The organism is Burkholderia sp. WP42, assembly GCF_000745665.1.
In the GTDB taxonomy this organism is placed as follows: domain Bacteria; phylum Pseudomonadota; class Gammaproteobacteria; order Burkholderiales; family Burkholderiaceae; genus Burkholderia; species Burkholderia vietnamiensis.
In genome coordinates this window covers 1-55,733 of record NZ_JQJT01000033.1, presented here as the reverse complement: position 1 = coordinate 55,733, position 55,733 = coordinate 1, and the positions used below count along the sequence as shown (strand labels likewise).

Genomic DNA, 55,733 nt, shown 5'->3' with positions numbered 1-55,733 from the left:
GCTTCACGCGCGCTTCGATGCTTGCAGCTTCGCCTGCGCCGTCGATGATCGTCGTGTTTTCCTTGCCCACTTCGATGCGCTTCGCCTGGCCCAGTTCTGCCAGCGTTGCCTTCTCGAGCGTCAGGCCGGTTTCTTCCGCGATGACTTGACCGCCGGTCAGGATCGCGATGTCTTCCAGCATGGCCTTGCGGCGATCGCCGAAGCCCGGCGCCTTGACCGCAACGGTCTTCAGGATGCCGCGGATGTTGTTGACGACCAGCGTTGCGAGCGCTTCGCCTTCGACGTCTTCAGCGATGATCAGCAGCGGACGGCCAGCCTTCGCGACTTGCTCGAGCACCGGCAGCAGATCACGGATGTTCGACACCTTCTTGTCGTGCAGCAGCACGAACGGGTTGTCGAGGACGGCGACTTGCTTGTCCGGATTGTTGATGAAGTACGGCGACAGGTAGCCGCGGTCGAATTGCATGCCTTCGACGACGTCCAGCTCGTCGGCCAGCGACTTGCCGTCTTCGACGGTGATCACGCCTTCCTTGCCGACCTTGTCCATCGCTTCAGCGATGCGATCGCCGATCGACGAGTCGCTGTTTGCCGAGATCGAGCCGACCTGTGCGATTTCCTTGTTCGTCGTGCACGGCTTGCTGATCTTCTTCAGCTCTTCGACAGCCGCTGCGACTGCCTTGTCGATGCCGCGCTTCAGGTCCATCGGGTTCATGCCCGATGCGACGTACTTCATGCCTTCGCGAACGATCGATTGCGCGAGGACGGTTGCCGTCGTCGTGCCGTCGCCTGCGTTGTCGCTGGTCTTGGAAGCCACTTCCTTGACCATTTGCGCGCCCATGTTCTGGAGCTTGTCCTTCAGCTCGATTTCCTTCGCGACCGACACACCGTCCTTGGTGACCGTCGGGCCGCCGAAGCTGCGCTCGAGCACGACGTTGCGGCCCTTCGGACCCAGCGTGACCTTGACCGCGTTGGCCAGAATGTTCACGCCTTCGACCATCTTCGAACGGGCGGAATCGCCGAATACGACGTCTTTAGCTGCCATCTTCTAACTCCTTGAATTCTTGGGAATATGTACCGTCAGTGGACGCTTACTTAGCGTTGACCACGGCCATGATGTCTTCTTCGCGCATGACGAGCAGCTCCTGGCCGTCGACCTTGACGGTCTGGCCAGCGTACTTGCCGAACAGCACGCGGTCGCCGACCTTCACGTCGAGCGCGATCGGCGCGCCCTTGTCGTCGCGCTTGCCCGGGCCGATGGCCAGGACTTCACCTTGATCCGGCTTTTCGGCCGCTGCGTCGGGAATCACGATACCCGAGGCGGTCTTGGTTTCCTGATCCAGGCGCTTGACGATCACGCGATCGTGCAACGGACGAAGGTTCATATTCACTCCTCTCTTGAATGAGATTGAAGAACGCTTAGGGAATCTGCCCGGCTGGTCGCCCGGCAGAGAATTGTTAGCACTCTCGTGCAGCGAGTGCTAATTATATGGACGGGTTTTGACAAATTCAAGAAGGGGAGCAGGAGGATTTTTCAGCGGCACGAATGCGGTGGAATTGCGCTCGAAGAAGGCATCAAATCGTTTAAAAACAATGAGATAGGTGTCGATTCGCGGCATCGAAGCGCCGCTGCCCTACGGGATTTCCCGATCGTTGCCCCAATTTGACCCGTGGCCGGCAGCAAGTTCCGCGAACATCGCACGGCGCCGAAAAACCGGCCGGCACGCCTGGCGGCGACCGGGCGACCGGTGCGGCACCGTTACATATCCGGACAGCCGGCGACCGGCCGGAACGTCCGGCCGTCGGTCTCGACGGTGGTGCCGAGCAGCCGCGCGAGCCCGCGCGCGCCTTCGCGCATCACGACGTCGTGATTCCACGTGAACAGCGGACGCGCGACCGGCGCGAGCCAGTTCATCCAGGGTTCGCGCGTGCGGATGTGCCAGTCGTAGCGCACGACGGTGCGCGCGCCGTCGCCGCGGAACGACCAGCGGCCGTCGCCTTCGATCGCGCCGCTCGCGCGGCCTGCGAGCACGCGCGGCCGCTCGACGCGCAGCACGCGCATGTCGAAGGTCAGACGGTACGGCAACGCGCCCTTCCACGTATAGCGCTGCAGCGCGCCGACGCCGCGCGCGTCGCCCGGCTCGAGCTCGACGGTCCGCACCGCGCCCTTCCACCATTCGGGCCAGCGATCGACCTGGTAGATCGCGTCCCAGACGGCCGCGAGCGGCGCGTCCACGCGCCAGGTCGTCGAAAACCGGTATTCCGCCATGCAGCCTCCGGCACGAAGCGGAATCAGGGCGCGAAAAAGCGGGCGGGAAACGCGACGTCGATCTCGACGTCGTCGAGCGTCACCGTCTCGAGCGGCTCGCCGTCGCCGTCCGCGAAGCTGACGACCTTCAGCGGAAAACCGTCGTCGGCGTCGAGCCACAACCGGTAGCGATGCACGCCGTCCACCGCATGCGCGGGCGCGCCGGTCACCGTCACACGCAGCGCGGCCCGGCCGCCGATCGTTTCCTCGCCTTCGGTCACCGTCGCGCCGCCCTGCTGCAGCGCCTGCACGTTGCGCAGCAACTCGCCGACGTCCGACCGGTCGACCCGGTGGCCGCTGTGGTCGCGTACCAGCGGATTGGCCGGCGACAGCGTCAGCGCCGGCGGCACATGCTCGCCGAACGGACGCAGCCGGACCTTGCCGTCGCCCGGATCGTATGCGAGCACGGCGCCGTGATGCGGCGACACGAAGTCCATCCGGACGAAACCGGGTTTGAGGTACGCGTAATGGATTTCGGCATGCTCGCCGCTGCGCGCCGACGAGCGGATCGTCGCCCGATACGAGTGAACCTGCTCGAAATGGGCGTGCGCGACGGTTACGGGATCGGCTGTCATGCTTGCTCCTATCAGGCTCGCGGCCAGCAGCGCGGCGATCACGGCGCCGCCTCGACGACCAGCACGCCCGCCATGCCGCGCTCGCGATGGCTGCGCAGGAACAGCAGCCGGTGCGTGCAATAGTAGGCGAAGCGACCGGGCTGCGTCGGCGTGAAGCGCAGCGTGCGCGGCGTCGTGGCCAATTCGGTGTGCACCGCGATGCCGGCCTGCGGCGCGTCGATTTCGAAACTGTGCGGCACGACGCCCGGCTCGGCCGATACGGTCAGCTCGACCGGTACGTCGGCGCGCACGATCACCAGCGCCGGGCGGAAGAAGTAACTGCCGCCGACGATGGTCACGCGCTGCACGCCGTCCGCGTCGACCGGCACGCGCGTCGGCACCGTTGCATCAGCGAGAGCAAGCGCGGTGCCTGCCGCGAGCGCGCCAGCCGTCAACAGCTTCAGGATCTTCGGATTCATCGTCTGCTCCATGCCGCCGCACGGTGGGCGGTCATCCCTTCCACGCGTCGGTCGGGCCGCCGAGTGCGCCGCACGCATCGATCGCGAGCTCGCGCAGCCGGCGTTCGTCGCCATCGCCGGACAGCGCATAACCGATGCCGCGATCCGACCAGAAATACGTATGGCGACCTTGCGACGACAGCGCGCGCGGCGCGAGACGTCGCGCGTCGTACGCGGTCATGTAAAGCGTCACGCGTGCGCCGTCGGCACGCTGATACATCAGCTGCGCGGCCGGGCCGGCGTCGCCCGGCAGCAGCCGGCCGCCGAGCAGCGCATAGCCGTATTCGTCGAGCGCCGGCGCGCGCACCGGCCGCCCGAGCCGCGCGGACAGCCAGCCGGTCAGGCGCGCCGCAGCGCCGGCATCGTGCGCGCCGACTTCGACCGGATGGTCGCGGTCGAGCGCGTACACCGCGTATGCGGCGTCCGCGCGCGCGGCGAACGCGGGAGCTGCGCCGAACGCCGTCCAGCCGGCATGCAGCGCGACGCTGAGGAGCAGCCCGGCCGCAAGCCCGGCGAATGCGTACGCGGCCGCGTGCCGGCGCGACGCGCGACGCTGCACGAACAGCGCCGGCGCGGCGGGCGGCAGCGGAAACAGCGCGTGCAATGCGTCGCGCTGTGCGCCGTAATGCGCGAACCGGTCGGCCGACTGCGGATCGGACCGCAGCCGCTCGAGCACCTCGCGGCGCTCCGGCCCGGACAGCTCGCCGTCGAGCAATGCCGACAGCAGCTGGGCCGATGCGGTGTCGTCCGCATCGTGCGAAGGTGTACGCGGTTCGTCGTCCATCATGTCTTCCCGATCACCCGTAGTGCGGCCGTGCCGTGCGTCGGCGGCTCGCCGGACAGCAGCGCGCGCATCTGTTCGCGCGCCCGCGACAGCCGCGACATCACCGTCCCGACCGGCACGCCCAGCACCTGAGCGGCATCGCGGTAGCTCAGTTCCTCGAGCGCCACCAGCAGCAGCACCTCGCGTTGCTCCACCGGCAGCCGGTACAGCGCGCGCTGCACGTCGCGCAACACCAGCCCGCCGATCTCGCCGCCCGGCGCGGCCATCGTCTGCCAGGGCGCGGTCGCATCGTCCACCGCGATCTCGTGCCGCGCGCGCAACTGGTCGATGAAACGGTGCCGCAGCAACGTCAGCAGCCACGCGCGCAGATTCGCGGTGTCGCGCGGCGGCCGGTTCAGCGCGCGCTCGAGCGTGTCCTGCACGAGATCGTCGGCCCACGCGCGCTCGCCCGTCAGCGCGCGCGCATACCGCGTCAGATGCGGCAGCCATACCAGCAGATCCGATTCGTAGCTCATCCGGATGCCTCGCGCATCGCGCGTCGCGCGCCGTCAGGCCGTCGCTCGCTCAGGGACGCGCGACGTGCCACATGCCGCCGACCCCGTCGCCGCTCGCGTCGCCGGCCTTGCGGTCCATCTTCCAGCGATACAGCGGACGGCCGCGATATGCCCATTGCTTGCTGCCGTCGTCGCGCGCGACGAGGGTGAGCGGGCCTGCTGCGTGGTCGTAGCCGTCGGCGAGCGCGGGCGGCCAGTTCGCCACGCAGGCGCCCGTGCACGTGCTCTTGCCGGGCGCGTCGTGGTCGAACACGTACAGCGTCATCCGGTGTTCGTCGACCAGTTTTCCGTCGCCGACCTGCGGCGGCTCGGCGGCGGCCGGGCGTGCAACCGCGGCGGTCAGCGCGAGCGCAACCATCATCGTCTTCATTGCCGTTCTCCTTTGCGTGGCATCGCGGCACGGTGCCGCCCGACAGGACGTTCGGCATGGTGCCGATCATTATCCTGCCGTGCGTGTGCGCTGCGACTCGGTATGTAAACGAATGAGCGTGGGTGGTTATTCCGGGCGGCCGCTGCGCCGGGGCGGGCGCACGTCGGCTATTGGTGGGGTGGGGACGAGCGCGATGCAAAATAAAACGCGGCATGACGTTGAAGTCATGCCGCGTCGTGTGACGCATTGCGCGCGGCGAGCGATGCGCCGCCGCCGCGCGCTGTGCGGTGGTTACCTCGGCAAGGCGGCCGTTACTGCCTGGAGGAGCGTCGACACCGGCGCGAGCGGGTTGTTCGCCGAACCGTTGCCCGAGTGCGGCGTGACCGACAGGCCCGGCGTGGAGCCCAGCGCGGTGCCCACCGTCGTGCCGGCCGCGTTGACGACCGTCGCCGTCGCATTGCCCGTGGTCGACACCAGCGAGCCGACCGCGCCTGCCGTGCTGCCCCCCGCGCTGGCGCCCGAGCCGAGCAGGCTGCCGCCGGCCGCGGCGGCAGAACCGGCCGCACCGGTCAACGCACCCGCGGCCTGCCCGAGTGCCGCCGGGCCGTTCGCGAGCGCGCCCGTCACCGAGCCGAGTGCGCCGGTCAGCGCGCCGGCCGGGTTGTTGCCGCCGGTCAGACCGCCGACGAGGTTCGTGATCGGCGCGATCGGGTTGCTGCCGCCAACGCCGGACAACGAGCCGACGACCTGATTGACGACGCCCTGCACCGGCGCCAGCGGGCTCGTGCTGCCGAGGTTGCCGAGCGCGCCGGCCACCGAGTTCACCGCATTCGTCAGCGCTTCGGCCGGATTGCCGTTGCCGAGCGTGCCCGCCACCTGCGTGACGGCGCCCTGCACCGGCGCGAGCGGGTTCGAGGCGCCACCCAGGTTGCCCAGCGCACCCGTGATCGTGTTGACGCCGTTGCCCAGCGCGCCGGCCGGATTGCCGCTGCCGAGCGTGCCGGTGACCTGATCGATGACGTTCTGGACAGGGGCAAGGGGATTCGCGCCGCCGACGTTGCCGAGTGCGCCGGTCAATGCACTGGCCGGGTTACCGCCGCCAACGTTATCCAATGCACCGGTTACCGTGCCGAGCGCTCCGGTCAATGCACTGGCCGGGTTACCGCCGCCAGCGTTAGCCAACGCGCCGGTCACCGTGCCGAGTGCACCGGTCAACGCGCCGGCCGGGTTACCGCCGCCAGCGTTACCCAGCGCACCGGTCACCGTGCCAAGTGCTCCCGTCAACGCACCCGTCACTTGACCGACCGCGCCCTGCACCGCCGCCAACGGATTCGCGCCGCCCCCGACACTCCCCAACGCGCCCGTCACCTGATTCACCACGCCCTGCGCCGGCGCGAGCGGCGTCACCGTGCCGCCGCTGCCCCCCAGCGCGCCCGGCAACCCATTCACCACCCCCGACAACGCCTGCGCCGGATTGCCGAGCGACGTCTGAAGCGCGCCGGCCCCGCCCGTCGTCACGGTCACCGAGCCCAGCGGCGACGTGCCGGTCGCGGCCAGCCCGACCGACACGTTGTTCGTCGGCGGGTTCACGATCACTTGCGGGATCGGCAGCGCATCGAGCGCCGCCGCCATCGCCGAACCGGAAGTCAGCACCCCGAACACCGTCGCGACCGACAGCGCCACACCCGTCAAATTAATGTTTTGTCCCATCTTTATTTACCCCATCTCGGTTGGCACTACGTTGATAAAGCATGGGGACGGATCGCACGAAGCATGCCACCCTAATAAAATGGTCCGACTCGGCTATTTATTGCGACGCAATAACGGATTTATATGGATCTACAGGGAAAAGGACGGCGCATTTCCACCGACTCGTCAGACGAAAGAGCATCGTGGACTACGGATGTAACGTAACGTTTTCGAGGCCGCAGGTAACGTGTTCCGGTACATTCGCGCACATTGCAGCCATTCGTCGCCACGCCCTCGACGCCCGTATGGACCGCCCATCCCTTTTGCATTTCATTTCGATGAAATGCATTTAAAAATCGGCGGGATTTCTTATTTTCTTATCGGCGATTTCTTTCCGATCAATTACGCAGACCATTGCGATCGACATAGTTTTCGCCACTACGTATAGTCGAATGAAAAACTGTGAAAACCGCCCGCACAGCGGCCGTCACATCGTGCCCGGCCGCAGTCAACCGAAGCCCACAGGCCGATACGAATGCGGGTCGATATACGTCGGCGCGCCGGTCATCATCTCGGCGAGCCACCGGCCGCTCTCGCGCGAACAGCCGCGCGGATGAGCCGCCCGTCTGCGCAGGCTAGATACAATGGCGCAACCGCCGCGGCGCCGGTGCCAGCGCGCGCGAACGCGCCGCCCGCCCCCCGCTCACCCGAGATCGCGATCCCGATGCGCAAGAAGCCGTCCCCCGTCAAAGACCTGCTGCTCTCCCGTTACGCACCGATCGCCGACGGCATCGCGGCGCTGTTCTTCCCCTATGCTGAAGTCGTGATCCACGACCTGCACGACCAGACCGTCCTGTACCTGGCCAACAACCTGTCGAAGCGCGAGGTCGGCGACGATTCTGCGCTCGAAGAAATCGATCACTCGGCGCGCGAACGCGTGATCGGCCCGTACGAAAAGCTGAACTGGGACGGGCGGCGCATGCGTTGCGTGAGCAACGTGCTGTTCGACGACGAAGGCCGCCCGGCCGGGATGATGTGCATCAACTTCAACATCGCGGTGTTCGACGACGTGCGCGCGACGCTCGACGTGTTCATCAAGGGCGCGGGGATCGTCGCGCAACCGGACGAGCTGTTCCGCGACGACTGGCAGGAGCGCATCAACACGTTCCTGCACGGCTGGCTGCGCGAGCGGCAGGTCGGCCTGAACGGTCTCACGCGCGAGCACCGGCGCGAGCTGGTCGAAGCGCTGTACGCGGAAGGCGCGTTCCGCGGCAAGAGCGCGGCCAACTACGTCGCGAACGTGCTCGGGATGGGCCGCGCGACCGTCTACAAACACCTCAAGCATCTGAAGGAAACGCAAGGCGACGCGTAAGCGCGACTGCACCCCGCCGGCCCGCCGCGCGTGCGCCGGCGAGGCAAGCCGGCATGCACGATGCGTCTGCGAGCGCAGCCGCCCGACGAAACGCCGGCGCATCAAATGCTATAGTCGCAGTTACATTTTTTCCCGCCGAACAGCCGATGACGCCCCTGCCCGCCCCGCCTGCCCGCCCGATGCTCACCGTCGAGATCTGGTCCGACCTGATCTGCCCGTGGTGCTGGATCGGCAAGCGCCGCTTCGACGACGCGCTCGCCGCATTCCCGCATGCGCAGCACGTCGACGTCGTGCTGCGCGCGTTCCGGCTCATGCCGGGCCAGCCGGTCGAACCGGTCGAGGCGATGCTCGCGGGCAAATACCGGATGTCGGCGGCGCAGGTCGACCAGATGCTGCGCCAGGTGACCGACGCGGCCGCGAGCGTCGGGCTGCGCTACGACCTGCCCGGCACGCTCGTCGGCGACACGCTCGACGCACACCGCGTCGTGAAGCTCGGGCAGGCGACCGGTCATGCGCACGCGCTGACCGAGCGACTCTACCGCGCGTATTTCTGCGAGCACGGCGCGTTGTTCGACCACGCGGCGCTGACCGACTTCGCGGTCGAAGCGGGACTCGAACGCGCGGCCGTCGAAGCGACGCTGCGCAGCGATGCGTACCGCGACGAGGTCGAAGCCGACGTCGCGCGCGCCGCGCAGATCGGCGGACGCGGCGTGCCGCTGTTCGTGTTCGGCGGCCGTTACGCGGTGTCCGGCGCACAGCCGGTCGACGTGTTCGCGCAGGCGCTCGAGCGCGCGTGGCACGACGGCGCGAGCGTCGCATTCCACGACGACGCGGCCGCGTGCGGCCCCGACGGCTGCGAACTGCCGCCGCGCGCATGACGCACGGGCCGCGCGACTACGCGCCGCTCCTGCCACAAACCGACAGGAACACGGCGCGAACGGCGTCTACAATTCAGCCTTTCAAATAACTATCAGAGCGAGGCTGCAGACGATGACCCATGGAATCCACGGCCAGCAGCGCTGGTATGCGCTGATCGTCCTGTGCCTCGGCGTGCTGATGATCGTGCTCGACAGCACGATCGTGAACGTCGCGCTGCCGTCGATCGGCGCCGACCTCCATTTCACCGGGACGGCGCTCGTCTGGGTCGTCAACGCGTACCTCTTGACGTTCGGCGGCTTTCTGCTGCTCGGCGGCCGGCTCGGCGACCTGTACGGCCAGCGCCGCATGTTCCTCGCGGGCCTCGTGGTGTTCACGCTCGCGTCGCTCGCATGCGGCGTCGCGCCCTCGCAGACGCTGCTGATCGCCGCGCGCGCGGTGCAGGGCTTCGGCGGCGCGGTGGTGTCGGCCGTGTCGCTGTCGCTGATCATGAACCTGTTCACCGAGCCCGGCGAACGGGCGCGCGCGATGGGCGTCTACGGCTTCGTCTGCGCGGGCGGCGGCAGCCTCGGCGTGCTGCTCGGCGGGCTGCTGACCAGCACGCTGTCGTGGCACTGGATCTTCCTCGTCAACCTGCCGATCGGCATCGCCGTCTATGCGATGTGCGTCGCGCTGCTGCCGCGCGTGCGCGTGCCGGCCGACGCCGCGCGGCTCGACGTCGCGGGCGCGCTCACCGTGACGGCGTCGCTGATGCTGGCCGTCTACGGGATCGTCGGCGGCAACGAGGCCGGCTGGCTGTCGCCGCAGACCGTCGGGCTGATCGGCGCGGCGCTCGCGCTGCTCGCGGCGTTCATCGCGATCGAGGCGCGCGTCGCGCATCCGCTGATGCCGCTGACGCTGTTCGCCGCGCGCAACGTCGCGCTCGCCAACGTCATCGGCGTGCTGTGGGCGGCGGCGATGTTCGCCTGGTTCTTCCTGTCCGCGCTGTACATGCAGCGCGTGCTCGGCTACGGGCCGCTGCAGGTCGGCCTCGCGTTCCTGCCGGCCAATCTGATCATGGCCGCGTTCTCGCTCGGGCTGTCGGCGCGCATCGTGATGCGCTGCGGGATCCGCGGCCCGATCGCGGCCGGCCTGCTGATCGCCGCCTGCGGGCTGGCGCTGTTCTCGCGCGCGCCCGTGGACGGCGGCTTCGTGTGGCACGTGCTGCCCGGCATGACGCTGCTCGGCATCGGCGCGGGCGTCGCATTCAATCCGGTGCTGCTCGCCGCGATGAGCGACGTCGAGCCGGCCGATTCCGGGCTCGCATCGGGCATCGTCAACACCGCCTTCATGATGGGCGGCGCACTCGGCCTCGCGGTGCTCGCGAGCCTCGCCGCGGCCCGCACCGAGACGCTCGCGGCCGCACGAGCCGCACCGCTCGACGCGCTGAACGGCGGCTACCACGCCGCGTTCGCGGTCGGCGCGGCGTTCGCGGCCGCCGCCGGGCTGCTCGGCCTCGCGCTGCGCATTCGCCGGCAGGATGCTATGCCGGGCGTCGGTCCCGCGGTCCACTGACTGCCCTGAGGCGCGGCGGCCGGCCGCGCCGGCCTTCGTTGCGGCGCCGTGTTCCGCCACGGTCCCAAAGGCATGCGCATGCACCGCGGGGCCCCCGCAGCCGGGCCGCGGCGCCCCCGGCCACGAGATCCGTTCAAATGGCCGTTTCACGTTCCGACATCGGCCGCCCGGCCGACTTTGCGCATCGATTTTTAACGTAGCCGTACACCGGCTCGCCACATTTGCGACAATGGCGGACTTTGACCTGCGCGCCGCCGCCGAACGCCGCATAACCGCCTGCTTCCGATGTCGCTTCCCCATATCGATCCGCTGTACTCCCTGTCCGGCCTGTTCGTCGGCATCCTCGTCGGTCTGACGGGCGTCGGCGGCGGTTCGCTGATGACGCCGATCCTGGTGCTGCTGTTCGGCGTCCACCCCGCGACGGCGGTCGGCACCGACCTGCTGTACGCGGCCGCGACCAAGGCCACCGGCACGCTCGTGCACGGGCTGAAAGGATCGGTCGACTGGCGCATCACCGGCCGGCTCGCGGCCGGCAGCGTGCCGGCCGCCGCCGTCACGCTGTGGGTGCTCCACACGCACGGGATGAATTCGCCCAGCACCGCACGCACGATCCAGCTGGTGCTCGGCGTCGCGCTGCTGCTCACGTCGCTCGCGCTGATCTTCCGCCCGCAGCTCACCGCGCTCGCCGCGCGCAATCCGCTCGCGCCGAGCCCCGCGCGCACGCTGTGGTCGACCGTGCTGACCGGCGCCGTGCTCGGCGTGCTGGTGTCGATGACGTCGGTCGGCGCCGGCGCGATCGGCGTCACCGTGCTGCTGTTGCTGTATCCGGCGCTCGCGACCAGCCGCATCGTCGGCTCCGACATCGCGCACGCGGTGCCGCTCACGCTCGTCGCCGGCATGGGCCACTGGCTGCTCGGCTCGGTCGACTGGTCGATGCTGCTGTCGCTGCTGCTCGGCTCGCTGCCGGGCATCGTGATCGGCAGCCTGCTGTCGGCGCGCGCGCCCGAGCGGCTGCTGCGCAACCTGCTCGCCGCGACGCTGATCGCGGTCGGCGTGCGGCTCGTGCTCGCGTAAGCACGGCTGCGCGGTTCCCCGCCGCACCCGCCCGCGCGTCGCGCGCCGGCGATTCGTCCGAAAAAACAGCCCGACCGGCTCGCGCCGATCGGGCTGTCGTCCATCCGGAAGCGCACCGCGAGCCCGCAGCGCCCGGCCCGAGGCCGGGCCGCGCGAGCCGCGGCGCGACGCTTACTGCCCCTGCTGCTGCAGTTGCTGCTGCTTCATCTGCAGCGTGCGCGCCTGCAGCTTCAGCACGCGCTGCAGCGCGCCGCGGTTCGCGAGGATCCCGTCGTAGAAGCTGCCGAGATCGCCCTTCAGCGCGGTTCGCGACGCATCGTTCAGATAGATCATGTGCCCCGACGGGTAGTTCTTGATCGTCAGGTTCTGCGCCTTGAGCGTCGGATCGAGCGGCATCTGCGCGAGCGTCAGCTCGGTCTGGTGGAACGGCGTGACCGCGTCGAAATAGCCGTTCGCCGACAGCACCTTCAGGTCCGGGTTGACGCTCATCGTCGCCGCCAGGTCGCCGGCCGTGTACAGCGTATTGCCGCCGCCCTTGTTCGCGCCGGTCGGGTCGGTGTGGCTGAAGTCCCAGTTGTTGAACACCTGGTCGTTCAGATCCACGAACGACGACGTCGACGTGTACTTGAGATCGGTGTTGATGTAGCTGTTCCACAGCACCGTGTACGCGCCGCCGACGTTCGTGATCGACGGATCGTTGCTGCCCGAGTTCGGCAGGATGTACGGCGCGATGCCCTTGCCCGTGAAGTTCGCGCGGCCGTCGTACTGGCCGATCTGGGTGCCGGGCACGAGCGTCAGGAAGAACGTGTACGGCGGGTTGTCGTCCGACGACGGCACGTTGCCGAGCGCGGCCGGGTTGCCGAAGGTCTGGATCAGCGTCGTCGCGTCGGTGCCAATGTACGCGCCCATCTGCTGCGCGGTCCGCTGGTTCAGGTTCAGCCGCACGTTCACGAAGCCGCCGTCCTGCGGGTTCGGCTTCTGCGCGAGCGGCGCGAGCGTGTTGTCGGCGTAGTGGCGGGCCTGCGCCATGTACGCGTCGAGATCGGTCGGCGCCGGACTGAGCGTCGTCTTCTTCCAGTAGAACGCGTCGGCCGCGAGCGTCGGGAACGTGCCGGGCGCGGACAGCGCATTCGCATAGTCGAGGATCGACGACTGCAGCGTGATCCCGTTCAGGTCGATGCCGTCCTCGTGCAGCACCCACGACACGACCGCGCTGCGCGCCGTGCCGTACGACTCGCCGAACAGGAACTTCGGCGAATTCCAGCGCGAATACTTGGTCAGGTAGCGCTGGATGAAGCGGTCGATCGAGCGCGCGTCCTGGTCGGTACCCCAGAAGTCCTTGTTCTTCGCCGGCGCGATCGCCGTCGAGTAGCCGGTGCCGACCGGGTTGATGAACACCAGATCGGTGCGATCGAGCAGGCTGTCGGGGTTGTCGAGCAGCTTGTACGGCGCGGGCGGCGTGAAGTTCGGAAACGACGATTGCAGGCGCTTCGGCCCGAACGAGCCGAGCAGCAGGTAGACCGACGACGAGCCCGGCCCGCCGTTGTAAAAGAACGTGACCGGGCGCGGCTTCGACGGGTCGGGATTGTCCTGCGTGTAGGCGACGTAGAACATCTTCGCGTTCGGTGCGGACGTGACCGGATCGATCGTCGTCAGGTGGCCGGTCGTGGCCGTGTACTGGATCGTCTTGCCGCCGATCGCGACCTGGCGATGCACGACCGCGGCGCCTTCGGCCGAGTCGGTGACCGCATCGTCCGGGCCGGTGCCGTAGACGTCGTCGTCGACGTACGGCTGGTCCGCGGGCACGGCGGCCGGGGCATTCGTCGTGGCGGACGTGCTGCCGTTGGCCGCCGTCACGGCCGCCGCGGTGGCGGCGCTCGGGCCGGAGCCGTCGTCGCCGCCGCAGCCGGTGACGAGCAGCGCCGCGGCCGCCGCCGCCGCGAGCGGCACGCTCAGTGTCGTTCCAAATAGCGCGAAACCGTCTTTCAAGGACTTCCGTGTCGTCATTATTGCCTCTCGAATAGAACGATAAATACCGTCGGCGCAAAGGATCATTTGCGCCGACGCTCCGCACCGGGAGCGCATTCGTTTTGCGACGCACTCCGAGTTTTTTACCGCCCCGGCCATTGCCGGCCGGCACGATTTACCCCACCCGTATTTCGAATGCACGATGGAATCAATTCCATCGGGAACGACGATTCAATAATCGACGGCCGCGCGCGCATGCTGCGCCAATGCGTCGCGCCGAAATGCAACGGCAAATACTTGCCCGGCCTGACCCGCACGGCCATGCACGCGTCGCCCGGAATGGACGAGCAATCCCCTTCGGCGACACGCCGATTAACCGCAACAAGCGGTCAATCGAGATGCGAGCCGATTTAACAAAACCGAAAGGATCGAATAACTATTTGGAAAGAAATATCGCCGATAAGGTAATTTATTAAATTAAGTGAAAATCTCGGCGAATAATAGAAGCGGGGTTTTGGGCCGTAAAGTAATAATTTGTTACAGCGCGGACCGGTCGATGAGGAGTGAACGCCGAAGCGATTTCCAGCGCCAAAAAAGAAAAAGCCGGACGACCATCCGGCTGCGGGGAATGCGGCGCGGCGCGCCGTCAGAGCGGCACGTCGATCGCGCCGGCGCCGGCCGCGATCGCGTTCGCACCCGGCGCCGTCGAGATCGGCGGCAGGTTCGCGCTGGTCAGCGCCGGCGCGGCGCCCAGCGTGCCGCCGCGCGGCACCGTGCGGATCACCTGCGACGGCGGCAGCGGCGCGCCGCTCTTCAGATGCCGCCACATCAGGTTCAGCGCCTGCACGTTGTAGTAGTGGACCGGCACGAAGCGCGTGTCGAAGCCCGCGACCGGCAGGAACGCATCGAAGTGCTGCCCGTTGGTCACCTCGTAGAACACCAGTTGGCTGCGCCCGCCTTCGCTGATGCTGTTCTGCGCGACGTACGCGCGCGACGCGTGGTTCACCGGCACGAGCGCGTCGCTGCGGCCCTGCACGATGATCGCGGGCTTGCCCTGCAGGTTCGCGTTCACGCGCACGGCCTCGACGTTCGCCGGCATGTCGAGCATCCCGTTGGTCCACAGCTGACGCAGGCATAGCGCGCCCGCGAAGCTCGCGTCGGGCGTCGCGAGCCGGTGGTCGACGCCCGCGCCGGTGTTGAACACAAGGTTGATGCCGGCCGTCGGCGGCACGCCGTTGCCGAGGCCGAACACGGCCGGCATCGGCGACGCGGCAGGCGCCGCCACCGCGCCGGTCGCCGCATTGGTCGTCGCGAAGCTGAAATTGCACAGGTTGTCGGCGACGCTCGAGCGCGTGTACGCGTTCGCATAGGTGACCGCGATCGCCGGAATCGCCTGCGAATCCCACATCGATGCCTGCAGCAGGTCCGAATCGGCGAGGTAGCCGGCCGCATGCAGTTGCGCGAGCGCGTCGGCGGCCTGGCTCTGCGTATCGGCGCCCGATACGAGCCCGGCTGCGGCGAGCGTCGCGCAGCGCTGCGTGCGGATCGACTGCGTGGTCGCGAGCGGCAGCGCGCTCAGATAGGGCTCGCCCGCGAGCGACGCCGACGCGGCCGCGCACGGCTCCAGCAGGTTCGCGAGCGTCGCGTAGTCGGCCAGCGGCCGGCCGAACGACGGCACCGGCCGGCCGCTTTCGCGCACGACGGCGTTCGGCGCCATCCGCACGTTGATCTGCGGCTCGCCGACCACCACCGCGGTGATCCAGCGGCGCGTGTCCTGTTCGGCCGCCGCGAGCGCCGCGCCGCCGCCGTTGCTCACCGACGCGGCGATCGTCGTGATGTCGCCCGCGCGGTAGCGCACGCCGCGATGCGAGCCGTCGACGAGCGGCGCGAACTGTTGGTTGAGCGCCCAGTATGCGAATTCGACCGACTGCAGCGTCGCGCGGCCCCAGTCGTGCTCGGGGTTCTGCTGCGAATGGGCGTGCTTGAACGCGTAGCGGTTCGGGAAGCGGCTGTTGAACGCGGCGAGGTCGCCGCTCGTCAGGTTGGCGGTAAACAGGCTCGCGCTGCCGGCCAGCACCGCGTTGGCGAGCGTGCCGTCGATCAGCGTGACGGTGTTGGAGCCGAGCTCCTGCGCGCCGTTGCCGCCGCCCTTGTCGTTGTATGCGACCGCGCAGCCGCGCTTGAGGCCCCATTCGCCGGCCGCGGAAATGGCGCCGTACACGCCGCGCGAGCCCGACGACGTCGCGGTGACGATGCACGGCTGCGCGGGATCGAAGCTCGCCGGCACCTGCACGAGCAGCGTCACGTTCTTGCGGCCGCTGCCGTCGTCGGCATACGCGAGATATTCGGTGCCGGCGATCTTGCCTTCGCCGAGCGTGTCGTTGCCGTCGAGGTCGACGTTCGGCCCCCAGAAGCGGCCGTATCCGCCGTTCGCGCTCATGTCGACGAGCGCGCGGTAATTCGACCAGATCGCGACGCGGCGCAGCTCGGCGGCGGTCGGCCGCGACGGGTCCGCGAACGCGGGCGCGGCGGCGGACGCGAGGCCCGTCTTGCCGAGGCCGGCCGTCAGCAGGTCGTCGCTCGCGCCGTCGTACGCGGTCGTGCGCACCGAGCCCGACACGAACACGGGCAGCTGGTTGCGCTCGGCCGTCTCGTCGCCGTTGCAGGCGCCCAGCATCGTGAGTGCGGCGAGCGCCGCGCCGACAAGAATTCGACTACCCCACCCGTGCGTGTCCATTGCCGCCCTCTCAGTGTCGATATCGATATCGTTATCGGCCGGCCGCCGCGTCGTGCGCGGCGCACGGCCCTGAAGCGCAAACGGGCCCCGGCACGCCGGGGCCCGCCGGAAAGCAGGCGCTTGCGGCGCGCTCGCGCGCCGCCGCCCCGCATTATTGCTGCTGGACCGTCAGCTTGTTCGTGACCGACGTCACGCCGTGTACGCTTTTCGCTGCCTCTTCCGCCTTGTCGATCTGTGCCTGGTCGGGCACGGTGCCCTCCAGCGTGATCGCGCCGCCCTTCGAGCGGACGACCAGGTTCGCCACGTCGACGCCGCCTGCCTTCGTAATGGCCTTGCGCACCGCGTAGCCGAGCTTGCGGTTCGCCTTCTTCGCGGTCTTGGCCGCGGCCTTCGGCGAGCTCGCCGCCGCCTCGGTGGCCGCCGCATCGCTCGACTGCGCGTACACGCTGCCCGTCAGACAGGCCGCCACGGCCGCAACACCCAACGCTCTCAACACGATCGACTTCATGCTATCTCCTTGTGACTTCGGAACGGCCGTGCACAGTACGGCCGGATACCCCCAAAGGCAGCCGGCCCGCGCGCGAAGGGGCGGGACGGCCGATGATTTCCACGGCGATGCGAGAGAGGCGACACGGGCCGGCGGCCGGCGCACGCAAATGCGGGCCGGCCGGGCCGGACAGCCGCCGGCCGGACGCGCCCGGTCTCGTTGGGTGCCGGGTCGCGCGCGAATCGGTCGCGGCTGCGACGCACAATGTAATCCAGCGCCCGCGGAAGCGCAAAGACTTTGACGCGCGAGCGCGCGAAGCCGGCCCAGCGACGCCGGCGGGCAAAATCTCCGGCCCCCGCACGGCGCACAACCGGCGCACAACCCCCACTCGCGCCAACGACGCGAAACCAGGTACCATCGCCGGCTGAACCCGCATCGTTGGCGCCGCTCGTCATCGATGCGTCACGGCCGTGTCATCTGTCGATTTCCATGAAGCCTGCCAGCCCGCGTCCACCCCGCCGCATCCTCGCCCGCTTCGTCGCGGTGTCGTGGCGCGACCTCGCGCTGTCGATCGGCCCCACCGTGCTGCTCGCGGCGGCGGCCGTGTGGCTCGCGGTCAAGCTGATCCAGCCCGCGCCGCCGTCCACGCTCGTGATTTCGGCCGGGCCGCCCGGCAGCACGTACTGGAACGCCGCGCAGAAATACAAGGCGATCCTCGCGAAGAACGGCATCACGCTCGACGTCGAAGCGTCCGAGGGCTCCGCGCAGAACCTCGCGCGGCTGTCCGACCCGAACGCACCGGTCGACGTCGGCTTCGTGCAGAGCGGCATCGGTTCGAAGGAACGCGACGAGCAACTGGTATCGCTCGGCAGCATCGGCTACGTGCCGCTCGCGATCATGTATCGCGGCGCGGTGGTCGCGCGCCTGTCCGATTTCAAGGGCAAGCGGCTCGCGCTCGGCCCGCAGGGCAGCGGTGCACGCGAGCTGAGCCTCGCGCTGCTGAAGATGAACGGCATCGTGCCGGGCGGCCCGACCGAGCTGCTGCCGATCGCCGGCGAGGACGCCGCGACCGCGCTGCTCGACGGCAAGATCGACGCCGCGTTCCTGTCCGGCGATTCGACGCAGATCCCGGTGATGTCGAAGCTGTTCCGTGCGCCGGGCGTACACGTGTACTCGTTCACGCAGGCCGAAGCGTACGCGCGCCGCTTCCCGTACCTGACAGCGATCACGCTGCCGATGGGCGTCTACGATCTCGGCCGCAACCTGCCGGCCAGCGACATCCACACGGTCGCGCCGACGATCGAGCTGGTCGCACGCGACACGCTGCATCCGGCGCTGTCGGACCTGCTGATCGAGGCCGCGCGCGAAGTGCACGGCCACGCGACGATCCTGCAGCACGCCGGCGAATTCCCGTCCGCGATCACGCGCGGCTTCCCGCTGTCCGACGACGCGGCGCGCTACTACAAGTCGGGCAAGAGCTTCCTGTACCGGCGGCTGCCGTTCTGGGTCGCGAGCCTCGTCGACCGGCTGCTGGTGGTCGTGGTGCCGCTGATCGTCGTGCTGATCCCCGGCCTGCGGCTCGTGCCGTCGCTGTACGGCTGGCGCGTGCGCTCGCGGATCTATCGCTGGTACGGCGCGCTGATCGCGCTCGAGCGCCGCGCGCTCGGCGAGCACACGGCCGACGAACGCGTGCACCTGCTCGAGGAGCTCGACGATATCGAGGAAGCCGTGAACCGGATGAAGATGCCGCTCGCGTACGCGGGGCAGTTCTACGTGCTGCGCGAGCACATCGGCTTCGTGCGCGAACGGCTGAGTGCGCACGAGCCCGACGCGCCCGCGCGCATGTCGGACGCGTCGCAGCCGCCCGCGGCCGCCGCGCCGCCGACTGCCGAAACCCCTCGGGCGACTCCGGGTTCCGCGTGAGCGGCCGATCCGCGATCATTACCGCATCCGCGCGCCACCGCGTAACATGAAGGCCGCCGCCAGGCGCGCACGCCCCACCCCTCTGGAGATCGTCATGACAACCGGCCTTGACACCGCCCAACCCGCCTGGTTCTACGACTTCGTGTCGCCGTTCTCCTACCTGCTGCTCGAACAGCACGACAAGTGGCCCGACGTGCCGTTCGAGCCCGTCGCCGTGGCGCTGCCCGACCTGCAGCGCCATTGGGGACAGCGGCCGAGCGCCGACGTGCCGGCCAAGCGCGTGTTCACGTACCGCCACGCGCTGTTTCGCGCCGAGCAGCTCGGCATCCGCTTCAAGATGCCGCCGGCGCATCCGTTCGACACCGACAAGGCGCTGCGCCTCGCGATCGCGATGCGCGCCGACATCGGCACCGTGCTCGAGATGTTCCGTTTCATCTGGCACGACGGCAACGATCCGTCGACGCCCGCGGGATTCGCCGCGCTGTGCGAGCGCGTCGGCGTCGGGCACGGCGACGAGTTGATCGAATTCGAGGAAACGAGCGCGCAGCTGCGCCGCAACACCGACGAGGCGATCGCGCTCGGCGTGTTCGGCGTGCCGACCTTCTGGATGAACCAGCAGCTGTTCTGGGGCGAGGATGCACTGCCGATGGTGCTGTACTGCGCACGCACGCCGAACTGGCTCGAGTCGGGCGAGGTCAAGCGGATCAGCACGCTGCCGAAGGGCCGCGCGTGATGCCCGGTATCACGCCCGCGCGCGGGCGGCTGCGGTAAGGTTACGCTTCGCCCGCACAACCCTGCATCGATGGAAGACGACCGCACCGCCTCGCTCGACATCTGGCTCGTGCGCGTATTGCGTACGCTGCTGCTCGAGCGCAGCGTCACGCAGGCCGCGCTGCGGCTGAACCAGACCCAGCCCGCGATCAGCACCGCGCTGCGCAAGCTGCGCGAAACGCTGAACGATCCGATTCTCGTGCGCGGCAAGTCGGGCATGGTGCCGACCGAGTACGGCGCGTCGCTGCTCGGCGCGGCGTCGCGCGCGCTGCGCGAGGTCGACTTCATCGCGACGCCGCACGGCGACTTCGAGCCGTCGTCGGCGCGCCGCACGTTCCGCGTCGCCGCGCCCGACTATCTGAACGATTTCTTCATGCCGACGCTGATCGCGCGCTTTCGCGACGCGGCCCCGCATGCGCATCTGGAAATCGACTCGCTGAACCCCGCGCTCGATCATGCGGGCGCGCTCGAAACGGGCGCGCTCGATCTCGTGATCGGCAACTGGCCGAAGCCCGACCCGCGCTTCGCGCGCCAGGACCTCTTCTCCGACACGATCGTGTGCCTGATGCGCGCGGCCCATCCGCTCGCACATGAGCCGCTCACGCGCGATGCGTATGCCGCGGCCGCGCACGTCGCGCCGACGCCCTACACCGGCGACAAGCGCAATGCGATCGAGATCGGTCTCGCGCGTGCGCAGCTCACGCGCCGCGTCGTGACGACGCTGCCGTACTTCGGCATCGTGCCGCAGGTGCTGCTGCAGGCGGACCTGATCTTCACGACGACGCGCCGCTTCGCGACGCACTACGCGCAGTTGCTGCCGCTCGTCGTGGTCGAACCGCCCGTGCCGTTTCCGCGTATCAGGAGCTATCTGCTCACGCATCCGCAACCCGATCGCCCGACCGACATCGCGTGGCTGTGCGCGCTGATGCAAAGCGTGTCCGACGAACTGACCGCGGCGCGCGTGCGCAAGCGCTGAATCAGCTCACTCGCGTTCCGGTTCGGGGCCGCGCCGGCGTTCAGGCCGTGCAGAAGGTTTCCTGCAGATGCGTCCAGCGCACCGCGCCCGTGGCATCGCGCCGGAACACAGCGGTCGCGCGCCGTGCGGGCAACGCACCCGACGCCGCGTGCTGCGATTCCAGATAGGTGAGCACCGCATGCGATGCGTCGGCCGCGAGCACGCGAACGTCCGACAGCGCGATGCGCAGCCCCGGCTTCGCGCCGCCCAGCTTCGCGAACAGCGCGTGCGTGCCCGCGTGGTCGAACACGCGGCCGTCGGTCATGATCATCGTGAAATCGGCGGCGAAATCGGCGAGCAGCGCATCGACGGCCGCGGGCTCGGAATCGGCGCCGGACAGCCAGCGCTCGATGGCGACGACGCTCGCGGAAAGTGCATCGAGATAGATCTGCGGATCGGACATGCGGTGTGCAGGGAAAAACGCGCGGCCCGGTGCCGCACGATCTGCGGAGTGTAGACGAATGCGTGCGCGGCTGGCGTCGTTACCGCATGCAACAACCGCTCAGCGCTCCGCTTTCTCCGGCGTTGGGTATCAGCTTTCGAATGGGTTCAGAACGCGTGCGCCCGTTCCGGCGAAATCATCGACGTTCCGCGTCACGACGATCAGGTCGTGGATCAACGCCGTTGCCGCGATCAACTTGTCGAGCGAGTGCTCGGGATGCGGGACGCGCAGGCGTCCCCACAACTGCCCGATCTCTTCGTCCACCGCCAGAATGTTCGACGCAAACTCCCGAAGTACGCCATCGAGCCAGTTTTCAAGGCGCGTCGCCTGGGACTTGTCGCCACGGTGACGGATGATTTCCACACCGCGCCGCAGTTCGCCAACCGTCACCACGGAAAGGTACAGATCGGCATCGTCCTGCGCGGCCTTGCGGAAAAACGCCATCACACCTTTATCTGCTCGCTCCCGCTTCCGTACTTCGCTGATGACGTTGGTATCAACCAAAAACATTCGCTGCCTCGCCGTCATCCACGCGCGCAAAATCGGCATCGGTTCCGACGTTCGGGATACTCATCAACACCTGCGCGAACGTCTTGCGCTGCGGCGCGCGCAGCGCCTTTGCCAGGATCTCTCGATGCTCGGCCTCCGCACTGCGCCCGTTGGCTGCGGCCCGCTCGCGCAGGCTTTGGACGAGTTCCTCGTCCACATTTCTCACCAGAAGAGTTGCCATGCTTCACCTCCACATCCGAGTTGATATCAATGCTAGCACTCTTCGCGGAAGCTGCAAGCACTGATCGCCTTTCAGGGTGGCATTCGTCGAATGCCTCAGCACGTGACCGTCACGGCCGCCTTGGAAATAACGGCTCCAACACGGACGGTTTCGGCCGAAGCCGCGGTCAAGCAACGATGACGCTTCCGGAGTGACGGCCTCGGGTGATCCATCCGAACGGATGCGCCCGCATAAATCCAACAGATTGGCCGATCGTGCAAGGCGGCAAAGTCTTCGCACGACGCCAGCACGGCATCGCATGCTCGGCCGTTCAGAGCCGCCGCCGCTTACTCCACACTACCGGCGCTTTCACGATGGTTCGGCGAACGGCGCGCGGGTACCTTCGAGCGCACCTGCAACAACTCCGCGCACACGGCCACCGCGATCGCGCCCGGCGCCTTGTCGACGATGCCGGCCACGCCGATCGGACACACCATCTCCGCGAGCCGCACCGCATCGACGCCGCGCGCGACGAGCCGGCGCTCGAACTTCACGCGCTTGGTACGCGAGCCGATCATGCCGAAATACGCGAAGTCGTGCCGCCGCATGATCTGCGCGGCGAGCGCGAAGTCGAGCGCGTGGTTGTGCGTCATCACGAGGAAGTACGCGCCCGCGGGCGCCGCATCGACCACCGCTTCCGGCGTGTCGGTCGGCTCCGGCTGCACGTTCGGCGGACATTCGTCGGGAAACAGCTCGTCGCGCGTGTCGACCCACTGCACGACGCACGGCAGCGCGCCGAGCAGCGTGACGAGCGCATGCCCCACGTGCCCCGCGCCGAACAGCACGATGTGCATCGGCGGCGGCGCCGCGGTTGCGCGATTGCGCTGGCCGGTGCCGCGCGCGAACGGCGGCAGCTGCGACGGCGCGCTGCCGCACGCGCCGTCGTCGCATTGGACGGCGGGCGCCTGCGCCGCGCCATGCGGCGAACGAGCGCGGCCGTTCATGCCGGCCTCCGCCGGGCCGTCCCGACGACGCCGAGCGCCGGGCGGAAGCCGGCGCAAGAAGCGAGCGTGAAGAGGCGATGCATCATCTCACCCTGCCCGCGCGGCGCTCGCCGCACGCACCGCGTGCACCGCGCGCAGGATCGCCTCGCCGGTCGCCGGCGCGTCGAGCGGCGGGTTCACGCGGTAGTCGCCGACCGCGGCGATCGCGTCGCGCACCGCGAAGAACACCGAGAACGGCAGCAGCAGCGGCGGCTCGCCGACGGCCTTCGAGCGGTGAATGCTGTCCTCGACGTTGCGGTTGCGGAACAGCCGCACGTTGAACGCGGGCGGCGTGTCGTTGACGGTCGGGATCTTGTACGTGGACGGCGCGTGCGTCATCAGCTTGCCGCCCGCGTTCCACCACAGCTCCTCGGTCGTGAGCCAGCCCATCCCCTGGATGAACGCGCCTTCGACCTGGCCGATGTCGAGCGCGGGATTGAGCGAGGCGCCGACGTCGTGCAGCGCGTCCACGCGCAGCGTGCGCATTTCGCCCGTCAGCGTGTCGATCACGACCTCCGACACGGCCGCGCCGTACGAGTAGTAGTAGAACGGCCGGCCCTGCAGCTTCGACTGGTCCCAGTACAGCTTCGGCGTCGCGTAGAAGCCGTCGGACCACAGCTGCACGCGCGCCAGATACGCGCTCGCGACCACGTCGGCGAACGGCACGCTGGTCGCGCCGACCCACACCACGTCGTTGCCGAACTTCACGTCGGCCGCCGCGACGCTGCCGTCGCCGAACCGCTTCGCCGCGAACGCCGCGAGCCGCTCGCGCAGCTGGCGCGCGGCATCCTGCGCGGCCTTGCCGTTCAGGTCGGAGCCCGTCGACGCGGCGGTAGCCGACGTGTTCGCCACCTTGCTCGTGTCGGTCGCGGTCACGCGAATCCGGTCGAAGCGGATGCCGAGCTCGTGCGCGACCACCTGCGCGACCTTCGTGTTGAGCCCCTGCCCCATCTCCGTGCCGCCGTGGTTCACGAGCACCGAGCCGTCGGTGTAGATGTGCACCAGCGCGCCGGCCTGGTTGAAATGCGTCACGTTGAACGCGATGCCGAACTTCACCGGCGTGAGCGCGATGCCCTTCTTCAGCACCGCGTTGCGCGCGTTGAATTCCCTGACGGCCGCGCGGCGCGCGCGATAGCCGCTCGTCGCCTCGAGCTCACCGAGCAATTCGTGCAGCACGTTGTCCTCGACGGTCTGCCCGTACGGCGTCACGTTGCGCTCGGTCTTGCCGTACAGGTTCGCGTAGCGCACGTCGAGCGGATCGCGGCCGAGCGCGCGCGCGATGTCGTCGAGGATGTACTCGATCGCGAACGCGCCCTGGGGGCCGCCGAAGCCACGGAACGCGGTGTTCGACTGCGTGTTGGTCTTGCCGCAGTAGCCGGCGATGGCCACGTCGCCGAGCCAGTACGCGTTGTCGAAGTGGCACACCGCGCGCGTCATCACCGGGCCCGACAGGTCGGCCGAGAAGCCGCAGCGCGACGTCATGTCGAGCGCGACGCCGTCGATGCGGCCGTCGTCGTCGTAGCCGACGTCGAAGCGGTAATGAAAGTCGTGCCGCTTGCCGGTGATCATCATGTCGTCGTCGCGATCGGGACGCAGCTTCACCGGGCACAGCAGCTTCCATGCGGCGAGCGCGGCGCAGCACGCGAACAGGCCCGACTGCGATTCCTTGCCGCCGAACCCGCCGCCCATCCGGCGGCATTCGACCAGCACGTCGTGCGACGCGACGCCGAGCACGTGCGCGACCAGGTGCTGCATCTCGCTCGGATGCTGCGTCGAGCAGTACACGTGCATGCCGTCGTCGTCCTTCGGCACCGCGTAGGCGATCTGCCCTTCCAGATAGAACTGCTCCTGCCCGCCGAGATACATCTCGCCGGACTCGCGATGCGCGGCCGCCGCGAGCCGCGCGGGCGCGTCGCCGCGCGCGAGCTTCAGCGGCGGGATGACGTACGACTCGGCGTTGCGCGCGTCCTGCGCGGTGAGGATCGCGGGCAGCTCTTCGTAGTCGACCTGCGCGCGGCGCGCGGCGAGCCGCGCGATGTCGTGCGACGTGGCGACGACGATGAACATCGGCTGGCCGACGAACTGCACGACGCCGTCGGCGAGCACCGGGTCGTCGTGGACGATCGGCCCGCAGTCGTTGACGCCCGGAATGTCGGCGGCCGTGAACACGGCGACGACGCCGGGCGTCGCGCGCACCGCGTCGAAGTTCATCGACACGATCTTCGCGTGCGGCTTCGCGGACAGGCCGAGCGCCGCGTGCAGCGTGCCGGCGACGAGCGGGATGTCGTCGGTGTAAGTGGCGCGGCCGCTCACGTGCAGGTGCGCGGATTCGTGCACGCGCGACACGTGGACCTGCGCGCCGTCGGTCTGCGCATCGAGCGCGCTCAGGAACGGTTCTGCTTGCTGGTTCATGTTCGGGGTTCTCCGTCTTCAGACGCGCGCCGCGCCATCGGCCGCTTCGGCGCCGGTTTCGGCGGCCACTTCGCGCACGTTCAACGCGTGCGCCGGCAGCGGGTCGTGCATCCGCGTCTCGAGCCAGAACCGGTACAGCAGGTTCTTCGCGGCATCGACGCGATAGGCGCTGGTCGCGCGCATATCGGTGAGCGGCTGGTAGTCGCGCTCGAGCGCCTGCATCGCGGCCTGCGCGGTGGCTTCGTGCCACGGCGCGCCGTCGAGCACCGCCTCCGTGTGCGGCGCGCGCTTCGGCGTCGCGGCCATCCCGCCGAATGCGATGCGCGGCTCGCGGATCGTGTCGCCGTCCGCGATGAACGCGAACGCCGCGCACACCGCCGAAATGTCGGAGTCGAACCGCTTCGACAGCTTGTAGGTGCGGAACTGCAGCGCCGCGCGCGCGCCGCTGCGGGTCGGCACCTTCAGCGCGACGACGAATTCGTGCGGCGCCATGTCCTTCTGCTGATAGCCGGTGTACAGCGCGTCGAGCGGCAGCTCGCGCACGGTGTCGCCGCCGCGCAGCACGACGCGCGCGCCGAGCGCGATCAGCCCCGGCATCGAGTCGCCGATCGGCGAGCCGTTCGCGACGTTGCCGCCGAGCGTGCCCGCGTTGCGGATCGGCAGCGACGCGAAGCGCTTCCACATTTCGGTCAGCTCCGGATACGTGCCGGCGAGCGCCGCGTACGCGCGCTCGACCGTCACGCCCGCGCCGATCTCGATCCAGTCGTCGCCGTGCACGATCCGCTGCAGCTCGGCGACCTGGCCGACGTAGATCAGGTCGTCGAGGCGACGCATCTGCTTGGTCACCCACAGGCCGATGTCGGTGCTGCCGGCCAACAGCCGCGCGTCGGGGCGCTCGGCCTTCAGCGCGGCCAGCGCGTCGAGCGTGCGCGGCGCGGCGAAGCGCGCGCCGTCGGCGGCCGCGTATTCGAACGTGCGCTCGCGCCGCAGCGACGCCAGCGTGCGCGCGAGCGCGACCGCGTCGACCGGCGAGTCCTGCGCCGGCGTGCGTTCGCCGCTCGCGTCGAACATCCGCACCGCCGCGTCGATGATCGGCCGGTAGCCGGTGCAGCGGCACAGGTTGCCGGTCAGCGCATCGGCGATCTCGGTGCGGGACGGCACGCTCGGCGCGCCGGCGACGCTCTCTACGCACGATGCGTTCGAAGCTGCGCTGCCGCAGCGCTCATGGCCGTGCTGCTCGTACAGCGCCCACATCGACATCACGAAGCCCGGCGTGCAGAAACCGCATTGCGACCCGTGGCAATCGACCATCGCCTGTTGCACCGGATGCAGCGAGCCGTCCGGCCGGCGCAGGTCCTCGACCGTCAGCAGCGCCTTGCCGTCGAGCGTCGGCAGGAACTGGATGCACGCGTTGACGGCCTTGAACGCCACCGCGCCCGCGTCGGTCAGCTCGCCGACGACGACCGTGCACGCGCCGCAGTCGCCTTCCGCGCAGCCTTCCTTGGTGCCGGTGCAGTGCGCATCCTCGCGCAGATACTGCAGCACGGTGCGGGTGACGTTCGCGCCGCTGACTTCGCGGACCGCGTGACGATGGTAGAAGCGGATCGGCTCACTCATGTCTCAATCGTTGTTCAAGTGGGGGCAAGGCGGCCGGCGCTCAGCGCACGACCGACGTTTCTCTGACAGTTTGCACGCTATCACCGTCAAATTTCGCAACCCATAGCCGAACGCGCATGCGGCTCATATCACGGCCGCGATATGTGGGCGGCGGGGCCGCCAGCTGCGCGGCATGCGCGTCGCGCGTGGCGCAGGCTGGCGTGCCGGTGCGCCTCTGGCTGTTTTCGCCGGGTCCGTTGCAGAGCGAAAACGGGGTCACGATTAACTAAGTAGTACCTGCGGGAAAACCGGTTCCATGGGAAAATCCGGATTCCGTTGTTTGGCTGCATCTGCCTCGATCGTCGTCGCGCTTCGTTCATCTAATCCGACCCCATGTCCACCGATTCCGCCACACCGCCGCGCAGCGGGCTCGCCGTCACGCTGCAAATCGTGTCCGTCGTCTGCTTCACGTTCGTCTGCTATCTGACCATCGGGCTGCCGCTCGCGGTGCTGCCGGGCTTCGTCCACGACGATCTCGGCTATTCCGCGATCGTCGCGGGCGCCGCGATCAGCGTCCAGTATTTCGCGACGCTCGCGTCGCGTCCGCTCGCCGGGCGCTTCGCGGATACGCTGGGGCCGAAGCAGACGGTGCTGCGCGGGCTGATCGGCTGCGGCGTGTCGGGCGTGCTGCTGCTGGTGGCGCTGCTGCTCGCGCGCTGGCCGGCCGCGAGCCTCGTGCTGCTGATCGGCAGCCGGCTCGTGCTCGGCGTCGGCGAAAGCCTGTGCGGCACCGGCGCGATCCTGTGGGGCATCGGCCGGGTCGGCATCGCGCACAACGCGAAGGTGATCTCGTGGAACGGCATCGCGACCTACGGCGCGCTCGCGCTCGGCGCGCCGGTCGGCGTCGCGATCGCGCACGCGCTCAATCCGGCGTTGATCGGCGTGCTCGTGATCGCCCTCGCGGCGGCCGGCTTCTATCTGGCCCGCCTGATCGACGCCGTGCCGCTCGTGCACGGCGAACGGATGTCGTACGCGAGCGTGTTCACGCGCGTGCTGCCGCACGGCCTCGGTCTCGCGCTCGGTTCGGCCGGCTTCGGTTCGATCGCGACCTTCGTCACGCTCTACTACGCGGCGCGCCATTGGCCCAACGCGGCGCTCTCGTTGACCGTGTTCGGCACGCTGTTCATCGGCGCGCGCCTGCTGTTCGCGAACATGATCAAGACTTACGGCGGCTTCCGCGTCGCGATCGTGTCGTTCGCGTTCGAATCCTCGGGCCTCCTGCTGCTGTGGCTCGCGCCGGTGCCGCACGTCGCGCTCGTCGGTGCGGCGCTCACCGGGTTCGGCTTCGCGCTGATCTTCCCGGCGCTCGGCGTGGAGGCCGTCGCGCTGGTGCCGCCGGCGAGCCGCGGCGCGGCGCTGTCCGCGTATTCGGTGTTCCTCGACCTGTCGCTCGGGATCACCGGCCCGCTCGCCGGCTACATCGCCGGCGCATTCGGTTATCCGCAGGTGTTCCTGTTCGCTGCGGCGGCCGCCGCAGCGGGCGTCGCGCTGTCGATGGTGCTGTATCAGCGGCAGGCGCGCGTGGCGGGGAGCGGCGCGGCGGCTTGAGGGGCGGTACGGCGGGCGGCTGTCGAGCTAGCTGGTGGGCCGTTGGCCCAGCCCCGGCGGACTAGCCGCCGGGGCTGGGCCAACGGCGGCAGTCGGGTCGTGGGGCTTTTGGGCTTTTGGGCTTTTGGGCTCTCGGGCTCTCGGGCTCTCGGGCTCTCGGGCTCTCGGGCCATCAGGCTGTACGGCTTTCGGGCTAACGGCCCATCAGGCCGTCATCGGGCTGGCGGCCCGACAGGCCAACAGGCCGACCCCATCTGCATGCCGAGCAACCATCTTCCGCCCACGGCGCGAACCAGCCCTCAACCCGCTTCGCGCGGGGCGCCTTTCATTCAGCGCAGCCGTCACGCGGTGCGCAGAAACAGCCGGCGCGTCAGATCGAACGCCACCAGATTGCCGGCCACCACGAGCAGCAGCCCCACCACGGCGAGCGGCGACCACTGATAACCCTCGAATACCGTCGACACGGCCAGCGCGACGATCGGGAACAGCACCGTGCAGTACGCGGCGCGCTCCGGCCCGATCCGGCCGACCAGCGTCAGGTACGCGGTGAAGCCGATCACCGAGCCCGGCACGGCCAGGTAGACGAGCGCGCCGAGATAGCGCGGGCTCGGATCGAGCGCGAACGGCAATCCGGCCGCGGCGCTGCCGACCGTCAGGATCGCCGCGCCGATCAGCATCGCCCAGCCGTTGGTCGCGAGCGGGTGCAGCCCCATCGCCTGCATCCGGCTCGACAGCAGGTTGCCGGCCGAGAAGCACATCGTGCCCGCGAACGCGATCGCCAGACCGATCCACGTCGCGTGGTCGTCCAGATGCCCGGCCATCTGCTGCCAGAACAGGCATGCGATGCCGGTCAGCCCGAGCAGCGCGCCGGCGATCGCGGACGGCCGCAGCGGCCGCCCCATGAAGACGCGCCCGTTGATCGAATTCAGCAGCGGCGCGGTCGAGAAGATCACCGCGACGAGTCCGCTCGGCACGACCTGCTCCGAATAGTAGAAGCACAGGAAATTCAGGCAGAACAGCGCGACGCCCTGTGCGACGAGATAACGCCACGCTTCGCGCGGCGGACGCACCGGCCGGCGCATCAGGCGCAGCAGCGCGAACAGCACGGCGGCGGCGAGCCAGAAGCGCCATGCGATCGACACGGGCGGCGGCACGGCACCCAGCTGCCATTTGATCGCGATCCAGGTGGTGCCCCAGATCAGCACGGTGATGAAGTAAAGCGACAGATTCATGGCGGCAACGCAGCGGAACGAGTGGAACGGATTCCGACTATGCGGCCGCGCCGCGCGCATGCATTGTCCGGATTTGCGGTCTTTTTCGCTCCGGCGCACGGCACGCGGTGCGCGCGCTTATACTCGTCGCACCATGAGTTCGCCCCTGTACGCTCCGCCCGTCGACCACGCCGCCGCCCTCGCGGGCGACACGATGCCGTTCGGGCTGCAGTCGGTGTGCCGCACGCTCGCCGACGCGAACGCGACGCTCGAGCGCTTCACGTGGCTCGGCGACCACCTCGCGATCGCCGAATGGACGCGCATCACCGACGAAAGCGAGACGGTCTACGAACAGCCCGGCCACCACACGCTGTCGTGCTATCTCGACGGCGGCTACCGGACCGAGCGCGAGCGCGTGCCGCGCTACGGCGCACCGAGCCTGCTGTGCACGCTGCCGGGCGACCATGAATCGCGCTGGTGGGTGCGCGGCGAGATGCACTTCATCCACCTGTACTTTCTGCCCGAGCACTTCACGCAGCGCGCGATCCGCGAGCTCGACCGCGAACCGCGCGAACTGAAACTCGCCGACCGCACCTATTTCGAGGATGCGCGCGTCGCCGCGCAGTTCCGTTCGCTCGCCCTGGAGCGCTGGGACGATGCGGACGGGCGACTGCGCGTGAACGAGGCCGCGCACGACGTGCTGAGCCTGCTGTTGCGCGGCCAGGGCGCCGCGCGCGCCGACGCGCCGTTGCGCGGCGGCCTGGCGCCCGCCGTGCGCCGGCGCGTGCGCGACTATATCGACAGCTACCTGTCGCAGCCGCTCACGCTCGGCGAACTCGCGAACGTCGCCGCGCTGTCCGAATATCACTTTTCGCGGATGTTCCGGCTGTCGTTCGGCCGCGCGCCGCACGCCTGGGTGGCCGAGCAGCGGCTGGCCCGCGCGCGCCTGCTGCTGCGCACGACGGCGCTGCCGCTCGCGCAGGTCGCCGCCGAGTGCGGCTACGCGAACGCCGCCCATTTCAGCCACCGCTTTCGCGACGCGCACGGGACGACGCCGAACGCGTACCGGCGCGCGATGCGGGGCGGCTGAGCGCCGCGCTCGGCGCCGCGCCGCCGGCCGCGCTTACGTGCCGCGCCGCGACAGTTCCTGCTCGAGCGCGGCAACGCCTGCGGGCAGGTCGACCGGCACCTTCAGATCGACCATCGTCCGGCCGAACGCATGCAGCGTGCGGAACAGGTTGTGTTCGCGGCACTGCTCGCCCATCTGGCCGATCCGCACGATCGGCAAGCCGAACGAGCCGGAGATCTCGACCTGATATTGCTTCGAGATGTGGCCGCAGACCATTCCGGGCGTGAGCCCGGCCGGCGTCTCGATGCCGACCACCGAATTGAGACGGCATTCCTTCGGCGTGTAGAGTTCGAGGCCCATCGCCTCGATGCCGGCCTGCAGCGCCAGCGTGCAGCGCAGATGGCGCGCGAAACGGCTCTCGAGCGTTTCCGCGCACACGAGGCGCAGCGCCTCGTGCAGCGCGAGCACGCCCGACACCGGCGCGGTGTAGTGGTAGCCCGCGTTGTGCCAGAAGTTTTCCGCGAGCGCCATGTCGAGGCACCAGTGCGCGTTCGGTTCCGGACGCTGCTTCATCCGGTCCCACGCGGCGTCGGAGAACGCGATCAGCGACACGCCGGGAATCGACGACAGCCCCTTCTGGCCGCCCGTGATGACCGCGTCGATGCCCCATGCGTCCATCTCGAGCGGCATCGTCGACAGCGTGCACACCGCGTCGACGACCACCAGCGCGCCGGCCGCCTTCGCGAGCGCCGCGATCTCGCGCAGGTCGCGGTTCCACACGGTGTTCGACGTCTCGCCCTGCACGATCGTGACGATCTCGGGGCGTTCGCGCGCGATCGCGTCGGCGATCTCCTCGAGGCTCGCGACCGAGCGGTCGGCCACTTCGAGCGTCGCGACGTCGGCGCCGACGCGCGTGGCCATCTCGGCCATGCGGGCGCTGAAGAAGCCGTTGCGGATCGACAGCACGCGCGTGCCGCGCCAGGCGAGGTTGGAAATCGCCATTTCCATCGCGGCGGAGCCGGGGCCGGCGACGCCGAGCACCCACTTCGTGCGGGTCTGGAACACGTAGCGCGCCATCTCCTTCACCTGCTCGATGATCTTCGCCATCGTCGCGCCGAGGTGGTTGATCACGATCGTGTTCGCCTTCGCGACCGCGGCCGGGATCGGCACCGGGCCGGCGCCCATCATCAGCAGCGGTTCTTCGGGCAGGATCGCGTCGAGCGGCACGACGACGGGACAGGGAATCGGCGAATGGTCGAGGGACATGGCTGGCAAAAAAGATGAAGAAAGACGCACGAGCGTCGCCCGCCACAGGGCATGGCGGATCGATCGATGATTCCGTGTTCCGCGCCCGCGCGCAAGAGGCGCGCGCGCCGGCGGCCCCGCCGCGGCCCGGTACAGGCGATTTTCCCGGCCATATTGCAGTGCGTGCGGATGCGCCCGCTTCAGTAATAGACGACCCAATTAGTCGGAAATACGCCGCATCAGGATAAAAACCGCGCGGACCGAATGGATCCACCAAATGCCGATACGCCGAAAAAACATCGATTATCGCGGCATCTATTAGTGACAGAGTTCGAAAATTACCGCTGCGAAGCATCGTACAAAACCGATAAATCATTGATTTTGCTGAGCAACATTCAGATACCGAACTACCGGTTTCAATACTGCCGGGAAACCAACGAGACCGCCGCGTAAATCCGATAGCCGCGATTTCGATTTTCCGCAACCCGCCCATTTTCTCAGGTTGACGGATATCGCCTTCGTAATGAACAATCGTCTGCGGAATCGAGAGCCGCTTTTTCGATACGAACGAAAATCGGACGACGCACACCGGCAATCCCGGTCGCGCGACGAAAAATTCCAAGCAAAATCAATCCACCGGGCCAGAAATACGCGAGACATGAACCAGATTCAGACCATGCGAGTGTTCGTCTGCGTTGCCGAGCAGCAGAGTTTCCGGCGCGCGGCGCACCATCTAGGCGTGTCCAATGCACTCGTCACGCGTTCGATCGCGATGCTCGAGTCCCATCTGAACACGCGGTTGATCCACCGCACCACGCGCAACCTGTCGTTGACCGAAGCCGGGCTGCGCTACCTCGACGGCTGCCGTGCGCTGCTCGAGGAGTTCGATCATCTCGAGGCGTCCGTCGCGCACGCGGTGCGCGAGCCGGCCGGCACGCTGCGCGTCGTCGCGTCGGGTCTGCTGTCGCCGCTCACGCTGACGCCGCTCGTCAGCGGTTTCCGGCACCGCTATCCCGAACTGCGCGTGCAGCTGACCGTCGCCGACGGGCCGCTCGACGTGCTCGATTCGGGCTACGACGTCGGCATCGTCACCGGCGACCGGCTCGACGGCAATCCGACGCTGATCGGTCACACCCTCGCGCCGAACCCGTTCGTCGCGTGCGCGGCGCCCGCGTATCTGGAACGGCGCGGCGAGCCGCGCGCGCCCGACGACCTGCCCGGTCACGACTGGGTCGCGCTCGCGCCGCATCAGCATGCGCCCGCGTGGCGGCTGGTCGGCCACGACGGCGCCGCGCATTCGGTCACGGTGCGCCCGGCGTGCACCGTCAACCAGCTCGCGCTCGTGCACGCGGCGGCCCTCGCCGGCTCGGGCATCGCGGTGCTGCCCGAGTCGTGCGTCGCCGACGCGCTCGCCGCCGGCACGCTGGTGCGGCTGCTGCCCGGCTATCGGATCGACGATCCGGATGCGCAGCTGTCGCTCGTCTATCCGAATCGCCAGTACGTGCCGGCCCGCACGCGCAGCTTCGTCGAACATGCGCTCGAGCATTTCGGGCAGCAGGCGGCGCAGGAGCGCTCCGAATACGGCTTCCTGCGCACCCCCGAGCGCGCCGATCTCGTCGCTGGGCGGCCGGCTGGCCTGCAGTAAACTGCACGCGTCAGCCATCGGAGGTGCAGCGTGCGTGTGATCCTGTTCAGCAGCCGGCAGTACGACGAAGAGTCGTTTACCGCCGCAAACCGCCAGTTCGGCTATCGGCTGCACTTTCAGCCGTCACACCTCGATGCGGAGACCGCGATCCTCGCGCACGGTTACGACGTCGTCTGTCCGTTCGTCAACGACACCGTCGATGCGGCGGTGCTGCAGCGGCTCGCTGACGGCGGCACGCGCCTGATCGCGCTGCGCTCGGCCGGCTTCAACCACGTCGACCTCGCGGCTGCCGAGCGGCTCGGCATCGCGGTCGTGCGCGTGCCCGCATATTCGCCGCACGCGGTCGCCGAGCACGCGGTCGCGCTGATCCTCGCGCTCAACCGCCGGCTGCCGCGCGCCGTTGCGCGCACGCGCGAGGGCGACTTCTCGCTGAACGGGCTGCTCGGCTTCGACCTGCACGGCAAGACCGTCGGCGTGGTCGGCACGGGGCTGATCGGCAGCGTGTTCGCCAAGATCATGATGGGCTTCGGGATGCGCGTGCTCGCGCATTCGCTGCCGCCTCACGACGACGAGCTGATCGCGTTCGGCGCGCGCTACGTCGAACTCGACGAGCTGCTGCATCAATCGGACATCGTGAGCCTGCATTGCCCGCTGCTGCCGTCGACGCATCATCTGATCAACGCGCAGACGCTCGCGCGCATGAAGCACGGCGCGATGCTGATCAATACCGGGCGCGGCGGGCTGGTCGATGCGCAGGCGCTGGTCGAGGCGCTCAAGAGCGGCCAGCTCGGTCATCTCGGGCTCGACGTGTACGAGGAGGAAAGCGGCCTGTTCTTCGAGGATCACTCGGACCTGCCGCTGCAGGACGACGTGCTCGCGCGGCTGCTGACCTTCCCGAACGTGATCGTCACGTCGCATCAGGCGTTCTTCACGCGCGAGGCGCTCGCCGAGATCGCACATACGACGCTGCTGAACATCGACGCATGGCGCGCGGGCGCGCCGACCAACGTCGTCACTGGCGGGCGCTGAAGCGCGGGGTTGGCTTTCGGCTTGCGGCGTTCCGCGTGCCTCCGCTCCACACCCACCGCACCGGCATCGCGCCGACCCATTCATTCGCCTGATGTAACGCGCGGCGCCCGCGCTCTGCTATCGTTGCGCCGACTTCCCTTTGCTTCCGCTCCCCCATGCGTTTCGACGACTCCGCCATCGCCGCGGTCTACCGGGCCATTTTCGAACGGCGCGACATGCGTCACTTCACGTCGGCGCCGGTCGATCCGGCCACGCTCGCGCGACTGCTGCGCGCGGCCCATCACGCGCCGAGCGTCGGATTCATGCAGCCGTGGCGCTTCATCCGCATCACCGACGCCGCGCTGCGCACCGCGATTCACGGGCTGGTCGAGGCCGAGCGCCGCGCGACCGCCGACGCGCTCGGCGAGCGCCAGGACGAGTTCATGCGGCTGAAAGTCGAAGGCGTGCGCGAATGCGGCGAATTGCTGGTCGTCGCGCTCACCGACGATCGCGAGCGCCACGTGTTCGGCCGCCGCACGCTGCCGGAGATGGATCTCGCGTCCGCCGCCTGCGCGATCCAGAACATGTGGCTCGCCGCCCGTGCGGAAGGGCTGGGCATGGGCTGGGTGTCGCTGTTCGACGTCGACGCGCTGCGCACGCTCCTCGGCATGCCGGCCGGCGCGCAGCCGATCGCGGTGCTGTGCATCGGGCACGTCGGCGCGTTCTACGCGCAGCCGATGCTCGAGCAGCAGCGCTGGGCCGCGCGGATGCCGATCGAAGCGTGCCTGTTCGAAAACACGTGGGACGCCCCGGCGCAGGCGAACCCCAGTGCCGAATCGACGCCGTCCCGCGACGGCCCGGCAACGCAGGATCACGCCGCCGACATGCCGCCGGACATGCCGCGCGGGCAATGATCGCAGCCCCGGCGTAGGCGCCGAGCGCGGCGGCGTCGGGCATCGCTACATCGTGCTGCGCCGCTGCGATCGCACCCGTCGAAATCCGCCACCGTGGCGGTACGTCAGCTCCGCCGATACTCCGCCGGACATGTCGCGCGAGCAATGACCACTGCTCCGGCGTAGGCGCCGAGCGCGGCGGCGTCGGGCATCGCTGTAGCGCAACGTCTCCCAATGCCGCTGCGATCGCGGCTGCCAAAATCCGCAACCGTGACGGTGCGTCAACTCCGCCGACACTCCGCCGGACATGCCGCGGGAGCAATGATCGCCTTACCGGCGTGGGCACCGAGCGCGGCGGCGTCGGGCATTGCGGAAGCGCGACGTCTTCCGGCGCCGCCGCGATCGCGCCATCGAAATCCCCCACCGTAGCGTTACGTCAGCCACTGCCGCATGGCCCGCGAAACAATACGTTCCGGCCCCGAGCGTCCGGGTTTTCTCTCACGTAGAATCGCGGCTGACGTCCCCGCCCCGCCGTCGTGCGCATCCCGCGCCGAATCCCGGCCGCGGCTCTTTCCCTGACCCATCGCGATGCCCTTGCCCCTTTTCGCCCTCGCCGTCGCCGCATTTGGAATCGGTACCACCGAATTCGTGATCATGGGGCTGCTGCCGAACGTCGCGCGCGACCTCGGCGTGTCGATCCCGGCTGCCGGGATGCTCGTGTCGGGCTACGCGCTTGGCGTGACGATCGGCGCGCCGATCCTCGCGGTCGTCACCGCGAAGATGCCGCGCAAGCGCGCGCTGATGGGCCTAATCGGACTGTTCATCACCGGCAACCTGCTGTGCGCGCTCGCGCCCGGCTATGCGGTGTTGATGGCCGCGCGCGTGGTCACCGCGTTCTGTCACGGCGCGTTCTTCGGGATCGGCTCGGTGGTCGCGAGCAGCCTCGTCGCGCCGAACCGGCGCGCGCAGGCGATCGCGCTGATGTTCACCGGCCTCACGCTCGCGAACGTGCTCGGCGTGCCGCTCGGCACCGCGCTCGGTCAGGCCTACGGCTGGCGCGCGACGTTCTGGGCCGTCACCGGCATCGGCATCGCGGCGGCGGCCGCGCTCGCCGTGTGCCTGCCGAAGCATCTCGCGATGCCCGACACCAGCATCACGCGCGAGTTCGGCGTGCTGCGGCACCCGCAGGTGCTGATGGTGCTCGGCATCAGCGTGCTGGCGTCCGCGAGCCTGTTCAGCGTGTTCACGTACATCACGCCGATCCTCGAGGACGTGACGCGCTTCTCGCCACACCAGGTCACCTACGTGCTGCTGCTGTTCGGGCTCGGCCTGACCGTCGGCGGCACGCTCGGCGGCCGGCTCGCGGACTGGCGCCGGATGCCGTCGCTGATCGCGACGCTCGCGCTGATCGGCATCGTGCTCGCTCTGTTTGCCGGCACGATGCACGTGCCGTTCGCAGCGCTGGCGACGATCTTCGTATGGGGCGTGCTCGCGTTCGCGATCGTGCCGCCGCTGCAGATCCTGATCGTCGACCGCGCGAGCGATGCGCCGAACCTCGCGTCGACGCTCAATCAGGGCGCGTTCAACCTCGGCAACGCGACCGGCGCATGGCTCGGCGGCGCGGCGATCGGCGCCGGCGTGCCGCTCGTGAGCCTGCCGTGGGTCGGCGTCGCGATGGCGGTCGCGGCGCTCGCGCTCACGCTGTGGTCGGCGTCGCTCGAACGCCGTCCGGCCCGCGCGCCCGCCGGGTACGTGTGACGCCATGACGCGCGACGCGGCGCCCGCACGGCGCCGCCGCATTGCGTTGCGCGCGCAACCATGCGCGCATGACGGCCTTCATGGACCTTTCAAGGTCCGCGGTGTAGCATCCGGCCCGATGAAAAACGTTCTCTCCCGCGATTTCGTCGCGCTGATCCTGAGCGTCGCGGTGGTCGGGCTCGGCACCGGCGCGACGCTGCCGCTCACCGCCCTCGCATTGACCGAAGCCGGCCACGGCACCAACGTGGTCGGCATGCTGACCGCCGCGCAGGCGCTCGGCGGCCTCGCGATCGTCCCGTTCGTCACCGCGCTCGCGCGGCGCCTGGGCGCGCGCCGCGCGATCGTCGTGTCGGTCGTGCTGCTCGCCGCGGCCACCACGCTGATGCAGTTCACGTCGAACCTGATCGTATGGGGCGTGTTGCGCGTATTGTGCGGCGCGGCGCTGATGCTGCTGTTCACGATCGGCGAAGCGTGGGTCAACCAGCTCGCCGACGATTCGACGCGCGGCCGCGTGGTCGCGATCTATGCGACCAATTTCACGCTGTTCCAGATGGCCGGGCCCGTGCTGGTCAGCCAGATCGCGGGCGCCACCAGCATCCGCTTCGCGCTGTGCGGCGCGCTGTTCCTGCTTGCATTGCCGACGCTCGCGACGATCCGGCGCGCGCCGCTGGCCGGCGACGACGCGCGCCAGGCCGCCCACGACAGCTGGCTCGCGGTGCTGCCGCGCATGCCCGCGCTGATCATCGGCACCGGTTTCTTCGCGCTGTTCGACACGCTCGCGCTGTCGCTGCTGCCGCTCTACGCGATGGACCACGGCGTCGCGAGCGCGACCGCGGTGCTGCTCGCGTCGATCATGCTGTGCGGCGACACCGCGATGCAGTTCCCGATCGGCTGGCTCGCCGACAAGCTCGGTCGCGAGCGCGTGCATCTCGGCGCCGGCTGCATCGTGCTCGCGGGCCTGCCGCTGCTGCCGTTGGTGATCGCGAACCCGTGGCTGTGCTGGCCGTTGCTGTTCGTGCTCGGCGCGGCGGCCGGCAGCATCTACACGCTGTCGCTGGTCGCATGCGGCGAGCGCTTCCGCGGCGCGGCGCTCGTCACCGCGAGCTCGCTCGTCTCGGCATCGTGGAGCGCCGCGAGCTTCGGCGGGCCGCTCGTCGCCGGCGCGTTGATGGAACAACTCGGCAGCAATGCGCTGATCGGCGTGCTGGTCGGCTGCGTCGCGGCGTTCGTCGCGGCCGCGTTGTGGGAACGACGCTCGGCGTTGCGGCGCGCGATCTGACGCGGAGGCCGGCAGACGGCGTCGATGTTCACACGCGGCGGCGCGGGCGCAACGTCGAACACGCACGGTTCGCGGTTCGTGACCGGCGATCCGTGATCCGTGCCGCGTTGCCCTTGGCCCGCACTCCGTGACCGGTGATCCGTGACCCTTGGCCAGCGACACATACTCAGCGCCCTATCCCCTCCCGCCCCCGCCAATAAAAACGAAACCGGCCCGCATCAAGCGGGCCGCCGTGCCGTTCCGGACTGCGCGCGACCCGTCGCGCGGCAATCCGCTACGCGCTACGCGCCGGCAGGATCTTCCCCGTACACGTCCCGAAGCCGATGCGATAGCCATCGCCCTCGCACCAGCCCGCGAGCGTCAGCTCGTCGCCGTCCTCGATGAACGTGCGGCTGCCGCCGCCCTTCAGCGCGAGCGGCTCCTTGCCGTTCCACGTCAGCTCGAGCAGGCTGCCGAACGAGTCGCGCGTCGGCCCGCTGATCGTGCCCGAACCCATCAGGTCCCCCACGCGCGTATTGCAGCCCGCGACCGTGTGATGCGCGAGTTGCTGCGCCATCGTCCAGTACATGTGCCGGAAGTTGGTGCGGCAGATCGACGTCGGCTCGGCGGCGCCGTCCGCCCGCAGCGTGACTTCGAGCGCGATGTCGAACGCATGCTTGCCCGCGTGCCGCAGATACGGCAGCGGCTGCGGCGCCTGCTCGGGCTGCGCGACGCGGAACGGTTCGAGCGCGTCGAGCGTGACGATCCACGGCGAGATCGTCGTCGCGAAGCCCTTCGAGTTGAATGGGCCGAGCGGCACGTATTCCCACTGCTGGATGTCGCGCGCGCTCCAGTCGTTCAACAGCACCATCCCGAAGATGTGCGCTTCGGCATCCTCGCAGGCGATCGGCTCGCCGAGCGCATTGCCCCGCCCGACGATGAAGCCCGTCTCGAGTTCGATGTCGAGCTTGCGGCACGCGCCGAACACCGGACGCTCCTGCTCGGGCAGCTTCAGCTGCCCGTTCGGCCGCCGCACCGGCGTGCCGCTCACGACCACCGATGACGCGCGGCCGTTGTAGCCGATCGGCATCTCCGACCAGTTCGGCAGCAGCGCATTCTTCGGATCGCGGAACATCGAGCCGACGTTGGTCGCGTGCTCCTTCGACGAATAGAAATCGGTGTAGCCGGGAATGTCGACCGGCAGATGCAGCGTCGCGTCGCGCTGCGCGACGAGCACGCGCGCACGCAACGCCGCGTCGTCGCGGAGCCGCGCAGCGTCGCGCGCGAACAGCTCGGACAGCTGAATGCGCACGCTGCGCCACGCATCGCGGCCGAGCGCGATGAACGCGTTGAGCGTCGGCTCGGCGAACACGTCGGCGCCGGCCGGCACCGTCACGAGGCCCGCACGCGCGAGCGCGGCGAGGTCGACGATCCGGTCGCCGAGCGCCACGCCCGCGCGGCGCGCCGGCTGCGCCGCGTCGCTGAAGATGCCGAACGGCAGGTTCTGGATCGGGAAATCGCAGGCGGGATCGTTCGCCGTGTCGACCCAGCTCTTGCGAGCCGGGTCGAGCGTCGCACGCCAGTCTCGGGTGTCGCTCATCGTTGCTCCGGGTTGAAGTGTTTCTCGATGCGTTGCCAGCATTCGAAGTAGTCGGCCTGCAGCTGCGCGGTGTCGAGCGCGTAGCGGGTCGGCCGGATCAGCGTGCGGGTTTCGAACATGAACGCCATCGTCGCGTCGACCTTGTGCGGGCGGGTCGTGTCGATCGCCGACGCCTTCTCGAACGTATCGGCGTCCGGCCCGTGACCGGACATGCAGTTGTGCAGGCTCGCGCCGCCCGGCACGAAGCCTTCGGCCTTCGCGTCGTACGCGCCGTGCACGAGGCCCATGAACTCGCTCGCGACGTTGCGATGGAACCACGGCGGGCGGAACGTATCTTCGGCCGCGAGCCAGCGCGGCGGGAAGATCACGAAATCGATCGCGTCGACGCCCGGCGAGTCGCTCTGCGACTGCAGCACGAGGAAAATCGACGGATCGGGATGGTCGTAGCTGATCGAGCCGATCGTGTTGAACAGCCGCAGGTCGTACTTGTACGGCGCGTAGTTGCCGTGCCATGCGACGACGTCGAACGGCGAGTGGCCGATGTCCGCGCGCCACAAGCGCCCGTTCTGCTTCGCGATCAGCTCGAACGCGCCTTCGCGGTCTTCGTACGCGGCCTGCGGCGTCAGGAAATCGCGCGGATTGGCGAGCCCGTTCGATCCGATCGGGCCGAGGTCCGGCAGACGCAGCAGCGCGCCGAAGTTCTCGCAGATGTAGCCGCGCGCGTCGCCGTCGGGCAGCGCGACCGCGAAGCGCACGCCGCGCGGAATCACCGCGATCTCGGCCGGCTCGACGTCGAGCCGGCCGAACTCCGTCGCGATGAAAAGCCGCCCCTGCTGCGGCACGATCAGCAATTCGCCGTCGGCGCTGTAGAAGAAGCGGTCCTGCATCGAGCGGTTCGCCGCATACAGGTGGATCGCGCAACCGTTCATCGCGGCCGCCGAGCCGTTGCCGGCCATCGTCACGAGCCCTTCGACGAAATCGGTCGGCTCGACCGGCATCGGCAGCGGGTCCCAGCGCAGCTGGTTCGGCGGCGTCGGCGGCACGTCGGCCGAGTCGCCGAACTCCGCGACGAGCCGCTGCCGCCCCGTGAACGGCTCGAACGGCCGGTGCACGGCGGCCGGCCGTATCCGGTACAGCCACGAGCGGCGGTTGTGGCCGCGCGGCGCGGTAAACGCGGTGCCCGACAGCTGCTCCGCATACAGCCCGTACGGCGCGCGCTGCGGCGAGTTGCGGCCGTGCGGCAGCGCGCCGGGCAGCGCCTCGGTCGCGAATTCGTTCCCGAAACCGCTCAGGTAGCCGGCGGTCGCCGGTTTCGACAGGTCAAGCGTCATCGTTTCCTTTCTCCATCAATTCATTGCGGCATTCGCCGCGTGCGCGCTGCCGCGCCGCGCGACGCCGGCCAGCCCGAGCACGAACAGCGCCGAGCACAGCACGGGCAGCGCGGCCGCATGGAACAGCGCGCCGTTGCTCCAGTTCAGCGCAATCAACTGGCCGCCGACGAGCGGCCCGAGCACCGAGCCGATCCGGCCGATGCCGAGGCTCCAGCCGATCCCGGTCGAGCGCAGCGACGTCGGGTAATACTGGCCGGCCAGCGCATTGACGGCCGGCTGCCCGCCGACCACGCAGAAGCCGCCCGCGAACACGACGACCAGCAGCCACGGCAGCGCATGCGCGAGCGAGCCGATCAGCCCCACCGACACGGCCGCGCACGCGAAGCACGCGAACAGCACGCGCACGAAGCCGTAGCGCTCGATGAACCAGCCGAGCGACAGCGTGCCGATCACGCCGCCCGTCTGCAGCACCGTGCCGACGATCACCGCCGTGCCGGGCGTATAGCCGGCGTCGCGCATCACGGTCGGCAGCCAGTTCGACAGGAAGTACAGGTCGATCAGGTTCATGAAGCTGATCGACCACAGCAGCAGCGTGACCGGCAGGCGGCCGGCGCGGAACAGTTCGGCGACCGGTGCGCCGCTCGTCGCACGCTCGCGCACGACGAGCCGCGTGTCGGCATCGATGCCGGCGTGCGGCGCGAACCGCGTGAGCCAGTCGCGGGCCTGCGCGACGCGTCCTTTCAGGACCAGAAACTGCAGCGACTCGGGCAGCCGCGCGAGCATCGCGATCGCCAGCACGAGCGGCACCGCGCCGCCGACGAAGAACACCGCGCGCCAGCCGAGCGCCGGAATCAGCGCCGCGCTGATGAAGCCGCCCAGCGCGGCGCCCAGCGTGAAGCCGCACGACACGATCATCATCCGCTTCACGCCGTGCGCGGCGGGGCTGAACTCGCCGACCAGCGCCATCGCGTTCGGCATGATGCAGCCGAGGCCCAGGCCCGTGACGAAGCGCAGCGCGATCAGCACCGGGATCGAACTCGCGAACGGGGTCGCGAGCATCGTCACCGCGAAGAACAGCGTCGAGCCGATCAGCACCGGCCGCCGGCCGATGCGGTCGGCCAGCACCGACAGCCCGAGCGCGCCGAGCAGCATGCCGAACAGGCTCGCGCTGAACACCGGCCCGAGCGCCTGCTTCGGCACGTGCCACTCCGCGATCACGCTCGGCGCGACGTAGCCCATCGCCTGCGCGTCGAAGCCGTCGACCACCAGGCACAGGCCGCACAGCACCAGCAGCATCCAGTGAAAGCCCGGACGATGGGTGTCGTCGATCACGCGCTCGACTTCGAGCACGCGCGCGTTGGCCGGCGCCGCGCTCATTGCGCCACCTCGGCGTTCGGATGCACGGGCGGATTCACGCCCTGGCGCGCGAGCGCCATCGCTTCGCGCAGCACGTCGGCGTCGCCGATCTGGTTCGCGAGCAGCAGAATCAGCTTCGCGTTGACGAGCTGGCTGTCGGCGTCCGACAAATCGCGATGCATGTCGATCAGCGCTTCGTAGAACGCGTCCGGGTCGGCCAGGCGCGGGCGGGTGTCGAGGGCGGGCATGTCGGGTGTCTCCGGTGTCGTTGTCGTGTTCGAGGCGGGTTCAGCATGCGCCGCTCGCGCGGGCGAGTGCGTCGGCGATCGCGTGCCGGTCGAGCGCGCGCATGCGGGCGCACACGTGCTGGTCCGGGCGCAGCAGGTAGAACGTGCCGGGCTGCGCGTCGTAGCGCTGCGCGGCGAAACCGTCGACGTCCTCCAGGACGTCGACGCCGGGCACCGCCTGCGCATGGCCGGCCGGCACGATCAGCACGGGCCGCACCGGCAGCGCGAGACCGTCGAGCGCCTGCGCGAGCGCGCCCGCATCGCCGGGCAGGCCGAACAGCACGCCCGCGAAGCCGTCGCCGAGATGACGCAGCAGCCAGCCGGACGCCTGCTGCGCGCGCACCGGCGCGTCGGCCGCGACCGCGCCGGGACGCATCGCGCACGCGAACGCGTCGCCGGCGCGATCGGGCGTATTCAGCGGCGAATCGGTCAGCACGGCCGGCACCGACAAACGGCCGCTGTTCACGAGCCGGCGCGCGAATTCGCAGTCGCGCGCGAGCTTCAGCGTCGCGTCGCGGAACACGCGCGACACCGCGCTCTTCGGCGTGATGAAGTCGGTCGAGCGCGTCGAGTTGCGGATGTTCTCGTCCGCGGCGAACTCGCGCTCGCTCGCATACGTGTCGAGCAGGCGCTCGGGCGCGCGGCCGTCGAGCACGAGCTGCAGCTTCCACGCGAGATTGTCGGCGTCCTGCACGCCGCTGTTCGCGCCGCGCGCGCCGAACGGCGACACGCCGTGCGCCGCGTCGCCCGCGAACAGCACGCGGCCGTGACGGAACGTATCCATCCGCTGGCAGCGGAACGTATAGACGCTGACCCATTCGAGCTCGAATTCGGCGTCCGGCCCGAGCAGCGCGCGCACGCGCGGGATCACGCGCTCCGGCTGCTTCTCGGCGACCGGGTCGGCGTCCCAGCCGAGCTGGAAATCGATGCGCCACACGTTGTCCGGCTGACGGTGCAGCAGCACCGACTGGTTACGGTGGAACGGCGGATCGAACCAGAACCAGCGCTCGGTCGGGAATTCCGCCTTCATCTTCACGTCGGCGATCAGGAAGCGGTCCTTGAACGTGCGGCCGCGGCTTTCGAGCCCCATCGCCGCGCGCAGCGGGCTGCGCGAGCCGTCGGCCGCGATCACGTACTGCGCGCGCAGCGTCTCGATGCCTTCCGGCGTCTCGACGGTCAGCGCCGCGTGCTCGGCCGACTGCGCGACGCCCGTCACCTTGTGCTTCCAGCGGATCTCGAGGTTCGGCAGTTCGAACGCGCGCTCGGCCAGATAGCCTTCGACGTAGTACTGCTGCAGGTTGACGAACGCCGGGCGTGCGTGGCCCTGCTCGGGCAGCAGGTCGAACGCGTAAAGCTGCTCGTCCTGCAGGAACACCTTGCCGACGTGCCAGCTCACGCCCTTGTCCACGAAGCGCTCGCCGCAGCCGAGCCGGTCGAAGATCTCGAGCGTGCGCTTCGCGAAGCAGATCGCGCGCGAGCCGGTGGACAGCGTGTCGTCGTCGTCGAGCAGCACGACCGGCACGCCGCGCTGCGCCAGATCGATCGCGGCGGCCAGGCCCACCGGGCCCGCGCCCACCACGATCACCGGGTGAACGGCCGCATCGGCCTGCGCGGCCCGCGCCGCGCGCGGCCGGTAATCGAACTTCAGCGTCTGGTAATCGATGCTCATGGTCGCCATCCGCTCCTCAGCCGCGCCGCACGTGCGCCGGCACGCGCGGCGCCGCCGCGCTTGTGCCGCCGTTCATGGCCGCCTTCGTGCCCGCCTTCAACCGCTCGCGCGGCCTGCCCTGCTCCATCCGCCTGCTGTCCACCGCCACGTCTCGCTCCTTGCTTCCTGGTTGATTCGGTTCGGGAAACGACGCCGCTGCCGGCGCCCGAACGCCGCTTTTCTTGATCGGCAACAAATCTTTGGATTTACGAATAGTAAAACCAATTACGTATAGTGAAATCAACGTTAACCCTAGCGATGGGTTCGGCAACGGGATAACCATATGAGAGAAACGCCGAGCCGAGCCCGACGGGCGCTGCTAATATCGAGATACGAGGCGGCCCTTTCGGCCGCCGTTTTCTTCCTACGCCGATGATCCCGCCCAACATTCCCGAGCTGGTCGCCCGTGCCGGGCAACTGCCTTATCTGCGGGAACACCTCGCGCTTGCCGAAGGCGGCACCGCATGCGCGAATCTGCCGGAGCGCACGCTCGCGAGCGCCTACGAGCCGATCTACGACGTGACGATGCCCGGCGCGCCGCAGTCGACGTCGTTCGCGGATGCCATCGAGCGCTACGGCGACGAGCTCGGCTTCCAGGCCATCACGCTGGTCAGCGGCGCCGCGCACGACCCGGTCGACTCGGCCGTCGACGACCAGACGCTCGTCGCGATCGACCGGCTGTCGCGGGCGTTGCACGCGATCAACTTCTTCGGTGCGCAGCGCCACGGGCTGCTGTTCCTGCGCGTGCACGAACGGCTGCTCAAGAGCGTGAAGTACGATCACGGCAAGCATTTCTCGTCGGTGCTGCAGCGGTTCGGCCTGCCGGCCGAGCGGATCGTGATCGAGTTGCCGGCGGCCGCGGTCGCGCACAAGACCTTCCTCGGCTACCTGACGCGCAGTTATCAGCATCACGGTTTCAAGGTCGCGGACAAGCTGCCCGACCCGGGCCGGATCCTCGCGGTCGAATCGGAGATGGCGCGGCCCGATTACATCAAGATGGATGCGGGCATCGCGCTGCGCGACGGGATGGTGAAGGCGCTGGTCGCGTATGCGCAGCGCGTGCGGATTCCGCTGATATTCGATGGCGTGGTCGACGAGACGCAGTGCGAGCTGCTGCGTCAGCACGACGTGCGCTTCATGCAGGGGCCGGTGTTCGCGAAGGTCGTGACGGCCTGAGGGGCGCTGCGCGTGTGGGTGCGGTCAGCGCTGTGCTGGGGGCTGGGGGTCTTGGGGCGGGTGGGACGTGCTGCCGTCGTGCCGCGTCGTATGCGTCCGTCGTCAAACGGCGGGCGGCAGGCGGTCGGTCGATGCAGGGCTAGCGGCTTGCTGCATCGCGCCGTGCTTATGCAGCCCCAGTCGAACCCGCTTGCTAGTTTGCTGCAGCACCCGTCGCCGGCATCTCGACGCCTACTCCGGTCCGCCGTCGTCGTATTTCGGCAGATCGTCGGCACAGTCGATTTCCGAGAAACGATCCGCGCACCGCACGCGCCATGTCGGCCAGCTCGCGCCGCGCTCATGCAGCCGAGTCGAACGCGCGTGCTGGCTCGCTGACGCACTCGTCGCCGGCATCGCGACGCCCATCCCGGTCCGCCGTCGCCGTATTTCGGCAGATCGTCGACGCACCAGTTGCCTGCGCAACGATCCACGTGTCGCGACGGCCGACTCTTGCCGCGTTCACGCCGCCTGATCGAACACGCGTGCTGGCGCGCTCGTCGCCGTCACCCCTACGCCTAGTCCGACCGCCGTCATCGTATTTCGGTAGTTGCCTGCGCAACGATCCACGTGCCGCGCCGGCCGACTCTTGCCGCGTTCGCGCCACCCGATCGAACACGCGTGCTGGCGCGCTCGTCGCCGCCACCTCGACGCCTACTGCGGTCCGTCGTCGTCGTATTTCGGCAGATCGTCGGCACAGTCGATCCCCGGAAAACGATCCGCATACCACACGTGCCACACCGGACGCAGCCGCGCCGGCTCGTCGAGCGTCGCGTAGTTGATTTCGACGGTGGTCGGCGCGTCGCGCAGCCGATATTCGAGCTGCGCGCCGCAGCGGCCGCAAAAGCGCCGCTCACCCCACGCGCTCGACGCATAGACCGTCGGCTCGCCCTGCAGATACTCGAACGCGCCGATCGGCACCGATGCCGCTGCCACGACCGCCGCACCGGTCGTGCGCTGACAGAGCCGGCAATGGCAAAAGCCCGCGTCGGTCGGAATGCCGGCGATCCGGTAACGGATCGCTCCGCATGCGCAACCGCCTTCCATCGTCTCGGGGACAGACATCGCGAACCTCGTCATCGTCGGAAAGTCAGGGAACGATGATGAGCGTGGCGCCCGCGCGTTGCAACAGGCACGGCATCCGCGGCCGCGCGCGGCAATGCCGGCGACGCGCCCACGCGCGCCCCGTTTCAGACCGTCTGACCGAGCCGCTGCGCGAGCGCCTTCAGTTTCGGCCCGACGTCGGTACGGAACGCCTGTTCGTCCATCGACGATGCCGGCCCGCTGCAGCTGAGGATCAGCCAGCGTCCGTCGCGCGGCTCGCGAAACGGCACGGCGGCCGCATTCACGTCCGTGTGCCACGCGCGGAACGAATAACAGCAGCCGCCCGTCGAGAATTCGGCGACCGCCTGCTGCGCGGCCGCGACGAGCGCATCGGCGTCGGCGCCGCCGCCGGCCGCACGATGCAAGTCGGCATAGAGCGCGCGGCGCACGTCCTCCGGCTGCACGGCCAGATACGCACGCCCCATCGAACTCGTCAGCATCGACAGGCGCGAGCCGGGAGCGAGCCCGAGCGTCAGCGCCGTTTCGCTGCGGATCGTCTCCAGATAAATCATGTCGAGCCCGTCCCGGCAGCCGAGCGACACGGCCGCGCCGATCTCGCGCGCGAGCGCCTGCATGTGCGGCCGCGCGAGGTCGAGCGTCCCCGACCCGGACAGCAGCGCGTAGCCGAGCGACAGCACCGCGGCATCCAGCGCGTATTTCCCGAGCGTCTCGTCGTAGCGCAGGTAGCCGAGCACGGTCAGCGTGTAAGCGAGCCGGTTCACGGTCGCCTTCGGCAACCCGGTGCGTTCCGCAAAATCGCGATTGCCGAGCATCGTTTCGCCGGGCCGGAACGCGCGCAGCAGGTCGAGCCCGCGCGCAAGCGCAACGACGAACTTGCGTTCGTCGATCGCGGTTTCGTCGATGGTTGAAAGTGTCATCTGGTGCTACACTGAGTTCGTTTTGCAAAACATTGTTCCGCACAGCGGAACTCAAGTCAAGCAGACCATAGAAATCGGAACCGGTAGCGAAGCGCCGCCGCCGACCGACAGGAGATGACACGATGAGCGTTGCAACTTTTCATTGGGACGATCCGCTGTTGCTCGACCAGCAACTGACCGAAGAGGAGCGGATGGTGCGCGATGCCGCGCGCGCGTATGCGCAGGACAAGCTGGCGCCGCGCGTCACGGAGGCGTTCCGCCACGAGCGCACCGACGCGGCGATATTCCGCGAAATGGGCGAACTGGGCCTGCTCGGCCCGACGATCCCTGACGAATACGGCGGCCCCGGCCTCAACTACGTCAGCTACGGCCTGATCGCGCGCGAAGTCGAGCGCGTCGACTCCGGCTACCGGTCGATGATGTCCGTGCAGTCGTCGCTCGTGATGGTGCCGATCTTCGAATTCGGCTCGGACGCGCAGAAGCAGAAATATCTGCCGAAGCTCGCGACCGGCGAATGGATCGGCTGCTTCGGGCTGACCGAACCGAACCACGGCTCGGACCCGGGCAGCATGGTCACACGCGCGAAGAAAGTGCCGGGCGGCTATTCGCTGTCCGGCTCGAAGATGTGGATCACCAACTCGCCGATCGCCGACGTGTTCGTCGTGTGGGCGAAGCTCGAAGAAAACGGCGCGGACGCGATCCGCGGCTTCATCCTCGAGAAGGGCTGGAAGGGGCTGTCGGCGCCGGCGATCCATGGCAAGGTCGGGCTGCGCGCGTCGATCACCGGCGAGATCGTGCTCGACGAGGTGTTCGTGCCGGACGAAAACCTGATGCCGAACGTGAGCGGCCTGCGCGGCCCGTTCACGTGCCTGAACTCGGCCCGCTACGGGATCGCGTGGGGCGCGCTGGGCGCGGCCGAATCGTGCTGGCACACCGCGCGCCAGTACGTGCTCGACCGCAAGCAGTTCGGCCGGCCGCTCGCCGCGAACCAGCTGATCCAGAAAAAGCTCGCCGACATGCAGACCGAGATCACGCTCGGCCTGCAAGGCGTGCTGCGGCTGGGCCGGATGAAGGACGAAGGCACGGCGGCCGTCGAGATCACGTCGATCATGAAGCGCAACTCGTGCGGCAAGGCGCTCGACATCGCGCGGCTCGCGCGCGACATGCTGGGCGGCAACGGCATCTCGGACGAATTCGGCGTCGCGCGCCACCTCGTGAACCTCGAAGTGGTCAATACGTACGAAGGAACGCACGACATCCATGCGCTGATCCTCGGCCGCGCACAGACGGGCATCCAGGCATTCTTCTGACCGTTTGCGCAGGCGACGCGGCGCCGGTCGCGCTGCGTCGTGCGTTGAAATGACACAGCCCGCCCGGCATCGCTGCCGGGCGGGCCGTTTTCATGGGCGCGCAGCGATCGCGCGCAGCCGCTGCTTACTTGTTCGGCTGCGGCGTCAGACGCAGATACGGACGCACCGCGTTGAAGCCCTTCGGGAAGCGCTTCTTCAACTCCTCGGGATCCTGCAGCGACGGGACGATCACGACGTCGTCGCCGTCCTTCCAGTTCCCCGGCGTCGCGACTTTGTAATTATCGGTCAATTGCAGCGAATCGATCACGCGCAGCACTTCGTCGAAATTGCGGCCGGTGCTGGCCGGATAAGTGATGATGAGACGCACCTTCTTGTTCGGATCGATCACGAACAGCGAGCGCACCGTCAGCGTTTCGTTCGCGTTCGGGTGGATCATGTCGTACAGCTGCGAGACTTTGCGATCGGCGTCGGCGATGATCGGGAAGCCGACGACCGTCGACTGCGTTTCGTTGATGTCGTTGATCCAGCCCTTGTGCGATTCGACGCCATCGACCGACAGCGCGATCACCTTCACGTTGCGTTTGTCGAATTCGCCCTTCAGCTTCGCGGTGAGCCCGAGCTCCGTCGTGCATACCGGCGTGTAGTCGGCCGGATGGGAGAACAGGATGCCCCAGCTGTTGCCAAGCCACTCATGAAACTTGATCGTGCCCAGGCTCGATTCCTGCTCGAAATCCGGTGCGATGTCACCAAGACGCAGACCCATGATGTTCCCTCCTCGAACGATGCTGGTTGAAACCGCGCGCTGTCGGCGCGGGATAGTCACTCAGCTTACGGGAAGCAATGGGCCATGCGAACGATTATTACGTTTGATATTCATACTTTTTTGTCATTTTTGCCCAGGCGCAGAGCGCGGTGGACAGCGGCGGAAGGCACTTTTCACGCCGTCGGCGGCTCTGTTTTTGTTTACGTTTCGTTTACCATGCGGTCTTGCAATGTCGCCGTGCGTCTTCCCGGCTCGCCAGCAGGCAGGCGTTTCGCTACGATGTGAACCTGCAGCATGACAGCATGAAGGGAGTTGCAATGTCGGAAATCAACAAGGAGAAACTGATGTCGGATATCAAAACCGTTCTGGCGGACGCCGAGGACCTGCTGAAGCAGGCTGCGAGCAGCACGGGCGACCGGGCTACCGAGCTGCGCGAAAAGGCCATGTCGCGCCTGAAGCAGGCCAAGGAAAAGGCAACCGACGTCCAGGTCGTGGTGGTCGAGAAAGGCAAGAAGGCCGCGCGCGCAACCGACGACTACGTGCACGAGCATCCGTGGACGTCGATCGGCGTCGCTGCCGGCGTCGGCGTGCTGATCGGCCTGCTGATCAACCGCAAGTAACGCGCGCGGCGCCGTTTCGCCCCGCGCGCCGCTCGCTGCGGCACGCGGGAGTCGCGGCAGGCCGGCGGCTCGCCGCCGGCCTGGCTTGACCTTGCTGCTCACTGCGCGTGCAAGCGCCTCATCCATGACGACAGACACCCACCCGCAGCCATCCGGCCCAGGGCCGCTGCGCCGCCTCGTCGGTTCCGCGATCGGCCTACTGCAAACGCGTCTCGAACTCGTTGGCATCGAACTGGCCGAGGAGAAGGAACGCCTGATGGGCGTGCTGTTTCTCGGCCTCGCCGCGATGATGCTCGCGACGATGGCGCTCATCAGTCTGACCGTCCTGATCGCGATCGCGTTCTGGGACACCTATCGCTGGCAGTCGCTCGCGGTGGTCACCGCGTTGTACGCGGTCGCCGGCATCGTGTGCGTGCTGAAGGCGCGCGCGGGCCTGCGCAACGCGCCGACCGTGTTCGAGGCGACGCTCGCCGAGCTCGAAAAGGACCGCGAGATGTTCCGCGGCAAGCCGTGAACGCCGTCGCGTTCACCCGTTCCACCCATTTCGCCGACGCGCCATGAGCCAGAACGTCACGGGCCATTCGCCCAGCCACCATTCGTCGCGCTCGAACTGGAGCGCGTCGCAGCATCGCGCACTCCGCAAGGAGTTGCTGATCCTGCGATCCGAAGTCGAGCGGCTCGAGCTCGCCGAAGCCGCCGCGGACATGCGTCACGCCGTCACGCGCTTCAGCTGGCTGAAGGTGTTCATCCCCGGCCTGTCGACCTCGAAATTCGGTCAATCCGCGAAAAGCCTGAACGCGAGCATCGGCCAACTCGTGAACCAGTATCCAATGCTGAGCTCGCTTGCGTCGCTCGTGCTCGCGAAACCCGTTCGCTCGCTGTTGCGTGCAACCGGTGGGCCGGCGCTGAAGTGGGGAACGCTGGGCTTCGCCGCATGGGAGATCTACCAGATCTGGAAGCAATCGCGCGACGAGCGCGACAGCACCGCGAGCAACGACTGACGCTCCACGGGGCGCGCGCGATGCGGTTGAGCCGCGCGCGTCACGTGCGGGCTCAATGCACGCCCCAGCACACGCGAGACGGTTCGTCCATCTGGCCGGTATCCGCCATTGCATTGCCCTTCGTCCCGTCCGAACGCAGCGTGAATGCACCGCATGGGTCGTCACGCATCGGCCCGGCGTCGAGCGGGCTGGCAACGAGTTCGTATGCCACCGGCGCATCGCCGTCGGCCGGTCGCCGCAGCGTAAGCCGATAGACCGGTTGCCCGTCCGGCGGTGCCTGTGTGTACGCATCCGGCAACGTCTGCGGCGGCGGGCCATCGAGCGTTTCGAGATACTGGGCGGCCCGGTACAGCGCACTTACCGCAGCGGTGCGATGCATGCGCGCGACGTGCGCGCGATATGACGGGACACCCCAGCTCGCCAACGCAGCGACGATTGCGAGCACGATCATCAATTCGATCAACGTGAAGGCCGCCAGCCGGCGCATCGCAGCAGCGGCTCGCATCATTGCACCGTCACGACACGACGCCAGCGCTGCGCCACGATGCGCCCGTCGCGCAACGCGAGCTGGCTCTGCAGCCAGACCACGCTCGAGGCATCGCCGCCGACGCCGCGAGCGGTGACGAGGTACGCGCGGCTGCCGGCCGGACCGGCACCTCGCCACGCTTCGATCAGACAACGCGGCGGCTGCGCCGCCAGCGGCCACGATGCAAACGGCTCGAACGCGTCGGCGACGCGCAGCGCGGGCGTCCGCCGCCACGCGCGTGGTTCACCATGCGATGCCGGTTCGTCGAGGTATGGCGCTGCGCCGCCGCGCAAACGCACGATGCATGCGGCCAACGCCGCATCGGCGGCATGAAACGCGATCATCCGATCGGACAACGCGCGCGTGCGACGCGATTCCGTCAACGCCGACTCGAACCATGTGCCTGCCAGCGCCACGACCGCCGCGGCAACGGCCATCACGGCAGGCAGCGCAAGGCCGGCATTGCGAAGCCGACGCCGAAGCCGAGGCCGACGTGCGGGCGCAACGCGTAATGTCGCGCGGTTCGGCAACGCGGGGCCGTCACCTGCGCCGCGCCGGCCCGCAGCACGGCGCGCCGACGCATCGGCTGTCGCGATCCGCGTCGCACAACGTCGGACGGACCGGGTCGCGCGGATCATCGGAATGCCTCACCGTCACGCACACCGCCCACGACACGATCGGCCAACGCGATCGATGAATTCCGCAACGCGACGATGCGATGCAGCGTGAGGCGCGCGCGGCCATCGTCGGATACGGCAACGCGACCATCGCAGTCGACATGACGCGTCGGCGCGCGCATCGGTTCACCGCGCGCCCGCACACACAGATGTACCGCGACGATGTCGCGCCACCCGTCAGCGCCGATCGCCGCCGCGTCGGCGAATCGCACGGTTCCGCGACGCAAATAGCGCACACGCAACTGGTCGATGCCGGACACCACCGGCTGCGGCGTGCCGGGGCGACCGCTGCCTTCGCAGTACAGCTCGGGCTCACCGGTCGACGGGCTGACATGCGCATCGAAGTGGTTTTCCACCAGCGGCCGCTCGCCGGGGGCACCGATACCCTGCCCGAGACAGTCGGATACCTGGTCGCCAATGGTTGGCCAGGTCGACACACCGTCGCCGACATAACGGACCACCACCGCATCGGAGGCCTCGCGAGCGGCTTCGCAGCGCACCTGTGCACCATCGCCACGCACCCGCGCCGCGGAGCAACCGAACAACGGCGGCAGCGGCAACGCGTCGTCGTCGTCGAGCGAACGAAATCCGGCCATCTGAATCTGCTGTCCGATCAGCATCAGGGCCGTCGTGGCCGCATCGCGCATCGCGAACGCGTCCTCGGCCCGCCCGTGCGCGACACGCTGTGCGTGGTAAAGCGCGCCGGCGGCCGCGAGCACGAGCAGACCGACGACCATCGCAATCAGGACTTCCAGCAGCGTATGTGCGCGGCTGCGGCGATCAGCGTTCATCGGCGTCGAACTCCCGAAACGGAATGCGCACACACGACGGCGGCTTCGTCATCGTCCGCGCCGCATCGCACCGCGCGGACGCCGAGGCCGAGGCCGACTGCGCAGTGTCGGCGTCGCGCCAGCCGACGATCGCATAGCTGACACCGGCCGCCCCACGGTCGAGCATCATTGCGCCGTCGGGCAACGATGCCGCCGCAAGCGCCGCGAGGCCGCCGTCATCGCCTGGTGCCGCATGACGGCGCTCGATGCGTGCGTCGGCCAGCCAGAGCGCACGTTCGCGCCAGATCGTCGCCCGCTGCATGCGGGTCATCGCGAACTGGCTGCCGACCACCGTCAGCATCACGGCCGCGAGCAGCGCAACGGCCAGCACCGCTTCGAGCAGCGACGTGCCGTGCGTTCGTCGGCGCGAGCACTTCATGCCGCGTCACACCGGCCGGCCACGATGCGCGCGCGACCGCCCGCCGAAATCCGGATACAACGCGACGTGCGCGCCTCGTCGCCAGGCCGCTCGCGCTGCGCACGCAATTCGAAGCGCCGGATCCCGCCGATCACCTGTCCGGCCGGCGGCGCGAACGCCAGATCGTGCGTGGCGCCCGTCACGGCAATGTCGGGATCGCGCGGATAACGCCTCAACACCCGCGACTGCCCGTCGAACTGCCCGCTGACGATCCAGCCGCACGACCATGCGGCCGGATCGCATGGTTCGTCGGCGCGCACGCAATCGCCGGCGGGCCCGGCGCGGCACAGCGTGACGCGCACGCCGAGCCGAGCCGCCTCGGTGCGGGCGAACGACACCGCACCGAGCAGTGTGCGCGAGCGCGCATCGACGCGTTCGCGCATGCGCCACTGATCGAATGCCGGAGCGGCGTAGAGCGCCGTCGCGGCCGCCAGCGCGATTGCGACCATCAGCTCGACGAGCGTGAATCCGTCGCAGCGCCGCAGGTGCGCGCCGACAATCTTTCGGTGCAGTCCCATCGCCATTGCCCTCCGTCAACGTGATGCAACGACTGTAGCGACGCGAGCGAACCCGCGCCATTGGCCAAACGGCCAACTGGCGACATGCGGCCGAGACCGACACAATCGGGACGAACTGGATCACTCGGCCCAATCGGGCCTGCGGAGAAGACGATGAACGAACGCGGCGCGTCAGCGCTTACGCGGAGGCTTGGAGGGGGACGCGCGACGGAACTCTTCGATCACGTCGGCAAATTCGGAAACGTCCTCGAACCGGCGGTAAACCGATGCAAAACGGACATAGGCGATCGTATCGAGGCCGCGCAACTCGTTCATCACGAGTTCGCCGAGCTTCTCGCTACGCACTTCCCGCTCGCCCGTGGCGAGCAGCTGATATTCGATACGGGCGACCGCCGCGTCGATCGCATCGGCTGCAACCGGCCGCTTGCGCAGCGCGAGTTGCATGCTGGCGACGATCTTGCGACGGTCGAATTCCGTGCGGCTGCCGTCCTTCTTCACGACGGCCGGCAGGTTCAGCTCGACCCGCTCGTACGTCGTGAAGCGCTTGTCGCAAGCCGAGCAGCGACGGCGCCGGCGAATCGCAGCGCCATCTTCGGAGACGCGCGAGTCGACGACCTGCGTGTCTTCATGCCGGCAGAACGGGCAGCGCATGCCGGATCAGCGATAGACCGGGAAACGCTTGGTCAGCTCGGCCACTTGCGCGCGCACGCGCTCGAGCGTCGCCGCATCTTCCGGGTTCTCCAGCACGTCCGCGATCAGGTTGCCCACCTGCTCCGCTTCCGCCGGCCCGAAGCCGCGCGTCGTCATCGCCGGCGAGCCCAGCCGCACGCCGCTCGTCACGAACGGCTTTTCCGGATCGTTCGGAATCGCGTTCTTGTTCACCGTGATGTGCGCCGCGCCCAGCGCCGCTTCCGCCGCCTTGCCCGTGATGTGCTTCGCTCGCAGGTCCACCAGCATCACGTGGCTTTCCGTGCGGCCCGACACGATCCGCAGCCCGCGCTTCACCAGCGTCTCGGCCAGCACCCGCGCGTTCTCCACCACCTTTTGCTGATACGCCTTGAACTCCGGCGACAGCGCTTCCTTGAACGCCACCGCCTTCGCCGCGATCACGTGCATCAGCGGGCCGCCCTGGATGCCCGGGAAAAT

General features: G+C 68.7%; 54 protein-coding genes and 1 pseudogene (1 of these 55 running past the window's edge). 19 read left to right on the top strand and 36 right to left on the bottom strand.

What is annotated here, in order from left to right; all coding sequences use genetic code 11:
* From groL to EX20_RS20070, 9 genes are all read right to left on the bottom strand, one after another.
* On the bottom strand, positions 1-1,042 hold the 5' portion of the coding sequence (groL, locus tag EX20_RS20110) for a chaperonin GroEL (protein ID WP_011883504.1). 599 nt of this gene lie to the left of the window's left edge; only the first 1,042 of its 1,641 coding nucleotides appear in the window; its start codon is at positions 1,040-1,042; its stop codon lies off the left edge, out of view.
* A 46-nt stretch (positions 1,043-1,088) separates the two neighbouring features.
* The gene (gene groES, locus EX20_RS20105; RefSeq protein WP_004186661.1) at positions 1,089-1,382 is read right to left on the bottom strand and encodes a co-chaperone GroES; all 294 of its coding nucleotides are present in this window, start codon (positions 1,380-1,382) and stop codon (positions 1,089-1,091) included.
* A 374-nt stretch (positions 1,383-1,756) separates the two neighbouring features.
* Entirely contained in the window at positions 1,757-2,266 is a 510-nt protein-coding gene (locus EX20_RS20100; RefSeq protein WP_011883502.1) for an SRPBCC family protein, read from the bottom strand.
* A gap of 23 nt (positions 2,267-2,289) precedes the next feature.
* Complete coding sequence (locus EX20_RS20095) at positions 2,290-2,922, bottom strand: sigma-E factor regulatory protein RseB domain-containing protein (protein ID WP_014722546.1); 633 nt, start codon at positions 2,920-2,922, stop codon at positions 2,290-2,292.
* Positions 2,919-3,338, bottom strand: coding sequence for a cupredoxin domain-containing protein (locus EX20_RS20090; protein ID WP_034194513.1), 420 nt, complete (start codon positions 3,336-3,338; stop codon positions 2,919-2,921). Before EX20_RS20090 ends, EX20_RS20095 begins: the two co-directional genes overlap by 4 nt.
* A 31-nt stretch (positions 3,339-3,369) precedes the next feature.
* The gene (locus EX20_RS20085) at positions 3,370-4,161 is read right to left on the bottom strand and encodes an anti-sigma factor family protein (RefSeq protein ID WP_034194488.1); all 792 of its coding nucleotides are present in this window, start codon (positions 4,159-4,161) and stop codon (positions 3,370-3,372) included.
* On the bottom strand, positions 4,161-4,676 hold the full coding sequence (locus EX20_RS20080) for a sigma-70 family RNA polymerase sigma factor (protein ID WP_011883494.1): 516 nt from the start codon (positions 4,674-4,676) through the stop codon (positions 4,161-4,163). The genes EX20_RS20085 and EX20_RS20080 overlap by 1 nt, the downstream gene beginning before the upstream one ends.
* Before the next feature lie 49 nt (positions 4,677-4,725).
* Entirely contained in the window at positions 4,726-5,085 is a 360-nt protein-coding gene (locus EX20_RS20075) for a COG4315 family predicted lipoprotein (protein WP_011883491.1), read from the bottom strand.
* Between the two features lie 291 nt (positions 5,086-5,376).
* Entirely contained in the window at positions 5,377-6,795 is a 1,419-nt protein-coding gene (locus EX20_RS20070; protein WP_034194487.1) for a beta strand repeat-containing protein, read from the bottom strand.
* A gap of 703 nt (positions 6,796-7,498) precedes the next feature.
* Here EX20_RS20070 and EX20_RS20065 point away from each other — a divergent pair.
* The 4 genes from EX20_RS20065 to EX20_RS20050 all read left to right on the top strand — a co-directional run bounded on the left by EX20_RS20065 (position 7,499) and on the right by EX20_RS20050 (position 11,650).
* On the top strand, positions 7,499-8,146 hold the full coding sequence (locus tag EX20_RS20065; RefSeq protein ID WP_034194486.1) for a helix-turn-helix transcriptional regulator: 648 nt from the start codon (positions 7,499-7,501) through the stop codon (positions 8,144-8,146).
* 146 nt (positions 8,147-8,292) lie between these two features.
* Complete coding sequence (locus tag EX20_RS20060) at positions 8,293-9,024, top strand: DsbA family oxidoreductase (protein WP_034194485.1); 732 nt, start codon at positions 8,293-8,295, stop codon at positions 9,022-9,024.
* 112 nt (positions 9,025-9,136) lie between these two features.
* The gene (locus tag EX20_RS20055) at positions 9,137-10,576 is read left to right on the top strand and encodes a DHA2 family efflux MFS transporter permease subunit (RefSeq protein WP_034194484.1); all 1,440 of its coding nucleotides are present in this window, start codon (positions 9,137-9,139) and stop codon (positions 10,574-10,576) included.
* 285 nt (positions 10,577-10,861) lie between these two features.
* Positions 10,862-11,650, top strand: a complete 789-nt coding sequence (locus EX20_RS20050; protein WP_011883481.1) for a sulfite exporter TauE/SafE family protein — start codon at positions 10,862-10,864, stop codon at positions 11,648-11,650.
* Between the two features lie 171 nt (positions 11,651-11,821).
* Here the strand turns inward: EX20_RS20050 and EX20_RS20045 are convergent, their stop codons facing one another.
* The 3 genes from EX20_RS20045 to EX20_RS20035 form a co-directional block, all read right to left on the bottom strand.
* Positions 11,822-13,657, bottom strand: coding sequence for a S10 family peptidase (locus EX20_RS20045; RefSeq protein WP_034194483.1), 1,836 nt, complete (start codon positions 13,655-13,657; stop codon positions 11,822-11,824).
* Between the two features lie 607 nt (positions 13,658-14,264).
* Positions 14,265-16,355, bottom strand: a complete 2,091-nt coding sequence (locus EX20_RS20040) for a 3-hydroxybutyrate oligomer hydrolase family protein (RefSeq protein ID WP_034194482.1) — start codon at positions 16,353-16,355, stop codon at positions 14,265-14,267.
* A 151-nt stretch (positions 16,356-16,506) separates the two neighbouring features.
* Positions 16,507-16,863, bottom strand: a complete 357-nt coding sequence (locus tag EX20_RS20035; protein ID WP_011883473.1) for a BON domain-containing protein — start codon at positions 16,861-16,863, stop codon at positions 16,507-16,509.
* A gap of 468 nt (positions 16,864-17,331) precedes the next feature.
* Between EX20_RS20035 and EX20_RS20030 the strand changes: the two genes are divergently transcribed.
* The 3 genes from EX20_RS20030 (at position 17,332) to EX20_RS20020 (ending at position 20,512) form a co-directional block, all read left to right on the top strand.
* On the top strand, positions 17,332-18,765 hold the full coding sequence (locus EX20_RS20030; RefSeq protein ID WP_011883471.1) for a TAXI family TRAP transporter solute-binding subunit: 1,434 nt from the start codon (positions 17,332-17,334) through the stop codon (positions 18,763-18,765).
* Positions 18,766-18,859: 94 nt separating this feature from the next.
* Positions 18,860-19,498, top strand: a complete 639-nt coding sequence (locus EX20_RS20025) for a 2-hydroxychromene-2-carboxylate isomerase (RefSeq protein ID WP_034194481.1) — start codon at positions 18,860-18,862, stop codon at positions 19,496-19,498.
* Between the two features lie 69 nt (positions 19,499-19,567).
* Positions 19,568-20,512, top strand: coding sequence for a LysR family transcriptional regulator (locus tag EX20_RS20020; protein WP_011883467.1), 945 nt, complete (start codon positions 19,568-19,570; stop codon positions 20,510-20,512).
* A 40-nt stretch (positions 20,513-20,552) separates the two neighbouring features.
* Here the strand turns inward: EX20_RS20020 and EX20_RS20015 are convergent, their stop codons facing one another.
* From EX20_RS20015 to xdhA, 6 genes are all read right to left on the bottom strand, one after another.
* The gene (locus EX20_RS20015) at positions 20,553-20,954 is read right to left on the bottom strand and encodes a polyketide cyclase (protein WP_011883465.1); all 402 of its coding nucleotides are present in this window, start codon (positions 20,952-20,954) and stop codon (positions 20,553-20,555) included.
* 129 nt (positions 20,955-21,083) lie between these two features.
* Positions 21,084-21,503, bottom strand: a complete 420-nt coding sequence (locus EX20_RS20010; RefSeq protein WP_011883463.1) for a type II toxin-antitoxin system VapC family toxin — start codon at positions 21,501-21,503, stop codon at positions 21,084-21,086.
* Positions 21,490-21,723, bottom strand: a complete 234-nt coding sequence (locus EX20_RS20005; protein WP_011883461.1) for a FitA-like ribbon-helix-helix domain-containing protein — start codon at positions 21,721-21,723, stop codon at positions 21,490-21,492. Before EX20_RS20005 ends, EX20_RS20010 begins: the two co-directional genes overlap by 14 nt.
* Positions 21,724-22,049: 326 nt before the next feature.
* Positions 22,050-22,706: a xanthine dehydrogenase accessory protein XdhC gene (gene xdhC / locus EX20_RS20000; protein WP_011883460.1), complete on the bottom strand. Its 657-nt coding sequence runs from the start codon at positions 22,704-22,706 to the stop codon at positions 22,050-22,052.
* 87 nt (positions 22,707-22,793) lie between these two features.
* Complete coding sequence (gene xdhB, locus EX20_RS19995) at positions 22,794-25,157, bottom strand: xanthine dehydrogenase molybdopterin binding subunit (RefSeq protein WP_034194480.1); 2,364 nt, start codon at positions 25,155-25,157, stop codon at positions 22,794-22,796.
* Between the two features lie 18 nt (positions 25,158-25,175).
* On the bottom strand, positions 25,176-26,774 hold the full coding sequence (gene xdhA / locus EX20_RS19990; RefSeq protein ID WP_034194479.1) for a xanthine dehydrogenase small subunit: 1,599 nt from the start codon (positions 26,772-26,774) through the stop codon (positions 25,176-25,178).
* 372 nt (positions 26,775-27,146) lie between these two features.
* Between xdhA and EX20_RS19985 the strand changes: the two genes are divergently transcribed.
* On the top strand, positions 27,147-28,361 hold the full coding sequence (locus tag EX20_RS19985; protein WP_011883456.1) for an MFS transporter: 1,215 nt from the start codon (positions 27,147-27,149) through the stop codon (positions 28,359-28,361).
* 341 nt (positions 28,362-28,702) lie between these two features.
* Here EX20_RS19985 and EX20_RS19980 read toward each other — a convergent pair whose 3' ends face one another.
* A complete protein-coding gene (locus EX20_RS19980) occupies positions 28,703-29,593 on the bottom strand; it encodes a DMT family transporter (RefSeq protein WP_014722528.1) in 891 nt (296 codons plus the stop codon).
* 133 nt (positions 29,594-29,726) lie between these two features.
* On the opposite strand from EX20_RS19980, the gene EX20_RS19975 reads away from it, so the two are divergent.
* A complete protein-coding gene (locus tag EX20_RS19975) occupies positions 29,727-30,662 on the top strand; it encodes a helix-turn-helix domain-containing protein (protein ID WP_034194478.1) in 936 nt (311 codons plus the stop codon).
* 33 nt (positions 30,663-30,695) lie between these two features.
* Here EX20_RS19975 and EX20_RS19970 read toward each other — a convergent pair whose 3' ends face one another.
* Complete coding sequence (locus EX20_RS19970) at positions 30,696-31,907, bottom strand: pyridoxal-phosphate-dependent aminotransferase family protein (RefSeq protein WP_034194477.1); 1,212 nt, start codon at positions 31,905-31,907, stop codon at positions 30,696-30,698.
* Positions 31,908-32,544: 637 nt separating this feature from the next.
* On the opposite strand from EX20_RS19970, the gene EX20_RS19965 reads away from it, so the two are divergent.
* The 5 genes from EX20_RS19965 to EX20_RS19945 all read left to right on the top strand — a co-directional run bounded on the left by EX20_RS19965 (position 32,545) and on the right by EX20_RS19945 (position 38,469).
* Positions 32,545-33,531 (top strand): LysR family transcriptional regulator, encoded by a 987-nt coding sequence (locus EX20_RS19965; RefSeq protein WP_011883449.1) that lies wholly within the window; start codon positions 32,545-32,547, stop codon positions 33,529-33,531.
* Between the two features lie 30 nt (positions 33,532-33,561).
* Positions 33,562-34,560 carry a 2-hydroxyacid dehydrogenase gene (locus tag EX20_RS19960; protein ID WP_014722522.1) on the top strand — a complete coding sequence of 333 codons (999 nt, stop codon included), beginning with the start codon at positions 33,562-33,564 and terminating at the stop codon, positions 34,558-34,560.
* 155 nt (positions 34,561-34,715) lie between these two features.
* Positions 34,716-35,453, top strand: coding sequence for a 5,6-dimethylbenzimidazole synthase (bluB, locus tag EX20_RS19955; RefSeq protein WP_034194476.1), 738 nt, complete (start codon positions 34,716-34,718; stop codon positions 35,451-35,453).
* 567 nt (positions 35,454-36,020) lie between these two features.
* Positions 36,021-37,190: an MFS transporter gene (locus EX20_RS19950; RefSeq protein ID WP_034194475.1), complete on the top strand. Its 1,170-nt coding sequence runs from the start codon at positions 36,021-36,023 to the stop codon at positions 37,188-37,190.
* 118 nt (positions 37,191-37,308) lie between these two features.
* A complete protein-coding gene (locus tag EX20_RS19945; RefSeq protein WP_034194474.1) occupies positions 37,309-38,469 on the top strand; it encodes an MFS transporter in 1,161 nt (386 codons plus the stop codon).
* A gap of 274 nt (positions 38,470-38,743) precedes the next feature.
* Here the strand turns inward: EX20_RS19945 and fahA are convergent, their stop codons facing one another.
* From fahA to EX20_RS32045, 6 genes are read right to left on the bottom strand one after another with little or no spacing between them, the layout of a single operon-like run.
* Entirely contained in the window at positions 38,744-40,048 is a 1,305-nt protein-coding gene (gene fahA, locus EX20_RS19940; RefSeq protein WP_034194473.1) for a fumarylacetoacetase, read from the bottom strand.
* The gene (hmgA, locus tag EX20_RS19935; protein WP_034194472.1) at positions 40,045-41,379 is read right to left on the bottom strand and encodes a homogentisate 1,2-dioxygenase; all 1,335 of its coding nucleotides are present in this window, start codon (positions 41,377-41,379) and stop codon (positions 40,045-40,047) included. The genes fahA and hmgA overlap by 4 nt, the downstream gene beginning before the upstream one ends.
* Positions 41,380-41,394: 15 nt before the next feature.
* On the bottom strand, positions 41,395-42,756 hold the full coding sequence (locus EX20_RS19930) for an MFS transporter (protein WP_034194471.1): 1,362 nt from the start codon (positions 42,754-42,756) through the stop codon (positions 41,395-41,397).
* A complete protein-coding gene (locus tag EX20_RS19925; protein ID WP_034194470.1) occupies positions 42,753-42,983 on the bottom strand; it encodes a DUF2783 domain-containing protein in 231 nt (76 codons plus the stop codon). The genes EX20_RS19930 and EX20_RS19925 overlap by 4 nt, the downstream gene beginning before the upstream one ends.
* A 40-nt stretch (positions 42,984-43,023) precedes the next feature.
* Positions 43,024-44,700, bottom strand: coding sequence for an FAD-dependent oxidoreductase (locus EX20_RS19920; RefSeq protein WP_034194469.1), 1,677 nt, complete (start codon positions 44,698-44,700; stop codon positions 43,024-43,026).
* A gap of 7 nt (positions 44,701-44,707) precedes the next feature.
* On the bottom strand, positions 44,708-44,974 hold the full coding sequence (locus EX20_RS32045; RefSeq protein WP_155416633.1) for a hypothetical protein: 267 nt from the start codon (positions 44,972-44,974) through the stop codon (positions 44,708-44,710).
* Positions 44,975-45,102: 128 nt separating this feature from the next.
* Between EX20_RS32045 and EX20_RS19915 the strand changes: the two genes are divergently transcribed.
* Complete coding sequence (locus tag EX20_RS19915) at positions 45,103-45,906, top strand: EAL domain-containing protein (protein ID WP_011883431.1); 804 nt, start codon at positions 45,103-45,105, stop codon at positions 45,904-45,906.
* Positions 45,907-46,596: 690 nt separating this feature from the next.
* Here the strand turns inward: EX20_RS19915 and EX20_RS19910 are convergent.
* Together EX20_RS19910 and EX20_RS19905 are read right to left on the bottom strand one after the other, a co-directional pair.
* Positions 46,597-47,007 (bottom strand): GFA family protein, encoded by a 411-nt coding sequence (locus EX20_RS19910; RefSeq protein WP_011883423.1) that lies wholly within the window; start codon positions 47,005-47,007, stop codon positions 46,597-46,599.
* Positions 47,008-47,132: 125 nt separating this feature from the next.
* Positions 47,133-47,924 carry an IclR family transcriptional regulator gene (locus EX20_RS19905; protein WP_011883421.1) on the bottom strand — a complete coding sequence of 264 codons (792 nt, stop codon included), beginning with the start codon at positions 47,922-47,924 and terminating at the stop codon, positions 47,133-47,135.
* Between the two features lie 122 nt (positions 47,925-48,046).
* Here EX20_RS19905 and EX20_RS19900 point away from each other — a divergent pair, with 122 nt between their 5' ends.
* Entirely contained in the window at positions 48,047-49,234 is a 1,188-nt protein-coding gene (locus EX20_RS19900; RefSeq protein WP_011883419.1) for an acyl-CoA dehydrogenase, read from the top strand.
* A gap of 124 nt (positions 49,235-49,358) precedes the next feature.
* On the opposite strand, the gene EX20_RS19895 is transcribed toward EX20_RS19900, so the two are convergent.
* Positions 49,359-49,997 carry a peroxiredoxin gene (locus tag EX20_RS19895; RefSeq protein ID WP_011883418.1) on the bottom strand — a complete coding sequence of 213 codons (639 nt, stop codon included), beginning with the start codon at positions 49,995-49,997 and terminating at the stop codon, positions 49,359-49,361.
* Positions 49,998-50,314: 317 nt separating this feature from the next.
* On the opposite strand from EX20_RS19895, the gene EX20_RS19890 reads away from it, so the two are divergent.
* The 3 genes from EX20_RS19890 to EX20_RS19880 all read left to right on the top strand — a co-directional run bounded on the left by EX20_RS19890 (position 50,315) and on the right by EX20_RS19880 (position 51,618).
* A complete protein-coding gene (locus EX20_RS19890; RefSeq protein WP_011883416.1) occupies positions 50,315-50,617 on the top strand; it encodes an ElaB/YgaM/YqjD family protein in 303 nt (100 codons plus the stop codon).
* Between the two features lie 124 nt (positions 50,618-50,741).
* Positions 50,742-51,131, top strand: coding sequence for a phage holin family protein (locus EX20_RS19885; RefSeq protein ID WP_011883414.1), 390 nt, complete (start codon positions 50,742-50,744; stop codon positions 51,129-51,131).
* A 43-nt stretch (positions 51,132-51,174) separates the two neighbouring features.
* A complete protein-coding gene (locus EX20_RS19880) occupies positions 51,175-51,618 on the top strand; it encodes a DUF3318 domain-containing protein (protein WP_034194468.1) in 444 nt (147 codons plus the stop codon).
* A 52-nt stretch (positions 51,619-51,670) separates the two neighbouring features.
* Here EX20_RS19880 and EX20_RS19875 read toward each other — a convergent pair whose 3' ends face one another.
* The 7 genes and pseudogenes from EX20_RS19875 to glyA all read right to left on the bottom strand — a co-directional run.
* The gene (locus tag EX20_RS19875; RefSeq protein WP_034194512.1) at positions 51,671-52,123 is read right to left on the bottom strand and encodes a type IV pilin protein; all 453 of its coding nucleotides are present in this window, start codon (positions 52,121-52,123) and stop codon (positions 51,671-51,673) included.
* Positions 52,123-52,581, bottom strand: coding sequence for a pilus assembly PilX family protein (locus tag EX20_RS19870; protein WP_011883410.1), 459 nt, complete (start codon positions 52,579-52,581; stop codon positions 52,123-52,125). Before EX20_RS19870 ends, EX20_RS19875 begins: the two co-directional genes overlap by 1 nt.
* Before the next feature lie 197 nt (positions 52,582-52,778).
* Positions 52,779-53,612, bottom strand: coding sequence for a type IV pillus assembly protein (locus EX20_RS19865; protein ID WP_014722506.1), 834 nt, complete (start codon positions 53,610-53,612; stop codon positions 52,779-52,781).
* Positions 53,602-54,030, bottom strand: a complete 429-nt coding sequence (locus EX20_RS19860; RefSeq protein ID WP_034194467.1) for a hypothetical protein — start codon at positions 54,028-54,030, stop codon at positions 53,602-53,604. Before EX20_RS19860 ends, EX20_RS19865 begins: the two co-directional genes overlap by 11 nt.
* Positions 54,027-54,587 (bottom strand): GspH/FimT family pseudopilin, encoded by a 561-nt coding sequence (locus EX20_RS19855; RefSeq protein ID WP_011883405.1) that lies wholly within the window; start codon positions 54,585-54,587, stop codon positions 54,027-54,029. The genes EX20_RS19860 and EX20_RS19855 overlap by 4 nt, the downstream gene beginning before the upstream one ends.
* A 171-nt stretch (positions 54,588-54,758) precedes the next feature.
* On the bottom strand, positions 54,759-55,238 hold the full coding sequence (gene nrdR / locus EX20_RS19850; RefSeq protein ID WP_006760615.1) for a transcriptional regulator NrdR: 480 nt from the start codon (positions 55,236-55,238) through the stop codon (positions 54,759-54,761).
* 6 nt (positions 55,239-55,244) lie between these two features.
* A pseudogene (gene glyA / locus EX20_RS19845) lies at positions 55,245-55,733 on the bottom strand (serine hydroxymethyltransferase); the annotation flags it as partial.

Excerpts from the sequence above, each read along its gene's own strand:
- EX20_RS19890 (WP_011883416.1), top strand. The coding sequence starts at position 50,315 with ATGTCGGAAATCAACAAGGAGAAACTGATGTCGGATATCAAAACCGTT.
- EX20_RS19910 (WP_011883423.1), bottom strand. The coding sequence starts at position 47,007 with ATGTCTGTCCCCGAGACGATGGAAGGCGGTTGCGCATGCGGAGCGATC.
- EX20_RS20035 (WP_011883473.1), bottom strand. The coding sequence starts at position 16,863 with ATGAAGTCGATCGTGTTGAGAGCGTTGGGTGTTGCGGCCGTGGCGGCC.
- EX20_RS20100 (WP_011883502.1), bottom strand. The coding sequence starts at position 2,266 with ATGGCGGAATACCGGTTTTCGACGACCTGGCGCGTGGACGCGCCGCTC.
- EX20_RS19870 (WP_011883410.1), bottom strand. The coding sequence starts at position 52,581 with ATGGCCGTTGCCGCGGCGGTCGTGGCGCTGGCAGGCACATGGTTCGAG.
- EX20_RS19905 (WP_011883421.1), bottom strand. The coding sequence starts at position 47,924 with ATGACACTTTCAACCATCGACGAAACCGCGATCGACGAACGCAAGTTC.
- EX20_RS20070 (WP_034194487.1), bottom strand. The coding sequence starts at position 6,795 with ATGGGACAAAACATTAATTTGACGGGTGTGGCGCTGTCGGTCGCGACG.
- EX20_RS20020 (WP_011883467.1), top strand. The coding sequence starts at position 19,568 with ATGGAAGACGACCGCACCGCCTCGCTCGACATCTGGCTCGTGCGCGTA.
- EX20_RS20030 (WP_011883471.1), top strand. The coding sequence starts at position 17,332 with ATGAAGCCTGCCAGCCCGCGTCCACCCCGCCGCATCCTCGCCCGCTTC.
- EX20_RS19885 (WP_011883414.1), top strand. The coding sequence starts at position 50,742 with ATGACGACAGACACCCACCCGCAGCCATCCGGCCCAGGGCCGCTGCGC.
- EX20_RS20045 (WP_034194483.1), bottom strand. The coding sequence starts at position 13,657 with ATGACGACACGGAAGTCCTTGAAAGACGGTTTCGCGCTATTTGGAACG.
- EX20_RS20005 (WP_011883461.1), bottom strand. The coding sequence starts at position 21,723 with ATGGCAACTCTTCTGGTGAGAAATGTGGACGAGGAACTCGTCCAAAGC.
- EX20_RS19985 (WP_011883456.1), top strand. The coding sequence starts at position 27,147 with ATGTCCACCGATTCCGCCACACCGCCGCGCAGCGGGCTCGCCGTCACG.
- EX20_RS20015 (WP_011883465.1), bottom strand. The coding sequence starts at position 20,954 with ATGTCCGATCCGCAGATCTATCTCGATGCACTTTCCGCGAGCGTCGTC.
- xdhC (WP_011883460.1), bottom strand. The coding sequence starts at position 22,706 with ATGAACGGCCGCGCTCGTTCGCCGCATGGCGCGGCGCAGGCGCCCGCC.
- EX20_RS20040 (WP_034194482.1), bottom strand. The coding sequence starts at position 16,355 with ATGGACACGCACGGGTGGGGTAGTCGAATTCTTGTCGGCGCGGCGCTC.
- EX20_RS19970 (WP_034194477.1), bottom strand. The coding sequence starts at position 31,907 with ATGTCCCTCGACCATTCGCCGATTCCCTGTCCCGTCGTCGTGCCGCTC.
- bluB (WP_034194476.1), top strand. The coding sequence starts at position 34,716 with ATGCGTTTCGACGACTCCGCCATCGCCGCGGTCTACCGGGCCATTTTC.
- fahA (WP_034194473.1), bottom strand. The coding sequence starts at position 40,048 with ATGAGCGACACCCGAGACTGGCGTGCGACGCTCGACCCGGCTCGCAAG.
- EX20_RS20050 (WP_011883481.1), top strand. The coding sequence starts at position 10,862 with ATGTCGCTTCCCCATATCGATCCGCTGTACTCCCTGTCCGGCCTGTTC.
- EX20_RS19930 (WP_034194471.1), bottom strand. The coding sequence starts at position 42,756 with ATGAGCGCGGCGCCGGCCAACGCGCGCGTGCTCGAAGTCGAGCGCGTG.
- EX20_RS20085 (WP_034194488.1), bottom strand. The coding sequence starts at position 4,161 with ATGGACGACGAACCGCGTACACCTTCGCACGATGCGGACGACACCGCA.
- EX20_RS20090 (WP_034194513.1), bottom strand. The coding sequence starts at position 3,338 with ATGAATCCGAAGATCCTGAAGCTGTTGACGGCTGGCGCGCTCGCGGCA.
- EX20_RS19920 (WP_034194469.1), bottom strand. The coding sequence starts at position 44,700 with ATGGCGACCATGAGCATCGATTACCAGACGCTGAAGTTCGATTACCGG.
- EX20_RS20075 (WP_011883491.1), bottom strand. The coding sequence starts at position 5,085 with ATGAAGACGATGATGGTTGCGCTCGCGCTGACCGCCGCGGTTGCACGC.
- EX20_RS20060 (WP_034194485.1), top strand. The coding sequence starts at position 8,293 with ATGACGCCCCTGCCCGCCCCGCCTGCCCGCCCGATGCTCACCGTCGAG.
- EX20_RS19975 (WP_034194478.1), top strand. The coding sequence starts at position 29,727 with ATGAGTTCGCCCCTGTACGCTCCGCCCGTCGACCACGCCGCCGCCCTC.
- xdhA (WP_034194479.1), bottom strand. The coding sequence starts at position 26,774 with ATGAGTGAGCCGATCCGCTTCTACCATCGTCACGCGGTCCGCGAAGTC.
- EX20_RS19925 (WP_034194470.1), bottom strand. The coding sequence starts at position 42,983 with ATGCCCGCCCTCGACACCCGCCCGCGCCTGGCCGACCCGGACGCGTTC.
- EX20_RS19875 (WP_034194512.1), bottom strand. The coding sequence starts at position 52,123 with ATGCGAGCCGCTGCTGCGATGCGCCGGCTGGCGGCCTTCACGTTGATC.
- EX20_RS19915 (WP_011883431.1), top strand. The coding sequence starts at position 45,103 with ATGATCCCGCCCAACATTCCCGAGCTGGTCGCCCGTGCCGGGCAACTG.
- EX20_RS19860 (WP_034194467.1), bottom strand. The coding sequence starts at position 54,030 with ATGAAGTGCTCGCGCCGACGAACGCACGGCACGTCGCTGCTCGAAGCG.
- EX20_RS19855 (WP_011883405.1), bottom strand. The coding sequence starts at position 54,587 with ATGGGACTGCACCGAAAGATTGTCGGCGCGCACCTGCGGCGCTGCGAC.
- EX20_RS19865 (WP_014722506.1), bottom strand. The coding sequence starts at position 53,612 with ATGAACGCTGATCGCCGCAGCCGCGCACATACGCTGCTGGAAGTCCTG.
- EX20_RS20025 (WP_034194481.1), top strand. The coding sequence starts at position 18,860 with ATGACAACCGGCCTTGACACCGCCCAACCCGCCTGGTTCTACGACTTC.
- xdhB (WP_034194480.1), bottom strand. The coding sequence starts at position 25,157 with ATGAACCAGCAAGCAGAACCGTTCCTGAGCGCGCTCGATGCGCAGACC.
- EX20_RS20055 (WP_034194484.1), top strand. The coding sequence starts at position 9,137 with ATGACCCATGGAATCCACGGCCAGCAGCGCTGGTATGCGCTGATCGTC.
- groES (WP_004186661.1), bottom strand. The coding sequence starts at position 1,382 with ATGAACCTTCGTCCGTTGCACGATCGCGTGATCGTCAAGCGCCTGGAT.
- EX20_RS19950 (WP_034194475.1), top strand. The coding sequence starts at position 36,021 with ATGCCCTTGCCCCTTTTCGCCCTCGCCGTCGCCGCATTTGGAATCGGT.
- EX20_RS19880 (WP_034194468.1), top strand. The coding sequence starts at position 51,175 with ATGAGCCAGAACGTCACGGGCCATTCGCCCAGCCACCATTCGTCGCGC.
- EX20_RS20065 (WP_034194486.1), top strand. The coding sequence starts at position 7,499 with ATGCGCAAGAAGCCGTCCCCCGTCAAAGACCTGCTGCTCTCCCGTTAC.
- EX20_RS19965 (WP_011883449.1), top strand. The coding sequence starts at position 32,545 with ATGAACCAGATTCAGACCATGCGAGTGTTCGTCTGCGTTGCCGAGCAG.
- EX20_RS20010 (WP_011883463.1), bottom strand. The coding sequence starts at position 21,503 with ATGTTTTTGGTTGATACCAACGTCATCAGCGAAGTACGGAAGCGGGAG.
- EX20_RS19900 (WP_011883419.1), top strand. The coding sequence starts at position 48,047 with ATGAGCGTTGCAACTTTTCATTGGGACGATCCGCTGTTGCTCGACCAG.
- EX20_RS19980 (WP_014722528.1), bottom strand. The coding sequence starts at position 29,593 with ATGAATCTGTCGCTTTACTTCATCACCGTGCTGATCTGGGGCACCACC.
- EX20_RS19895 (WP_011883418.1), bottom strand. The coding sequence starts at position 49,997 with ATGGGTCTGCGTCTTGGTGACATCGCACCGGATTTCGAGCAGGAATCG.
- hmgA (WP_034194472.1), bottom strand. The coding sequence starts at position 41,379 with ATGACGCTTGACCTGTCGAAACCGGCGACCGCCGGCTACCTGAGCGGT.
- nrdR (WP_006760615.1), bottom strand. The coding sequence starts at position 55,238 with ATGCGCTGCCCGTTCTGCCGGCATGAAGACACGCAGGTCGTCGACTCG.
- EX20_RS19945 (WP_034194474.1), top strand. The coding sequence starts at position 37,309 with ATGAAAAACGTTCTCTCCCGCGATTTCGTCGCGCTGATCCTGAGCGTC.
- EX20_RS20080 (WP_011883494.1), bottom strand. The coding sequence starts at position 4,676 with ATGAGCTACGAATCGGATCTGCTGGTATGGCTGCCGCATCTGACGCGG.